The sequence below is a fragment of the Streptomyces sp. AHU1 genome (genome assembly GCF_045343905.1).
GTDB classification, from domain to species: domain Bacteria; phylum Actinomycetota; class Actinomycetes; order Streptomycetales; family Streptomycetaceae; genus Streptomyces; species Streptomyces triticiradicis.
Genome location: NZ_CP174283.1, coordinates 5,933,645 through 5,988,757 on the forward strand (window position 1 = coordinate 5,933,645; position 55,113 = coordinate 5,988,757).

Genomic DNA, 55,113 nt, shown 5'->3' on the forward strand with positions numbered 1-55,113 from the left:
GGGGCAAACAGGCGGGAGAGCATTGAGCTGTCCTTCCTCGTGATCGTCTTCTCAGATGGGAGATTACTCCGTGGGAGAGGGTATTTCGCGGGTGCCCCCGTGGGCTTAGGGCAAAAGTCCGGGGTGAAACTGGGACTGACGGAGGAACGAGGACCGGGGAGGTGCCGTTGATGCCGGAGCTGTCGCAGGAGACCGAACGGGGGAAGGCCCTGCTGCCGTTCGGGGCGGCGGAGGTGACGGGCCCTTCGATGGTGCCCACGCTCCAGCACGGGGATCGGCTCGTCGTCCACTGGGGGGCGAGGGTGGGGCCGGGCGACGTCGTCGTCCTGCGGCACCCGTTCCAGCAGGACCTGCTCGTCGTGAAGCGGATCGCCGAGCGGCGCCAGGGCGGCTGGTGGGTGCTCGGGGACAACGCGTTCGCGGGCGGGGACAGCACCGACTACGGAACCGTTCCCGAGGAACTCGTCCTCGGGAAGGTGAGGTTCCGTTTCCGGCCGCCGAAGGCGGGTCAGCGCTCGCCGTTCGCCGTCGTCCGCTGGGCGCTGGTGGCCGCCAGGCCGGTGCTCCCCGCCCGGTCCGCCTCCAGGCGCTTGCGCGCGCGGTAGGCGGCGACGTTGGCGCGGGTCGCGCAGCGGTCCGAGCAGTAGCGCCGGGAGCGGTTGGTCGAGGTGTCCAGATAGGCGTTGCGGCACGGCGCGGCCTCGCACAGGCCGAGACGGTCCACGCCGTACTCGGTCAGGTGGAAGGCGAGGCCCATCGCCGCGATCGCCGCGTAGCCCGCGGTCGCGTTCGACGGGTGATCCGCCAGGTGCATGTGCCACAGCGGGCGGCCGTCGTCGTCGCGGTGGTCGTGCCCCGAGATCTGCGGGCTCACCGGGAATTCGAGCAGCAGGGAGTTCAGCAGGTCCACGGCGAGGGTCTCCTCGTCGCCGGCCGCCGCCTCGAAGACCGCGCGCAGCCGTCCCCGTACCGAGCGGAAGCGGGTGACGTCCGCCTCCGTGGCGCGGCGGGCCGCCGAGGAGTTGCCCTCGAACAGGTCGCGGACGGCCTCGACCGAGGTCAGCGAGTCCTTGCCCCGGGCCGGTTCCTCGGTGTTGACGAGACGGACGGCGTAATCCGAGTAATAGGCCAGTTCCACTTGTAGTCCTTACGGGGCGCTCTATCGTCTTGACGGTGGTCAGGTAACAGCTGATCGCCCTTACAGGGTATTACGTGGTCGCTCGCTGGAGGGGCTTCCACGGCCATCGCCGAGAAAGCCCGGCGGCGCGCCCTCCGCCGACCGGCACGCGCGCGTGCCGTGCGAACGGGGTCTCGGCGGGGCCCGGCCGGTGCGGCGCTCCCCCCTCGGACGCGCTGGTCCTCGCGGTCAAGCAGGGCCCCCGCGAGCCCTGTTGGAGGCGGTACGGAAAATCCGTACCGCCTCTCCTGCGTCCCGCGGCACCTCCCACCGCACTGGAAGGGTGAGACGGCCCGCGGGCGCGGGCCGGGAAGGGGGCGGGATGACGCGCGGCGAGGAAGCCGCTCTGCACGCTTTCGTGGAGGGCAGACGACCGGCCCTGTTCCGCAGCGCCTATCTGCTCTGCGGCAATCGCGACGAGGCGGAGGACCTCGTCCAGACGACGCTGGTGAAGGTCGTCCTCGGCGCGCGACGGCACGGACGCCTCGAAAGTCTCGAGGCCTACGCGCGCAAGACGCTGGTCAACACCTTCATCTCCGGCCGCCGCCGGTTCTGGCGGCGCGAGCGCGCGTACGGCGAGGTGCCGGACGTGGCGGGGCGGCCGGTCGACAGCGACACCGGACTCATGGTGCGGGCCGCGCTCGCGGGACTCGCGCCGAAACAGCGGGCCGTGCTCGTCCTGCGCTACTGGGAGGACCTGAGCGTGGCCGCCACGGCCCAGGTGCTCGGGATGCGCGAGAGCACGGTCAAGAGCCACACGGCCAGGGGACTCGCGGCACTGAAGGCCGCGGTGCGGGAGGAGTACGCATGAACCAGGAAGCGGTGACGGAGTACGTCAGGGAACTGCTCGGACGGGCGGTGGACGACGTCCGGATGCCCGAGAGCCGGGGGAGCGAGAGCGTGTTCGCGAAGGCCTCGCGGGTGCGGTGGCGGCGGCGCACGGCGGCGACCGGTGTCGCCGCGGCCGCCGTCGCGGCCGGCCTGGTCTTCGGGCCGGGCGTGCTGGACACCGGGCACGGCGCGAGCGTGGCGAGCGCGCCCACCGCGGGCGAGTACACCACCAAGGCGGGCCGTTTCGCGAAGCTGCTGCCCGCCGGGACCGGGAAGATCAGTGAGATCTCGCTGCTGCGGCTGATGAAGCAGGCGCCGACGGCCAAGGGGCCCAAGCGGGTCGGTCCGTACGACGGTGACTACGCCGTGGCCCGGCCCGACGGGGTCGGCTACATCACCGTCGGCGTGGTCCCCCGCTCGGCGATCGACGCGAAGACGGGCGGCGCGGGCCTGGGGAACCCCTGCCGGGACGCCCCCAGGGACGGGCGCGTCGGCTGCACCACCCGGAAGCTGTCCGACGGCAGCCTTCTGGGCGTCTGGGAGACGCCCCCGGCCGATCCCGCCCTGCACCCGGTTCCGGCCGGCGGCCGGGAGCTCGACGCCCGCCTCCAGCTGAAGGACGGCAGCCACCTGGACATCCGCGCCAGCACGGGCTTCCAGGGCAAGGGGCAGCTCGGCCCCCTGCTCAAGACCCCGCCCCTGACCCGGGCCCAGATCACGAAGCTGATCCAGAACCCGGCACTCCTGAAGTAGCGGGAAGGGCTTGAGGACGGGGGAACAGGAACGGGGAAGGGGCGGTACGGGAGACCCGTACCGCCCCTTGTTCCTGCGCCCCGAAGCGCGGGGTTCCGGTCAGAGGACCTTCGACAGGAACGCCTGCGTCCGTTCGTGCTGCGGATTCGTCAGGACGTCGCGAGGGTTGCCGGACTCGACGACCACACCGCCGTCCATGAAGACGAGGTTGTCGCCGACCTCACGGGCGAAACCCATCTCGTGCGTGACGACGATCATCGTCATGCCGTCCTCCGCGAGGTCCCGCATGACGTCGAGGACCTCGCCGACGAGCTCCGGGTCGAGAGCCGAGGTCGGCTCGTCGAAGAGCATCAGCTTGGGCTGCATCGCCAGGGCACGGGCGATGGCCACGCGCTGCTGCTGGCCGCCGGAGAGCTGGGCGGGGTAGTGGTCCTTGCGGTCACCCAGTCCCACCCGGTCGAGGAGCCGCTCCGCACGCTCACGTGCGACGGCCTTGGTCTCGCCCTTGACCTGTATCGGCGCCTCCATGACGTTCTCCGCCGCCGTCATGTGCGGGAAGAGGTTGAAGCGCTGGAACACCATGCCGATGTCCCGCCGCTGGGCGGCTACCTCGCGCTCCTTCAGCTCGTAGAGCTTGTCGCCCTTCTGGCGGTACCCCACCAGGTCGCCGTCGACGTACAGGCGCCCGGCGCTGATCTTCTCCAGGTGGTTGATGCACCGCAGGAAGGTCGACTTGCCGGAACCCGACGGGCCGATCAGGCAGAACACCTCGCGCGGGTTCACCTCCAGGTCGATGCCCTTGAGGATGTGCGCGAGCCCGAAGGACTTGTGCACCCCCTCGGCCTTGACCATCGGACGGCCGCTCGTGCTCGCGGTGATGTCCTTGCTGAGACTGCTCATCGGGCCACCTCCGGGCGGCGGAAGGAACCGAACAGACGGAGGTTCTTCCTCAGGCGCTGCAACGGCGTCGGCGGCAGGGTGCGCGACGAACCGCGGGCGTAACGGCGCTCCAGGTAGTACTGGAAGACGCTGAAGACGCTGGTCAGGGCCAGGTACCAGATCGATGCGACGAAGTACATCTCCACGACCGCCAGCGAGGTGCTGGAGATGTCGGTGGCCGCCTTGATCGTCTCGTTGAACTGGACCGCGTAGGCCAGCGACGAGGTCTTGAGCATGTTGATGAACTCGTTGCCCGTGGGCGGCACGATCACGCGCATCGCCTGCGGGAGGATCACCCGGCGCAGCGTCTTGCCCTGGGTCATGCCGAGCGCGTGCGACGCCTCCGTCTGCCCCTGGTCGACGGACTGGATGCCGGCCCGGACGATCTCGGACATGTACGCGGCCTCGTTGAGGCCGAGTCCGAGCAGGGCCGCCAGGAACGGCGTCATCACCTGGTTCATCTCGTCCTTGTAGAACCCCAGGTTGAGGATGGGGAACACGAGCGCGATGTTGTACCAGAGGAGCAGCTGAACCAGGACCGGGGTGCCGCGGAAGAACCAGATGTACAGCCACGACACGGTGCTGGTCACCGGGTTCGAGGACATCCGCATGACCGCGAGGATCACGCCCAGCGCGAGGCCCAGCACCATCGCCAGCACGGAGATGTACAGCGTGTGCCAGACGCCGGACAGGATGGTCCCGTCCAAGAGGTAGTCCGGGATGATGCCGTAGTTGATGTTCGCGTTGGAGAACGCGAGAACGATCAGCCCCAGCACCGCGATGACCAGGACGCCGGCCACCCAGCGGCCGTAGTGGCGCACCGGGATGGCCTTGATCTGCTCCGGCGGTACGGAGGCCGCCGGAGCCTTGTCGACAGTGTCAGTCACAGTGACTGCCCTTCAGTGTTGCGTCAGGCAGGGGGTCAGGAGCCGCCGTTGATCTTGGCCTCGGTCACGGCGCCGTCCTTGACGTTCCACTTCTCCATGATCTTGGCGTAGTCACCGTTCTTGATGATCGCCTCCATGGCCGCCTGGATCGCGTCCCGGAGCTGGGTGCTCTCCTTGCTGACGCCGATGCCGTACGGGCCGGCCTCGATCTGCTCGCCGGTGACCTCGAAGTCCTTGCCGCCGCCGGAGGTCTTGGCGTTGTAGGCCGCGACCGGGAAGTCGTTCAGGTCGGCGGCGGAAGCGCCCTGCTTCAGGCGGAGCAGCGCCTCGGGGTCGGTGTCGAAGGTCTGCAGCGTGATGGCCTTCTTGCCGTCCTTCTTGCACTTCTCGCTCTGGGCCTTGGCGATGCCCTCGGAGGTGGTGCCCCTCTGCAGCGCGACGACCTTGCCGCAGAGGTCGTCCAGGGTCTTGATGCCCTTGGGGTTGCCCTTCTGGACGAGGATCGACGTGCCCGCGGTGAAGTAGTCGACGAAGTCGATGCCGTTGCCGGCCTTCTTGCCGGTGGCCGAGTCGATGCCGTTCTGGCGGTCCTTGGTGTCGCTCATCGCCGACATGACGGCGTTGAAGCGCTTGGACTGCAGACCCACGATGAGCTGGTCGAACTTGCCGTTCTGGAACTCGAACTTGACGCCCAGCTGCTTGCCGAGGGCCTCGGCGATGTCGGGGTCGATACCGACGGCCTTGCCGCCCTCCATGTACTCGACCGGCGGGTAGGCGATGTCGGAGCCCACCTTGACGACGCCCGCCTTCTTGATGTCGGCGGGCAGCTTGTCGGCGAGCGGAGCGGAGGCCGAGGCCGTGTCCGAGTTGCCGCTGCCGCTGCTCTTGTCCGTCTGGTCACCGCAACCGGTGAGGACCAGCGCGCCGGCGACCGCGATCGCACCGACCGCTGCTATCCGGGACTGAGCGGTCTTCGTACGACGGGTGGTGCGTGCGGTCATGAGGGTTCCTCCGGCGGATCAGGGAGTAGCCGATAGGTCGACGGAAACACACACCTTCGAGTGTCGCGACCTCGTGTAATGACGGCATCTTGCCATTCGGACGGCGAGATTCACGGTGACCGCTATGTCAAAATCGGATAACGGGTGACCCCCGAAGTGCTACCGGGCAGTACCTATCGGCCGGATCATGTGCGGGAATCCCCCCTTCCGGCCGGAAGATCTCCGGTCCACCGCGACAGGCGGAAGACCGCTACGCGGCACTCGTGTGCGAACGAGGACATGTCGGGAAGTGTCAATGGATCGGGGCATGAGTCATCTCACCGCCATGTGATCTTGGTTCTATGGACTCGTCCTCGACGCCGTCCGTCCGGTAAGAAGGTTCTTTACACCCCTCATCCGGGGCTCAGGGCGCGTGTGCGGCGCGCCCGTCGCGCAGCGGCCCGTACGCAACCACAGCGGCAGGGCCTGCGCGGTGCCCGCCCACCCCTCAACCAGGAGTGGCCACCCTCGACATTGAAGATTTAAGGGGTAAACAAAGTGGCAGCGGAAATCGTCAATCCTTGCAGCGACAGCAGTACGGATCAGGAAGGCGGGGCGGAGCCCCTCGATTCCTTCGACCCGGCTTTCGCGCTGCACCGCGGCGGCAAGATGGCTGTGCAGGCCACCGTGCCCGTCCGTGACAAGGACGACCTGTCCCTGGCTTACACGCCCGGCGTCGCGAAGGTGTGCAGCGCGATCGCCGAGCAGCCGGAACTCGTCCACGACTACACGTGGAAGTCGTCCGTGGTCGCCGTGGTGACCGACGGGACGGCAGTGCTCGGGCTCGGTGACATCGGCCCGGAGGCCTCGCTCCCCGTCATGGAGGGCAAGGCGATTCTGTTCAAGCAGTTCGGCGGTGTGGACGCGGTGCCGATCGCGCTCGCGTGCACCGGCGTCGACGAGATCGTCGAGACCGTGGTCCGGCTCGCCCCCTCCTTCGGCGGCGTCAATCTGGAGGACATCTCGGCACCGCGGTGCTTCGAGATCGAGCGCAAGCTCCAGGAGCGGCTGGACATCCCCGTCTTCCACGACGACCAGCACGGGACCGCGGTCGTCACCCTCGCGGCCCTGCGGAACGCCGCCAGGCTCACCGGGCGCTCGCTCGGCGACCTGCGCGCGGTGATCTCCGGCGCGGGCGCGGCCGGTATCGCCATCGCGAAGTTCCTGCTGGAGGCGGGCCTCGGCGATGTCGCGGTCGCCGACCGCAAGGGCGTCGTGTCGCGGGACCGGGACGACCTGACGGACGTCAAGCGGGAACTCGCGGAGATCACCAACAAGGCCGGGATCTCCGGTTCGCTGGAGGAGGCGCTCGCGGGCGCCGACGTCTTCATCGGCGTCTCCGGCGGTACGGTGCCGGAGCCGGCGGTCGCCTCGATGGCGAAGGACGCCTTCGTCTTCGCGATGGCCAACCCGAACCCCGAGGTGCACCCGGAGATCGCCCACAAGTACGCGGCCGTCGTCGCGACCGGGCGGTCGGACTTCCCGAACCAGATCAACAACGTGCTGGCCTTCCCGGGGATCTTCGCCGGTGCGCTCCAGGTCCGGGCCTCCCGGATCACCGAGGGCATGAAGATCGCCGCCGCCGACGCGCTGGCCGCGGTCGTCGGGGACGACCTCGCCGCGGACTACGTCATCCCCTCGCCGTTCGACGAGCGGGTGGCTCCGGCGGTGACGGCCGCGGTGGCCGCCGCCGCCCGCGCGGAGGGCGTCGCCCGCCGCTGAGGCGCTGCTCGAGGCCCCGCCGGGAACTCTCCCCGGCGGGGCCTCACGTTTTCCGCCCCCTCCGCCCCTTCCCTTCCCGTGACGGGGGCGCTGCCCCCGGACCCCCGCTCCTCGAACGCCGGAGGGCCGAACTTTCGGCGGGGGCGGAAACGGCCTGTGCCCGGGGCCACCCGGTCGGTGGGGGACGTGTCACAGACGGAGACGGTTCCCCCGGCCGGGGGCGGAGCCTATCGTCAAGGTCATGTTCGCTGCCTATGCCGCCCGAATCGACCGTGACCAGCCGCTGAACGGCCTGGAGTTGGGGGAGCGTCCGGCCCCTGGACAGAAGCCGGGCTGGACCACCGTGAACGTACGGGCCGCCTCCCTCAACCACCACGACCTGTGGTCGCTGCGCGGGGTCGGCCTCGCCGAGGACAAGCTGCCGATGATCCTCGGCTGCGACGCCGCCGGGATCGACGAGGACGGCAACGAGGTCGTCCTGCACTCCGTCATCGGCCAGAGCGGGCACGGGGTCGGCCCCGACGAGCCCCGGTCCATCCTCACCGAGCGCTACCAGGGCACCTTCGCCGAGCAGGTCTCCGTACCGACGTGGAACGTCCTGCCGAAGCCCAAGGAACTGTCCTTCGAGGAGGCCGCCTGCCTCCCGACCGCCTGGCTGACGGCCTACCGCATGCTGTTCACCAACGCCGGGGTGCGGCCCGGCGACTCGGTGCTCGTCCAGGGCGCGGGCGGGGGCGTGGCCACCGCCGCGATCGCGCTCGGGAAGGCCGCCGGGCTGCGGGTCTTCGCCACCAGCCGTGACGAGGCCAAGCGGAAGCGGGCGATCGAACTCGGCGCCGTCGAGGCGCTGGAGCCCGGGGCGCGGCTGCCGCAGCGGGTGGACGCGGTCATCGAGACGGTCGGCGCCGCCACCTGGTCCCACTCGGTCAAGTCGCTGCGTCCCGGCGGAACCGTCGTCATCTCGGGTGCCACCAGCGGTGACCGGCCCTCGCACGCCGAGCTGACGCGGATCTTCTTCCTCGAACTCAAGGTGGTCGGCTCCACCATGGGAACGAAGGACGAGCTGGAGGACCTGCTGGCCTTCTGCGCGGCCACCGGTGTGCGGCCCGTCGTCGACGAGGTGCTGCCGCTCGACCGGGCTCGCGAGGGGTTCGAACGGCTGGAGTCCGGCGACCTGTTCGGCAAGATCGTGCTGACGGCGAGCTGATGGCGTCCACGCGTACGCGGTGATGGCCATGAGGTGATGGCCACGCGGCGATGGTCACGAGCGGCGGGTCCGGGTTTCCGGGCCCGCCGTTCCGCGTGTCCGGCCCTTGTCCCGGGCGGGTCCGCTTCTCCGGGGTGCCGCCGCTTGTCAATTTTGGTTGACACGGAGGAGGTGTCAACGTAGGTTGACATCATGACCGAAGCAACGGATCTGGCCGAGCGCGCGGGTGACCGCGATCCGCGGATCGGGCTGAGGGCGGTCTCCGCGCTGCGGAGGCTGCTGGAGCAGCTGGAGGCGGTACAGGTGCGCAGTGCGCGCAATCAGGGCTGGTCGTGGCAGGAGATCGCCGCGGAACTCGGAGTGAGCCGGCAGGCCGTGCACAAGAAGTACGGGAGGCAGTGATGTTCGAACGCTTCACGAAGGACGCGCGGGCCGTCGTCGAGGGCGCGGTGACGCACTCCGAACGGGTGGGGGCCCGGACCGTCGAGGAGGAGCACATGCTGCTGGCCCTCCTCGACCGGGAGGGAACCCGGGGTTCCTTCGCCCTGACCTCGCTGGGGGAGGCCGGGTTCCGGGAGTCGCTGGAGCGGGACCTCGCCGAGGCGCGGCGCAGGGGCGGGCTCTCGCGCGCCGACGCAGACGCCCTCTCCGGGCTCGGCATCGACCTGTCCGAGATCGTCTCCCGGGTCGAGGAGGCCCACGGGGAAGGGGTGCTGGAGCCGGGCGGGCGCGGCGGCGACGGCAGGCGGGGCCGGCGCCGGCCCTTCGGGCAGGAGGCGAAGGACGTGCTGGTGCGGGCCCTGCGGGTCGCCACCGCCCGGAGGGACCGTCACATCGGTGACGAGCACCTGCTGTTGGCGATCACCTTGCGGGGCGGGGTCGCCGCCGAGGCGCTGGCCGATCACGGCGTCACGTACGAGTCGGTGACGCGCGTGCTGTACGGCGGCACCGGTGTCGGTGGTGAGAACGGCGTGGCGGAGGCGGGCTGAGCCGGGTGCCGCGAACACGCCGGGACGCGTGAGGCCGAGCGGGCCGACGGGAGCCGCTGTACGGCGGTCGGCGCGGCCGGGGCCCTTCGGACCGGCGGGACCGTGTGCGGCCCCGTCGGCCCGAAGGGTTCCGAACGGCCCGGGGCAGGAGAAGCCGGGGGAGCCGATCGAGGCTCCCCCGGCCGGTGAGAGCTCCGCGGAGGGCGGCCGCGCACCTCGGCGAGAGCCACCGAACGCGGCCGGCGACAGCCCGGGGCCGGTCCGGGGCCGGTCCGGGCGGCCCCGGCCGGGAAGTGCCGGAGAGCGGGGGCCGCCGACGGGATTACGGCCGCCTGCTCCGCAAGGCCGAACCGATGTGGGCCGCCGCCGTCGACAGGTGGCGCCGGATGTCACGGAGCTGGTCCTCCGTGACACCGTGGTCGCGGGACGCGTCGCGGATGTCGTCGCGGAAGCGGTCCAGCAGACGGTCCAGGTCCCGGCCGGGGTTGCCGGTGGAGTCCTCGTGCGCCCACGCGGGTTCGTACTCGGCGGGGAAGTCCTCCGGAGTGACCGAGTACTCCGGTTCCGCGGGCGCCCCGGAGGGCGCCCGGCCGAAGCCGAACTCCTTGCCGAGGTCCTTCCCCAGATCCTTGCCGAAGTTCTTCCCGAAGTCGCCGAACTCCTTGGCCAGTTCGGTCAGTCCTTCCCGTACACCCGTCGGCCAGTCCCCGCGCGCGAAGTGGTCCTGGACCTGGTCCTGGACGCGCTTGGCCATGCGCTGCATCTCCTCCTGGGCCTGCGCGCGGGCCTTTTCCTGCGCCTCCTTGGCCTGGCGGCGGGCGCGCTGCGCCTCGTCGCGGGCGCGGCGGCTCTCGTCCTTCGCGCGGCGGGCCTGTTCCTTCCACTCGTGACGGACGCGCCGCATCTCCTCCTTCGCCGCCCGCCACGACTCCCTGTCCTGGAAGTCGTCGGGGCCGCCGAACCCGCCCGCCGGGTCGTCGTGCCGCTTGGACCGGGCGCCCCCCGAAGGGCCGTTGCGCGCTTCCGTGGCCGCCGCCCGCATCTCGCGGCGCAGGTCACCGGCCGCGCCCCGGACGTCCGCGCGGATCTCCGCCGCGAGCTCCGCGACCGACTCGCGGATCTCCAGCTCCAGATCGGCCAGTTCGCCGCTGCGGTCGGCCAGTTCGGCGCGGCCCGCGTCGGTGATCGCGTACACCTTGCGGCCGCCCTCGGAGGTGTGCGTGACGAGTCCCTCGGCCTCCAGCTTCGCCAGCCGGGGGTAGACGGTGCCCGCCGAGGGTGCGTACAGGCCCTGGAAGCGCTCCTCCAGGAGGCGGATCACCTCGTACCCGTGGCGCGGGGCCTCGTCCAGCAGCTTGAGGAGGTAGAGGCGCAGTCGGCCGTGGGCGAAGACGGGGGGCATGTCAGAGCACCTTCCTGTCGGTCGCGGAGTCGGCCGGCCGGCCTTCGGCGGCATCGGCGGCCGGAGTGCCGCCGTCCGTCGGGCTGCTGTCCGTACCGTCCGTCGGGCCGTCGTCCGTGCCGCCCGTGGGGGTGTCCGGTCCGGCCGAAGGGGCCGTGTCCGGGGGCTCGGGAGCCTCCTCGTACGGTTCGTCCTCCGCCGGGGGCCTGCGCAGCAGGGCGATGGAGCCCGAGACGGTCATCGCCTTCAGCCTGCCGTTGCCCGCGCCGAGACGGCCGGTGATCTTCTTGGCACCCCACTGGCCGCTGACCCGCAGGTCCTCGAAGGCGCTGGAGACGCTGCCGCTCGCGGTGTTGGCCTCGACCTCGGCGTCCGCGGGGTGGGGGAGCCGGATGGCGATCTCGCCCGAGACGTTCGACAGCCGGACGTCGGTGGGCGAGCCCGTGGCGTCGAGGTCCACGATCATCGAGCCGCTCACCGACTCGGCCCGCACGGAGGAGCCGGAGCCCTCGACGACGGTCAGGTCGCCGGAGACCGAGTTGAAGCGGAGGTCGCCGGTGACGGCCTGGGCCTCCAGGCTCCCCGAGACGGTCTCCACGTGCACGGGACCGGAGACGCGGACGAGCGTGGTGTCGCCGGTGACGCCCCTCACCTGGACCCGCCCGTCCGTCCCCGAGACCACGGCGGCGGCGCCGACCACGCCCACCTCGACGTGCGTCCCGGTCGGCACGGCCAGCGAGACCACGGCCGCACGGCGCCAGCCCTTGCGGTCGAGCCACTTGAGGAAGCCCTTCCAGGGAAGGTCCTCGTAGGCCACCGTGAGCGTGCCGCCCTCCTGGGTCACCTGGAGCGGGGGACCGTCCAGCTCGGACACTTCCAGCCGGGCGGAACCCTCGTCGGTCCCCACGACGTTCACTGTTCCGTTGACGATGCGTACGTGCAGCGTCTGCACCGGGCCCTCGAAGGAGAGCTTCTCCGGTTCCGTCACGGACCACTCGGACATGGTGCAGACCTCCTCGACCGGACCGGACCCTCGCGCGGGTCCGAACTCGACGCGCCATATCGCGTCTCTCGTATTCACGATATATCGCGGATACGGAAAGTCAAGACACCCGTTCCGGGGAACGGTGACGCGTTGAAGTGGACGAATCGCCCTAAAGTGGCGCTATGTCGACTGCCTCCGGCGCGTCCAGGGACGGCCACCCGGTCCAGGCCCCCGGCGGCCTGCTGCTGTGCCGGGCCCGTCCCCGGTCGGCCGGTCCCGCCGCCCGGCTGCTGCGCGAGCGGATGCTGATCGCCGGCGCCGGACCCGGCTGGAGCGTGCTGGTTCCCGAGGGCGGGCCCTGGCGGCACGGTGCGGAACCCGTCGACCGCGTGCTCACCGGCTGGGCCGCGGCGCTCGCCGTCGGCGCGCCCTGGCCCGTCCTCGCCCTGTGGTGGGACACCGACCGCAGCGGCTTCGCCCTGGCCTCGGGTTTCCACCGCACCGTGGGCTACGAATGGCTGGCGGACGGCACCCCGGTCGGCGAGGACGAGGCGATGCGGACCTTCGCCACCCGTCTGGGCCTCGACCCGGTGCTCGACGTGCAGTCGCTGGAACCGTTGACGCGGCCCGACCCGCTGGCCGACGCGCGCGTGCGCGTGAGCGGGCTGCTCGCCGTCCTCACGCGCGCGGGGGTGCTCCTCCCGGCCGGTCTCGAACCCGGGGAACCCGGGGACCGGCTCCGGGACGCGGTCCGGACCGGGCCGGACGCCGAGCAGGTCGAGTGGACCGGCTGGCGTGCCGCCGTGGGCGCCGGGCTCGGCGTCGTGAAGAGCGGCGGTCTCGGGTCCTGGCTGCGCGGCCCCGGGGCGCACACCCTCGCCGCGGCCCAGCTGGCCGTCGGCCTCCCGCTCACCGTCCGGGGGATACGGCGCCACAGCGGCGGCCGGATCGCCGTCGGCGCGGCCCTGACGCTCCACGGCGCCCTGAGCCTGGCGTACGGCCGACTGCGCGCCTACGACTAACGCCCCGGCCGGGGCTCCCGCCCGTCCCTACTCGTCGTCCTCGTCGTCCAGCCGGGCCAGCCAGGTCGCCAGCCGCTCCACCGGCACCTCGAAGTCCGGGTTCAGGTCGACGAACGTACGCAGCTGCTCGGCGAGCCACTCGAAGGTGACCTCTTCCTCGCCACGCCGCTTCTCAAGTTCCTCGATGCCGCGGTCGGTGAAGTACATGGATGGTGCTCCGTGGGTGAAGGGGAAGGGAAACGCTGGGAAAAAGGATAGGCGGGGGCGAGGGGCCCGTGGAGGGCCTCCGCCGCGCGCGGACCGGGCCGCCCGCCCCGGGCCCCCGGCACGTCCGCACCGTCCCCGCCCGGAACGCCGGAGGGGCCCGGCCCCGAGTCCGTGCGGACTCGGGGCCGGGCCCCTCCGTACTGCCGTGCCGGAGGCCTACGCCTCGTACACCTCACGCACCAGCTGCTCCTGCTCCGCCTGGTGCCGCTTCGCGGAACCGACGGCGGGGGAGGAGGAGTGCGGACGCGAGATGCGGCGCAGGCGCTCGGCGCCCGGGACGTCCGCGCCGACCGCGAGGTCCAGGTGGTCGATCAGGTTGAGCGCGATGAACGGCCAGGCACCCTGGTTCGCCGGCTCCTCCTGGGCCCACAGGTACTTCTCGGCGTTCGGGTACTTGGCGATCTCCGCCTGGAGCTCGGCACCCGGGAGCGGGTACAGGCGCTCGATGCGGATGATCGCCGTGTCCGTGACGCCGCGCTTCTGCCGCTCGGCCTCCAGGTCGTAGTACAGCTTGCCGGCGCAGAACACGACCTTGCGCACGGCGGCCGCGTCGACCGAGTCGTCGCCGATGACCGGGCGGAACTGGCCCGAGGTGAACTCCTCCGCCTTCGAGGCCGCGGCCTTCAGGCGCAGCATCGACTTCGGGGTGAAGACCACCAGCGGCTTGTGGTGCGGGTTGTGCACCTGCCACCGCAGGAGGTGGAAGTAGTTCGCCGGGGACGTCGGCTGGGCGACCGTCATGTTGTTCTGGGCGCACAGCTGCAGGAAGCGCTCGATGCGGGCCGAGGAGTGGTCCGGGCCCTGGCCCTCGTAGCCGTGCGGCAGGAGCAGGGTGACGCCGGACGTCTGGCCCCACTTCTGCTCGGCGGCCGAGATGTACTCGTCGACGACCGTCTGCGCGCCGTTGACGAAGTCGCCGAACTGCGCCTCCCACATCACCAGCGCGTCCGGGCGGGCCAGCGAGTAGCCGTACTCGAAGCCCATGACCGCGTACTCGGAGAGCAGCGAGTCGTAGACGTTCAGACGGGCCTGCTCGTCCGAGAGGTACTGCAGCGGGGTGTAGTCCTCGCCGTTGACCCGGTCGATCAGCACCGCGTGGCGCTGGCCGAAGGTACCGCGGCGCGAGTCCTGGCCGGACAGCCGGACCGGCGTGCCCTCCAGGAGCAGCGAACCGATGGCGAGGGTCTCGCCCATGCCCCAGTCGATCGTGCCGTCCTCGATCATCGCCGCGCGGCGCTGGAGCTGCGGGAGCAGCCGCGGGTGCACGGTGACGTTGTCGGGGATGTTGACCTGGGACTCGGCGATCCGCTTCACGATCTCCTGGGAGACCGCGGTGGACACGGCGACCGGGAACTCGGCCTGGACGTCCGGGACGTGGGCCTCGGGCGCCTGCGCGACGGCCTCGCGGACCTCGGTGAAGACCTTCTCCAGCTGGCCCTGGAAGTCCTGCAGCGCCTGCTCGGCCTCTTCGAGGGTGATGTCGCCGCGGCCGATCAGGGACTCGGTGTAGAGCTTGCGCACCGAGCGCTTCTTGTCGATCAGGTCGTACATCAGCGGCTGCGTGAACGCCGGGTTGTCGGACTCGTTGTGTCCGCGGCGGCGGTAGCAGATGAGGTCGATCACGACGTCCTTGTTGAACGCCTGACGGAACTCGAACGCGAGGCGCGCGACGCGGACGACGGCCTCGGGGTCGTCGCCGTTCACGTGGAAGATCGGCGCCTCGATCATGCGGGCCACGTCGGTGGCGTACATGGAGGAGCGCGACGACTCCGGGGCGGCGGTGAAGCCGACCTGGTTGTTGATGACGATGTGGACCGTGCCGCCCGTGCGGTAGCCGCGCAGCTGCGACATGTTGAGCGTCTCGGCGACCACACCCTGGCCGGCGAAGGCCGCGTCGCCGTGCAGGGCGACGGGCAGGACGGTGAAGTCCGTGCCGCCCTTGTTGATGATGTCCTGCTTGGCGCGGACGATGCCCTCGATGACCGGGTCGACCGTCTCCAGGTGGGACGGGTTGGCGGCCAGCGAGACCTTGATCTGCTCGCCGTCCAGGCCGGTGAAGGTGCCCTGGGCGCCCAGGTGGTACTTCACGTCGCCGGAGCCGTGCATCGACTTCGGGTCGAGGTTGCCCTCGAACTCGCGGAAGATCTGCGCGTACGACTTGCCGACGATGTTGGCGAGGACGTTCAGGCGGCCGCGGTGGGCCATGCCGATGACGACCTCGTCCAGGCGGGACTCCGCGGCGCTGTCGATGACGGCGTCGAGGAGCGGGATGACGGACTCGCCGCCCTCCAGGGAGAAGCGCTTCTGGCCGACGTACTTCGTCTGCAGGAAGGTCTCGAAGGCCTCGGCGGAGTTCAGCCGGCGCAGGATGCGCAGCTGCTCCTCGCGCTCGGGCTTGGCGTGCGGGCGCTCGACCCGGTCCTGGATCCACTTGCGCTGCTTCGGGTCCTGGATGTGCATGAACTCGATGCCGGTGGTGCGGCAGTACGAGTCGCGCAGGACACCGAGGATGTCGCGCAGCTTCATCATCGACTTGCCGGAGAAGCCGCCGACGGCGAACTCGCGCTCCAGGTCCCACAGGGTGAGCCCGTGCTCGGTGATGTCCAGGTCGGGGTGCTTGCGCTGCTTGTACTCCAGCGGGTCGGTGTCGGCCATGACGTGGCCGCGGACCCGGTAGGAGTGGATCAGCTCGAAGACGCGGGCGGCCTTGGTGACGTCGTCGTCGTGGCTGGCGTCGATGTCCTTGAGCCAGCGGACCGGCTCGTAGGGGATCCGCAGCGACTCGAAGATCTCGTCGTAGAAGCCGGTCTCGCCGAGCAGGTAGTTCGCGACGATGCGCAGGAACTCGCCGGAGGCGGCGCCCTGGATGACCCGGTGGTCGTAGGTCGACGTGAGCGTCATGACCTTCGAGATGCCGAGCTTGTTCAGGGTGTCCTGGGAGGTGCCCTGGAACTCCGCCGGGTAGTCCATCGAGCCGACGCCCATGATGACCGACTGTCCGGGCATCAGGCGCGGGACCGAGTGGACGGTGCCGAGGCCGCCGGGGTTGGTCAGCGAGACCGTGACACCGGTGAAGTCGTCCATCGTCAGCTTGCCGTCACGGGCGCGGCGGACGATGTCCTCGTAGGCCTGCCAGAACTCGAAGAAGTTCAGCGTCTCGGCCTTCTTGATGCCCGCGACGACCAGCTGGCGGTCGCCGTTGGGCTTCACCAGGTCGATGGCGAGGCCGAAGTTGACGTGCGCGGGCTTGACGAGGGTGGGCTTCCCGTCCTTCTCCGCGTAGTGCCAGTTCATCGACGGCATGGCCTTGATGGCCTGCACCATCGCGTACCCGATGAGGTGGGTGAAGGAGATCTTCCCGCCCCGGGCGCGCTTCAGGTGGTTGTTGATGACGATGCGGTTGTCGAAGAGCAGCTTCACCGGGACCGCGCGCACGGACGTGGCCGTGGGCAGCTCCAGGGAGGCGTTCATGTTCTTCGCGACGGCACCGGCGGGACCGCGCAGGGTCACGTACTCGGGGCCCTCGGGCGCCTCGGCGGCCGGAGCGGCCTTCGGCTTCGCGGCGGCCGGGGCGGCCTTCGCGGGAGCCGGCGCGGCGGCGGCGGGCTTCGGAGCCGCGGGAGCGGCGGCCGGAGCGGGCGCGGCCGGGGCCTGGGGAGGAGCCTGGCGCGCCGCGGGCGGCACGGGAGCGGCCGGCGCGGCCGTGGTGGTCCCTGCGGCCCCCGCGGCCGCAGTACCCGCCGGAGCCGCGGCGGCGGGCGCCCCGGGCTTGTAGTCGGCGAAGAAGTCCCACCAGGCCCGGTCTACCGAATTCGGGTCCTGAAGGTACTGCTGATAGATCTCGTCGACGAGCCACTCGTTGGCACCGAAGGCGGCCGCGGGGTTCTTCCCGGCGGCTTGGTCATCGGTCGAGATACTCGAGTTACTGGGGGACTGTGGCGACACGGCGCTAACCGCCCTCTTCCGCTTCACAAGGTGATGGACAGCGGGAATAAAGGCTACGCCTCCCTGGCCGAGAAGGTCAGGCCGGGCCCGTCCAACGTTGGCTAAGTCACATCTGAACCAGTGTTTCGGCTGTGGAAATGGCGGGAAACAAGCGGGGTTCCGCCTTGTGACGGGTACGTCGATCGAGGGCCGCGGCACGGTTCACGCGGTCCTGTGCCTGATCACACGTGTACGCCGGCGGCGACAGCGATGGATCTTGCGGCTCCGGTTCGAACTTTACGTCAACTTGGCAGAGAAGGGAGGCCCGGAAGGATGACCTGGATCCGGCAACCCCGCTGGGATTCGGCCACACCGATGCGTCCGCCGTGCAGATCCACCGCCCAGCGGGCGATCGCGAGGCCCAGTCCCGTACCGCCGTCGCTGCCCGGACCGTGCGGCGCGGGCACCCCGCCCCGGTTGAACCGCTCGAAGACGCGGTGCCACTCCGACTTCGGGATGCCGGGCCCCTCGTCCAGGACCTCCAGGGCCAGCGACTCGGGATGGTCGCCCCGGCGGGCCCGTACCGTCACCCGGCCGTGCGGGGGGCTGTGCTTGACCGCGTTGTCGATCAGGTTCGCCATGACCTGGTGGATCCGCTCCGGGTCCGCGTGCGCGGTCAGCTCCGGCGGGGACACGTCGAGGTGCAGATGGACGTCCGTGCGGGTGTGGCCGCCGCCGGAGCCCGAGGCGAGGTCCGCGCGCGCCGAGGCGACCATGTTGGCCTCCTTCAGTACCCCGGACAGGTACGGCCACACCTCGAAGCGCCGCCTGCGCAGCGGTACGACGCCGTTGTCCAGCCGGGACAGGTCGAGAAGGGTCTCCACCAGCCGCCCGAGGCGCTCCGTCTGCTTCAGCGCGGTGCGCATCGTCTCGGGATCGGCCTCGGAGACACCGTCCACGACGTTCTCCAGGACGGCCCGCAGTCCCGCGATGGGGGTGCGCAGCTCGTGCGAGACGTTCGCCACGAGCTCCTTGCGCTGACGGTCCTGGGCCTCCAGCTCGTCGGCCATGAGGTTGATCGTCTGGGCCAGGTCGCCCAGCTCGTCCCGCCGGTCGTCCCGCACCCGGCGGGTGTAGTCGCCGTGCCAGATCGAGCGGGCCACCGCGTTCATCTCGTCCAGCGGAGCGGTGAGCGAGTGCGCCACGAACTGCGTGATCAGCAGGGTGGCGATCATCGAGAAGACCGTGATGAAGCGGAGCTCCGTCTTGGTGTGCACCGCGATCATCGACAGACCGGTGGTGATGAGCACGGAGATGACGACCAGCGCGCCCAGCTTCGTCTTGATCGAGAAGGGCCGCACCTCGCCCCAGCCCGAACTCCTGCGCTCCACGGACGCGCGCTCGCCGAGCCCGCGTCCCCGCTCTCCGAGTCCGCTCATCACATCAGCCCCTCACGCGGGTCCCGGTCGAACGGGTCCCGACGTCTCCTGCCCAGGCCCGGCTCAGGGAGTCGGGGTCTCCAGTGCGTAGCCGACGCCGTGAACCGTACGGATCCGCTCGGCGCCGATCTTGCGGCGCAGCGCCTTGATGTGGCTGTCGACCGTCCGGGTGCCGGAGGCGTCCGCCCAGTCCCACACCTCGGCGAGCAGCTGCTCGCGCGAGAGTACGGCACGCGGGGTGTTCGCGAGGCAGACGAGCAGGTCGAACTCGGTCGGAGTGAGGTGCACGTCCTCGCTGCGGACCCGCACCCGGCGCTGCGCGTGGTCGATCTCCAGCTCGCCGAGCCGCAGGATGCCGCTGCGCGGGGTGGAGGCCGCGACCACCGCGCGCTCGACCCTGCGGAGCAGGACGTGCACCCGGGCGGCCAGCTCGCGCATCGAGAACGGCTTGGTCATGTAGTCGTCGGCGCCGACCCCGAGCCCGACCAGCATGTCGGTCTCGTCGTCGCGCGCGGTGAGCATCAGCACCGGCACCGGGCGGGCGGCCTGCACGCGACGGCAGACCTCCAGACCGTCGAAGCCGGGCAGCATGATGTCGAGGATCAGCAGGTCGGGCTGCCATGCCTCTGCGGTGTCGACGGCGGCCGGGCCGTCGCCCGCGGTTTGCACGAGGAACCCCTCGGCTCGCAGACGGGCCGCGATGGCGTCGACGATCGTGGGGTCGTCCTCGACGACCAGAACCCGGCGCTGAGCGCCCGGGGTCGCCGCAGTGCTGTTCTGGGAGGTCTGTGTCTGCTCCATCGCCCGCCCCTGAAGTGTGCTTTCCGGAATCCGTGGGGTGATCCCATGACTGCGCTTGACGCCTCAATGATCCGCGCCAGGCAAGCAGGGTACGGGCAGTCGGTGCGCCGCGGCTATCCAGGTCTTACCGCGAGGTGCACCACGTCGGGAACGCCCCGGGCAACGGGGATCACTTCGGTACGTACCTTCACGAATCCGGCATTGCGCAAGGTTCCTTCAAATTCCGGAGAGGGCTGCGCCGACCACACGGCGAGGACGCCGCCCGGCCTCAACGCCCTTGCGCAGCTTGCCAGTCCGGACTTCCCGTACAGCCCCGCGTTGCCTTCGGTGACCGTCCAGCCGGGTCCGTTGTCGATGTCGAGGCACAGGGCGTCGAACGTGTCGGAGATCTCATTGACGTATTCGACGAGGTCCCTCTCGACGATCTCGGTGCGCGGGTCGGCGAGTGCCCGGGCCGAGAGCGCGGCGAGAGGGCCGTTCCGGTGCCAGTCGATGATCGCCCGTTCGCGCTCGACGACCGTGATGCGTCCCCAGCGGTGGTCGGCGGCGGCGTGCGCCAGCGAGAACCCGACGCCGAGTCCGCCGATCAGCACGTCCGGCTCCGGGCGCCCGTCGAGGGCGTCGTGGGCCGCGTCCATGAGCAGCCGCTCGGAACGCCCGTCGGAGGTGTCCATCAGGAAGCACCCGTTGGCGATGATCTGCAGCAACGCGCCGTGGCGCCGCAGCACGACCTCGCCGTACGGGCCCTGGCGGCGGTCGATGACCTCGGGGGTGTCGTACGAGGCAGTCATGGCCGTCATCCTGGCACTTCCACCCGTACGGATCGCGGGAATTGCCGGCGGAGGGGCCCGTGGCCGGGGTCTTCGGCGGCGCGGGGCGCGGTCAGGCGGGGGCCTGTGGTCCCCGGGGTGACGGCGGGCCCTGGGGGTGACGGCGGAACGCGCGAGGTTGACGCGATGGTCGGCCGGGGTCCCGGACGCGCCCCGGAGTCTCCACTCCTCTCCCCTTCTTCCCCTCCTTCTCCTTATTCTCTTCCGTTCCTCCTTTCTTATGGGTCCCATGAGGAGCGGCCGGCTTTCCCGAGGGGGCGCGGGACCGGACGCGACCCGGTCGAGCCGTCCGGGCGTCGAGGTACCCGGGGGCATGCCCGCATGACGCGAGCGCACCCGGTGTGTTCGCGCGGGTGATCCCGCCGGGACCGGCCGTGCGGCTGGTCCCGGACCCGCCGGAGGGCGCGGGCGGAGTCCGCCCTTCGCCCCGAGGTTTAGTGGGTGTGCGAGCCGTTGTGGGTCTCGGACGCGGACTGCCACGCCTGCAGGCCTGCCATGGAGGCCTCCTTGGCGCGCCGCCACTGCTGGACCGCCTGCTGGGACGGCGGCACGTCCATGGTCCGGACCATGCGCCGGCCCGCGGCGAACACGGCGGCGGCCGCGATGGCCATGCCGGTGCACGCCACCAGGGTTCCGGCCACGGTGAGCGCGGCGCCGGTCGTGACGAGCCGGGTGTCGATGTCGAGCTTGTGCTGGGCGAGGTGGTGGTTCATGACTCCACCATCCGGCCGCTGGTGGCCACCTGCATCCCGAGCGCCCTGCGTCCCGGGCCACCGGTGTCCCCGGTGACGGCTCGCGGGGCCGGACGGCACGCCCGCGCGGATGCCGCGGATGATCGCTCACAGCGAACGGCCGTCGGGGAACATTGCGGGACTCCCGAGCATTGAGTCGGCATAGCTCAACTTGAATGCCGAAGGGGAGATCATGGCTTCGACGTCCGCATCACTCACCTTGCCCGTGCTGCCGCTCGACGACGAGGTAGTGCTGCCCGGAATGGTGGTTCCGCTGGACCTGAACGACACCGATGTGCGCGCCGCGGTGGAGGCAGCCCAGGCCGCCGCCCGTTCAACGCCCGGAAAGCCCCAGGTACTCCTGGTGCCACGCATCGACGGGACCTACGCGAGCACCGGCGTGCTCGGCACCGTCGAGCAGGTCGGCCGGCTGGCCGACGGCGACCCGGGTGCGCTGATCAGGGGACGTGGACGCGTGAAGGTGGGCGCGGGGACCACGGGTCCCGGTGCCGCACTGTGGGTCGAGGGCACCCGGGTCGAGGAGACCGTGCCCGACCCGCTGCCCGGCCGGGTCGCCGACCTGGTGAAGGAGTACAAGGCCCTGGCCACCAGCTGGCTGCGCAAGCGCGCCGCCTGGCAGGTCGTGGACCGGGTGCAGCAGATCGACGACGTCTCCGCCCTCGCCGACAATTCCGGTTACTCACCCTTCCTCTCCGTGGCGCAGAAGGTCGAACTGCTGGAGACCGCCGACCCGGTGGCCCGGCTCAAGCTCGCCACCGAGCAGCTCCGCGAGCACCTCGCCGAGCAGGACGTCGCCGAGTCCATCGCCAAGGACGTCCAGGAGGGCGTCGACAAGCAGCAGCGCGAGTTCCTGCTGCGGCGCCAGCTGGAAGCCGTGCGCAAGGAACTGCGCGACCTCAAGGGAGAGGGCGGCGAGGACGAGTCCGACGACTACCGCGCCCGCGTCGAGGCCGCCGACCTCCCCGAGAACGTCCGCGAGGCCGCCCTCAAGGAGGTCGAGAAGCTGGAGCGGTCCAGTGACCAGTCGCCCGAGGGCGGCTGGATCCGGACCTGGCTCGACACCGTCCTGGAACTGCCGTGGAACGAACGGACCGAGGACGCGTACGACATCAGGGGCGCCCGGGCCGTGCTCGACGCCGAGCACGCCGGTCTGGAGGACGTGAAGGAGCGCATCACCGAGTACCTGGCCGTGCGCAAGCGGCGCTCCGACCGGGGCCTCGGGGTCGTCGGCGGCCGCCGCGGCGGTGCCGTGCTCGCGCTCGTCGGCCCGCCCGGCGTCGGAAAGACCTCGCTGGGCGAGTCCGTCGCGCACGCCATGGGCCGCAAGTTCGTCCGCGTCGCCCTCGGCGGCGTCCGGGACGAGGCCGAGATCCGCGGACACCGCCGTACGTACGTCGGCGCGCTGCCCGGCCGGATCGTGCGCGCGATCAAGGAGGCCGGGTCGATGAACCCGGTGGTCCTGCTCGACGAGATCGACAAGGTCGGCTCCGACTTCCGGGGCGACCCGGCGGCGGCGCTGCTCGAAGTCCTCGACCCGGCGCAGAACCACACCTTCCGCGACCACTACCTGGAGGTCGAACTCGACCTCTCCGACGTGGTGTTCCTGGCCACGGCCAACGTCCTCGAAGCCATCCCCGAGGCCCTGCTCGACCGGATGGAGCTGGTCCGCCTCGACGGCTACACCGAGGACGAGAAGGTCGTCATCGCCCGGGACCACCTGCTGCCGCGCCAGCTGGAGCGGGCCGGTCTGGAGAAGGACGAGGTCGTCCTCGACGAGAGCGCGCTGCGCAAGCTCGCCGGGGAGTACACCCGGGAAGCGGGCGTGCGGAACCTGGAGCGGGGCATCGCCCGGCTGCTGCGCAAGGTCGCGGCCCAGCACGAACTGGGCGACCGGGAGCTGCCGTTCACGGTGACCGACGCCGACCTGCGCGGTCTCATCGGGCGCCCGCACCACGTGCCCGAGTCGGCGCAGGACCCGGCCGAGCGCCGCACGGCGGTGCCCGGTGTCGCCACCGGGCTCGCGGTCACCGGCGCGGGCGGGGACGTCCTCTACGTGGAGGCGTCGCTGGCCGACCCGGAGACGGGCGCGGCCGGTCTGACCCTCACCGGCCAGCTCGGCGACGTGATGAAGGAGTCGGCGCAGATCGCGCTCTCCTTCCTGCGCTCGCACGGCGCGGAGCTCGAACTCCCCGTCGGCGACCTGAAGGACCGGGGCGCGCACATCCACTTCCCGGCGGGCTCGGTCCCCAAGGACGGACCGAGCGCGGGCGTCACGATGACGACCGCCCTGGCGTCGCTGCTGTCCGGCCGGCTGGTCCGCACGGACGTGGCCATGACCGGTGAGGTCTCGCTGACCGGCCGCGTCCTGCCGATCGGCGGGGTGAAGCAGAAGCTGCTCGCCGCGCACCGGGCGGGTGTCACGACCGTGATCATCCCCAAGCGCAACGAGGCGGATCTGGACGACCTCCCGGCCGAGGTCCTGGAGAAGCTCGACGTCCACACCGTCACGGACGTCCGCCAGGTCCTGGAGCTGGCGCTGGCGCCGGCGACGAACGGCGCGGTGCCGGAGGTCCCGGTGGCGGCGTAGGGGGCACCTCCCAGGCGTTGAGCACTGGGGGAGGACGCCACCGGAGGGGAAGGCCCGGGTCCCGTGAGGGAGGCCCGGGCCTTCGCCGTGCCGTGCGCGGAGCGCCTCCGCCGTTCCGGCCGGGGCCGTTCGGCCCTCAGCCGTTGGCCAGCGCCTTCACCCGGTCGAGCGCTCCGTTGAACTTGTCGTGGTCCCCGACCGTCGGTCCCGACGACGTGTACTGCCACATCGTGTAGTAGCCCCAGCCCGCCGGCAGCGTCCCCGGGTCGGAGGCGTAGCGCGCGATCCACAGGGGGTTGGACGAGGCGAAGCCGCCGTAGTTGCCGGTGCACTGCGTCCACCAGCTCGCGGCCGTGTAGATCACCGCGTCACGGCCGGTCCTGGCCCTGTACTGGTTGAGGAAGCTGCCGATCCAGCTGACCATCGCGCTCTGCGTCTTGCCGTAGCAGGCGGCCCCGTACGGGTTCCACTCGATGTCGAGCGTGCCGGGCAGCGTTCTGCCGTCGCCGGACCAGCCGCCGCCGTGGTCGACGAAGTAGTTGGCCTGGGTGGCGCCGGTCGTGGTGTCCGGGGTGGCGAAGTGGTACGACCCGCGGATCATGCCGATGTTGTAGGCGCCGTTGTACTGCTGGGCGAAGTACGGGTTCGTGTAGTACGTCCCCTCGCTCGCCTTGGTGTAGGCCCATCTGACCCCGCTGTTCCACAGCGTCGACCAGGCGACGTTGCCCTGGTAGCCGGCGACGTCCACGCCTTCGGTCTGGGTGGCGTCACCGGTGGACGGCGTCCCGCCCTGGCCGTCGTGGGCGGCGACCCCCATGCCCATCCGGGCGGAGCCCCGGGCGGGGGTGTCGGCCGCGGAGGAGGGGAGGGCGGGGAGGAGGGAGAAGGCGGCGAGCAGGGCTCCCACCGCGAGTGCCCGCAGACAGCGGGCCGTTCCGGATCTGTGCACGGACATGTGCGTGCCTCCGAGGGGCGATGGAGCTCCGGGGCTCGGGGGAACCCGGTGGAGCTCGGTGGGGGGAGAGCGCGGGCACGCGTGCCGATAGGGGGAGCGGACCGTTCTCGGCCCGGAGTGGCGTGCGCATGCCAGCAGATAAGTGTCCGATAAAGAAGCTACGCACGTAGACGACGGCGTGGAAGAGGGGTCGGAGGCTGCCGTTGGTCTACGCCTGCGAAATACTGGCGGAGCTGCGGCAACGGCGAGTTCTGGCAGAAACTTTCAGGATCGGGAAACCGGGTCAGGGGTGCTGACGTGCACGAGGGCGGAAACGACGGCGGACGTCCGGTCGAATCCGGTGTGTCGGGAAATGGTGTGGACCGGCCCGCGGCACCTGGTGGTGCGGAGCGCGAGTTCCTCTCCCTGGAGCGCGAGTTGACGGTCTTCCTGCGCCGCGCCCGCGCCAACCAGGGGGAGATGGCCCGCGAGGTCCATCCGGACCTGGAGTCCGCCGCGTACGGACTCCTCGTCCGTCTCGAGGAGTGCGGCCGCCAGCGCGCCACGGAACTCGCCGCCTACATCGGCGTCGGCAAGGCCACGATGTCCCGGCAGCTGCGCGCCCTGGAGGAGCTGGGCCTGGTCGCCCGCGAACCCGACCCCGCCGACGGCCGCGCCTGGCTCGTCCATCTCACCGACGAGGGCCGCGGCCGTGTCTCCAGCGTCCGCGAGGCCCGCCGCGCCCGCTACGTCCGCCAACTCGCCCACTGGGACCAGAACGAGGTCGCGGAACTCGCCCGGCTGCTGAACCAGCTGAACCGCGGCATGGAGAAGTAGCCCCGGCCCGGCCGCCGGCCGCGCCCCCTCACAGCTCCACGAACACCACCGAGGCGTCGTCGTGCGGCTTGCCCCGCCGGACCCCCGGCCGCTCCGCCGCCTCCGTGCGCTCCAGACGCCGTACGCGCTCGACGAGCGAGGCGGACCCCTCCTCGCGCACGAGGGCGAACAGCTCGCTCCAGTCGCCCGCGTGGAATCTCTCCACCCAGCGGCCGGCGCCGTCCGTGAGGGCCGTCAGGGCGCGGACCGAGGACCGGGGGAGCGTGCCCGTCACCGCGCGCGAGGCCACCGAGGGGTCCGCGGCCGCCGTGAAGAAGCCGCCCTCCATGTTGCGGACGGTGGCGTCGGCGACGGCGTCCGAGACGAGGGCGGTGCGGGGAAGCAGGGAGAGGCGGTCGTCCAGCAGGGCGGTGACCTCGCCGCCGGGCGACTCCACCAGCAGGGCCGAGTCCGAGAGGACCAGGTACTCGACCTCCGAGGGGGACCACCGCGCGAGGACCACGGTTGCCTGAGGCGTGCGCGGGTGAGAAAGGTCACAGGTGTCGGCATGTGCGTCGGCGACGCGGCGAATCGCCCTCGACAGGACCTCCGTCAGGGGTAAATCCCCTTGCGAAACGGACAGTTCGGTCAGCGCTCCGCCCAGCCGCGCGGAGAACCAGGGGACCGGATGCAGACAGCCGTACCCGTCCCGGGGCGGGGTCACCCCGTCGAGCACGACCAGCGAACCGCCCTGTCCTGAAGCTGAAAGCCCGACCGATGCGAAGTCCTCATTGGGGCGGCCCGGGTCTCCGGGCTCCGACACGAGTTCGCTGCGCATTCCGCCAGTCTGCACGAGCCCTTCACGAGGGCGCGGAAGGCCGCCGCGGAACGTCCGACGTGCGCTCCGGCGGTCAGGACGCCGGGTTTGGCACGGAATGATCGACTCCGGCAAAACGTGGCGGCGAATACTGCCAAAGCCCGTCCCGGACGTCCAACCGGCCCGCTGTGCGGGCCCCCCGCGGGCGCCCCGAAGACTTGCTCGCCAACTCCCCTCCGATGTTCACTCCTTCGGGTGGCGGGTCAGATGATGCGGGACCACTGCCCACCGGCACTGGGAGGGTCGGGAGCCGTACCGGGCGTACGCCTCGATTGACGGGACGTCACCCGGGCCCCAAATGGGTACACGAGTCAGGAATGCGAGCACCGGTGCAGAAGACGCGGCCGAGGCGCACAGGCAAGAAGACGGCCTCCAACTCCACAGAGGGTGGCGCCGTCGGCGACGCCACCGGCTCCACGGGCCGGGGCAGGACCGCCCACGTACGCAACCGGCTGATCGTGGCCGTGGCGGTCGTCGCGGCCGCCATCGCCGGAGCCGGCGCGCCCATGGTGCTGTCCGCCTCACAGCAACTGAACGACTCCCAGAATCTGGTGACGCTCGCCCAGCGCACCCAGCAGGCGCTGACCCTGGCGCACGCGCTGGCCGACGAGCGCGACGAGGTCACCTCCTACGTCGCCGCGGGCAGGCCCAAGGCCAAGGCGCCCTCCGAGCAGCGCAGCGCCCTGGTCGACCGGCAGGTCGACGAGCTGCGCGCGGACGCGGACGCCCCCGCCGCGCTGCTGGAGGACCTCGACGGCATCGCGGCGCTCAGGCGGGCGGCGCTCACCGGGAAGAGCTCCGCCCTGGAAGCGCACCAGGCGTACTCCGGGACCATCGCCGAGCTCCACGCGCTCGCCGAGGACCTGGCCGACCGGATGCCGCCGCGCGCGGGCTCCGGCGCGCACGCCCTCGCCGAGCTGGACACCGCCGTCCAGCAGTCCGCCGCGGCCCGCGGGCTGCTCCTGGCGGCCCTCGGCGTCCCGCACACCACCCAGAGCGTCTACAACCCGGTCACGGGCCTGACGTCCACCACGAACGTCTCGTCGCCGGCCGACGCCAAGCAGCGCGACGCGCTGAGCGCCGCCGCCCAGCAGGCGCGCCTGCGCTCCGACGCGGCGATCGCGGACTTCCGCGAGACCGCGCCCAAGCAGGCCGCGACGTCGTACGACTCCACGGTCACCGGCCCCGACGTCGCCTCCGCGGACAAGTACCTGGCGAACCTCACCGGGCAGCCCAAGCTCTCCGACTCCGCGCTCGGCACCGACGCCAAGAAGCTCGGCGCCGCGCTGTCCGCCCGGATCGACCTGATGCGCGGCGCCGAGGCCTCCCTCAACGACCACCGCACCAAGGACCTCGAGAAGCTGCGGGACGACGACGTCACCGCGCTGGAGCTCCGCGTCACCCTCCTCGGCGTCCTGATGCTCGTCGCGGCCGGCATGACGACGGGCATGGCCCGCAGCCTCACCCGGCCGCTCGCCGTCCTGCGCCTCGGCTCGGCCCGGCTCGCCGCCGACCCGGCCGCCGGGGAACCGATCAGGTTCACCGGCCGCAACGACGAGTTCGCCCAGGTCGTCCGCTCCGTCAACGCCCTGCACGCCCACGCGACCGGCCTGCACGAGCGGATCACCACCCTCGAGGCCGACCGCAAGCACCTCGTGGGCCAGCGCCAGCAGATGGCCGACGAGCGCGACCGGCTGCGCGGCGAGCTCGCCGAGGCGGCGGCGCACCTGGAGCAGGTGCGCGGCACCATCCACAGCACCTTCGTCAACCTCGCGCTGCGCACCCTCGGCCTCGTCGAGCGGCAGCTCGGCGTCATCGAGGGCCTGGAGGAGCGCGAGCAGGACCCCGACCGCCTCTCCACCCTCTTCAAGCTCGACCACTTCGCCACCGTCATGCGGCGGCACAGCGAGAACCTCCTCGTCCTCGCGGGCGCCGAACACGTCCAGCACCACGCGCACCCGGTCCCGCTCGTCGACGTCGCCCGGGCCTCGGTCAGCGAGATCGAACGGTACGAACGGGTACGGATCGCCGCGCTGCCCCCGCACGCGCACATCGCCGGGTTCGCCGCCGACGACATCAGCCACCTGCTGGCCGAACTCCTGGAGAACGCCACCTCCTTCTCGCCGCCCGACGTGCCCGTCGAGGTCTCCGGCTGGCTGCTGGAGAGCGGCGACGTGATGCTCTCCGTGCAGGACGAGGGCATCGGCATGACCGACGAACGGATGAGGCACCTCAACGCCCGCCTCACCGAGTTCGACCCCGAGGACACGTACGACCAGGAGAGCGGCGAGGGACTCGGGCTCGGCCTGTACGTCGTGGCCCGGCTCGCCCACCGGCACGGCGTACGGGTGAAGCTGCGCGAGCAGAAGCAGGGCGGGGTGGCCGCCGTGGTCGTCCTCCCGAAGGCGCTGCTCGCCGCCGCACCGACGTCGACCGTCCCCACCTCCGTCCGGATCGTCGGCGGAGCCCCCGCCGTGACCCTGCCGGGCGCCGACGCCGAGGCCAACTCCAACGTGCTGCGCGGCCGTTCGGTCCTGCGCGCCTCGCTGTCGGCCCCGGCCGGCGGCGAGGACCCGCTGATCGCGGCGGCCGAGGCGGCCGTACAGGAGTCCGGTTCCGAACCGGAGACGGACCCCGGGCAGGCGCAGGCCCCCGAGTCCGGGCAGGCGCCGGCCTCCGAGTCCGGGCAGGCCGCGCCGGCCCCGGTCATCCCGGCCCCCCGGGAGCCCGAGCCGGCCGCGGAGCCGGAGCCCACGTCCGAGACGACGATGGAACTGCTGCTCCCGGAGCTCGCCCCGGAAGTCCCCGCACCGGACGCCCCCGCGTCGGAGACCACCGGCCCGGACGCGGCTGCCGGCGAGCCCTCCGGTGCGACCGGTGCGCCCGCCCCCGAGACGGCCGGAGCCCCCGTGGATCCGGCCCCCGCCGCCGAGGCCTCCTCCCGTCCGGACGGACCGGCCGGTGAGCCCGCCCCCGCGGCGGACCCGTCCGCGGCCCCGGCCGCCGAGGCGCCCGCGAAGGCCCCGGCCGCCGCCGACCCCTACGCCATCGGACCCGACCACCACGAGCGGGTCCCCGACGAGCAGCCCAGGCTCACCGACAAGGGCCTGCCCAAACGCACGCCGAAGATCTCCGCCCCCGCCGCCGCACCGCGGCCCCGCGTGGGCGGCGTGGACGCCGACGCCCTGCGCCGCAGGCTCGGCGGGTTCCACCGGGGAGCGATCGAAGGCCGCCGCGACGTGGAGGCCGAGATCGCCGAACGGACGGGCGAGACCCCCACGCCCGATGGACAGGCCCCGGCGGCCCCCACACCAGCACACACGCCCGCAGGACCCGCGCCCACCGCGCACCGGACCGACGCGCAGGACGTAGAAGCATCGGGGGGCACAGTCGAGGAGGCAAGCAGTTGACCGCGACCAGTACCTTCGGCCTGAGCAGCGAAGCACGTAACCTGCACTGGCTGCTGACCAATCTCGTCGAGGAGGTGCCCGGCCTCCAGTCGGTCGCGGTCGTCTCCTCCGACGGCCTGCTCCTGCTCTCCTCCGACCCCGGCCACAACGCCGAGGCGAGGACGGCCGACACCACCAGGCCGAAGGGCCCCAAGGGCTCCGCGGCCGACCTCGCCACCATCGTCTCCGGCATCGGCAGCCTCACCCTCGGCGCCGCCAAGCTGATGGACAACGGCGGCGTCAAGCAGACCATGGTCGCGATGGACGAGGGCAGCCTCTTCGTCATGGCGATCAGCGACGGTTCGCTCCTCGGGGTGCACGGCTCCGCGGACTGCGACATGAGCGTGGTGGCGTACCACATGGCGCTCTTCGTGGGCCGGGCCGGACACGTCCTGACCCCCGAGCTGCGCATCGAGCTCCGGAAATCCCTAGAGGCCGACGCGTCCGGGAGCGCCTGATGACCGTGTCGAACGGCGTCAAGAAGCTCCCGGTCCGCGGCGGCGACCGCAAGCCCGCCCGGGTCCGCCCCTACTCGCTCACCGGCGGACGGACGCGCTTCGGCCACGTCCTGCTGGTGGAGACGTTCGTGGCCGCGCTGGACGCCCCCGAGGCGCGCAAGGAGCTGACCGGGGGCTCGCTCACCGCCCGGGTCATGCCCGAGATGCGGGCCATCGTCGAGCTCTGCCGCCGGATGCGTACGGTGGCGGAGATCGCCGCCCTCCTCAGGATGCCGCTCGGAGTGGTCCGAGTGCTCCTGAGCGACCTGGCGGACCAGGGAAAGATCCGTGTGTACGGAACAGGACACGGCCCGGGGCAGCCGGACCGTGCCCTGCTGGAAAGGGTACTGAGTGGACTCCGTCGTCTCTGACGCCGAAGCCGGCGTCGTCTCCGACGCCGAACCTGGCGTCACCCCCCTCCTCGACGAAGAGGAGAACCTGCAGGCCTGGCAGACGGACCGCACGCGCGCGCCGATCGCCACGAAGATAGTGGTGGCCGGCGGCTTCGGCGTCGGCAAGACCACCCTCGTCACGTCCGTCTCGGAGATCACGCCCCTCCAGACGGAGGCGCTGATGACCCAGGCCAGCGAGGAGACCGACGACCTCACGGGTACGCCGGACAAGCTGACCACCACCGTGGCCATGGACTTCGGGCGCATCACGCTCGACGACGACCTGGTGCTCTACCTCTTCGGCACGCCCGGCCAGCAGCGGTTCTGGTTCATGTGGGACGACCTGGTGCGCGGCGCGATCGGCGCGGTGGTCCTCGCCGACACCCGCCGCCTCTCGGACTGCTTCCCGGCGCTCGACTACTTCGAGAGCTGCGGACTGCCGTACGTCGTCGCCGTCAACCACTTCGACGGCAGCGACGTGTACGAGCCGGACGACGTGCGCGAGGCCCTCACCGTTCCCTCGCACATACCTGTCATGATCATGGACGCGCGCCGCCGGATCTCGGTCGTCGAGACCCTGCTCGCGCTCGTCGGCCACGCACTCGAAGTCAGCCCCGAGTAAACGGGGCCCCCGAGGACTGGGAGAAGCAACCCGCATGCGGAAGATACTCGTCGTCGGAGCCGGCCAGTCCGGACTCCAGCTCGCCCTCGGACTCCAGTCGCACGGGTACGAGGTCACCCTGATGTCGAACCGGACGGCGGACGAGATCCGTTCCGGCCGGGTCATGTCGACGCAGTGCATGTTCGACACGGCGCTCCAGCACGAGCGCGACCTCCAGCTGAACTTCTGGGAGTCCCAGGCCCCGAAGATCGAAGGACTCGGTGTCTCGGTGGCCGCCCCCGGCTCCTTCGACCCGGGCCCCTCGCAGCGCGCCATCGACTGGGTCGGCAAGCTCGACGGATACGCGCAGTCGGTCGACCAGCGGGTCAAGATGGCCGGCTGGATGGAGACGTTCGCACAGCGCGGCGGCCAGCTGGTCATCCACGGCGCCGCGGTCTCCGACCTCGACTACTTCTCCCGCGCGTACGACCTGGTGCTCGTCTCGGCGGGCAAGGGCGAACTCGTCTCGATGTTCGGCCGTGACGCCGACCGCTCCCCGTACACCGAGCCGCAGCGCGCCCTCGCGGTGTCCTACGTGCACGGCCTGGGCCCGCGGCCGGAGCACCCGGACTACGACGCGGTCCGCTGCAACCTGGTCCCCGGCGTCGGCGAGCTGTTCATCATGCCGACCCTCACCACCTCGGGCCGCGCCGACATCCTCTTCTGGGAGGGCATACCCGGCGGCCCGCTCGACGTGTTCAACGGCGTGAAGGACCCCGCCGAGCACCTCTCCCTGACCCTGGAACTCATGGAGCGGTTCACGCCCTGGGAGTACGCGCGCGCCACGAACGTCGAACTCACCGACGCGGGCGGCACGTTGTCCGGGCGGTACGCCCCCACCGTCCGCAACCCGATCGGCCGCCTCCCCGGCGGCGGACTGGTCCTCGGCGTCGCCGACGTCGTCGTGGCCAACGACCCGATCACCGGCCAGGGCTCCAACTCGGCCTCCAAGTGCGCCGCCGCCTACCTCGCCTCGATCGTCGAACAGGGCGACAAGCCCTTCGACGAGGAGTGGATGCAGGCGACCTTCGACCGCTACTGGGACACCGCGCAGCACGTCACCAAGTGGACGAACGCCATGCTGGGCGTCCCCCCGGAGCACGTCCTCAACCTCATCGGAGCCGCGGGCCAGCTCCCTCCCGTGGCCGACCGCTTCGCCAACGGTTTCGACAACCCGGCGGACTTCGAGAACTTCTTCTTCGACCCCGAGAAGACGAACGCCTACCTGGCCTCGGTGACCGGGGCGGCGGAGGCGTAGCCCTCGTCGGATCCCTCCGCGGCGTCCTCGGGGAGCTCCAGCGGCGTGTAGTGCCGCAGGGGCTCCCCGCCCGGGTCCGGGCGCACGGCGCCCAGCAGCGGGTTCGCCGCGATGGGGGACACCTTGATCCTCGTCCCGGGCCGCGGCGCCTGCACCACCATCCCGTTGCCGAGGTAGAGGGCGACGTGCGTGGCCTCGGGGAAGTAGACCACCAGATCGCCGGGACGCAGTTCGTCCAGCGGGACTCTCGGAAGCTCGGCCCACTGCTCCTGGCTGGTGCGCGGGATGGACCGGCCGGCCCGCTTCCAGGCCCGTGACGTCAGCCCCGAGCAGTCGTAGGCCTTCGGTCCCTCCGCGCCCCACTCGTAGGGCTTCCCGATCTGCTCGACGGCGTAGCGCAGCGCCTCCTCGCCCTCCCGCGTGGGCGGACGCACACTGTTGAGGGCACCGGACGCCATGACCTTCTCCTGCGCCGCGGCCGTTCCCGACCGCTCGGCCCGGTCCAGTTCGGCGATCTGGTCCGCGGTCAGCGAGGCGAGCAGCCGCTGGACGTCGTCCAGGCGCTCGCGCACCTCGTCCCGCTCCTTCTTCTGCCGTTCGGCCAGCGCGAGTTGCCCGTCCAGCGCCTTGCGGGCCGCACGCGCGAGCGCGTCGGTCCGCTTCTCGCCGCCCGCCACCCGCCGCACGGTCGCGGCCCGCTCCAGCGACAACTGTCCGATCAGGTGCCCCTGGTCGAGGGCGTGCTGCGGATCCCGGGCGAGCAGCAGCCGTACGTACGGGGAGATCTCGTCCCCGCTCTGGTACTGCTGCCGGGCCAGCCGTCCGGCGGCGCCCCGGCTGTCCTCCAGCGACAGGCGGGCCCTGGCGAGCCGGGCGTCGAGCCGGGCGACCTCCGCCCGCTGCTCCTTCAGCTTCTCGGCGGTCCCGTTGTACGTCTCGGTGGCGCGTTCGGCGTCCCGGTACAGCCGCTGAAGGTCCGTCAGCAGGGAAGCCGCGGACCGCTCGGAACCCTGCCCCGGTTCGGGAACGGCCCCCGCGGGTGCGGAGGGAAGCAGCGCCCCGACCGCGACCGCCCCCGTGCAGACCAGACGCAGCAGCCTTCCTGACACAACATCACCTCCGGTGCCGGGGCGGCCCGTCCACCGCCCGTCTCGCACCGCAGGATCGGACCGCCGCGTCCCGTACGCGCGCCGAACGGCCGCTTCGGCCCAAGAACGTCACTCGTCGGCGTTGTTCTCCGGCGTGGCGCCGCCCTTGCGCGGGGACCACGGCAGCTTGAACCGGCGCTCCGACGCGCCGCCCTCGGGGTCGTACTCGTACTTCCACCCCTGGTGGAGCCCGAGCCGCTTGCTCGTCGCGGCCTGGACGCGCCGGTAGACGACCACGGTGGACGGACCGCCGCCGACGCCGGGCACCGGGATCCGGTACGTCTTCGGCGGGTGACCCGTGATCCCGATCAGGACGGGCAGGACGCGCCCGTCCAGCGGACCGCCGACAAAGGGGGTGTCTTCGCTCTTCACCGGACCAGTGTCACAGCAGGTGGGCCGCATTCCCGACAACGGGCAGCACCCGGCGGACCAGCACCCCCGTGACGCCGTCGGGCCGCTCCATCGCGAGCGCCGCCCGGACCACCGCCGCGGTCCCCGGATCGCTCCCGGCGCTCGCCACGAGCGCCGCCACGAACTGCTCGACGAGCCAGTCCCGCAGCTCGTCCAGCGGCGGTTCCTTGTCCTCGTCGAGCCAGATCAGCGAGGCGGCCTCCACGGCCGTGATCCACATCCGCACGGTCATCCGCAGCCGGGGCCCCGGATCCCTCACCACCAGATGATCGAGGATGCGCTCCGCCGCCGCCCTGCGCACCCCGTCGACTATGGCCGTGGTCCGCGAGGTCTCGATGACGCTCCCGCCCTGCAGCAGAGCGCTGAATCCGGCGTCGTGCTGGTCCACGAACGCGAGGTACCGGTCGAGTGCCCGGGAGAGCCGCTCGGTCAGCGGCCCCTCCGCGGGCTCCGCGAAACACTGCTCCAGCTCCTCCGCGGCCGACCGCAGGGCGGCCTCGTACAGCTGCTGCTTGCCGCCCGGGAAGTACCGGTACACGAGCGGCCGCGACACCCCGGCCGCCTCCGCCACGTCGTCCAGCGAGACGTCCTCGGGCGCCCGCTGGGCGAACAGGGACAGCGCGGCTTCGAGCAACTGGCTGCGCCGTTCCTCGACACTGAGCCGACGGTAAGCGGGGGCGGAAGCCTGCGAGGTCATGCCGGGCAGCGTAACCGCCCACCCGCACGGACCCTCGTACCCCGGACAACGACCGGCCAGGCCGCCCCGCCCCGGCGGCTGCCGTACGACGCGCATGCCCGGCCGCCCCCTGCGGCGCCGGCCACGTACCCCCCGCGGCCGCCGTACGACGCGAGGGGCCGTGCCGGTACATCGAATGCCCGCAGGCCGGACGGATCGGCACCCACGCTCACCTCGAAACCCCGGGGTGATCCGTCCGGATGCGGGCGGATGTACCGGCACGGCCCCGCCCCACAACGCACCGGCGCCCCGGGGCGGACCGCTCCCCGCCCCGGGACCCCGGCCGAATCCGGCACCAGGCGCCCCAGGGCGGACCGCCCCACCTCAGGCCAGCAGCCCCGACGACCTCCACAGCCGCCGCCCCGCCCCCCGCAGCACCCCGATCTCGTCCAGGAAGTCCGTCAGCTTCTTGGCCCCGGTCTGCATCACGTCCCGCCGATGCCCACTGGCCTTGACCTGGGCCATGGCCTCACGCTTGTCGAGCCCGACGTTCGTGTAGACCTCGGGATTGACGAAGGCCACCGAGAACACCCGCGCGAACTCGCCCGAGGTGACCCGCGTGAACTCCTGCGACCACCGCGGAGCGGTCAGCATCTGACGCCGCAACTCCTCCCGGGCGTACCGGACGTGCCGCGCCTCCTCCACCACGTGGATCCGCGTGACCCCCCGGACGAGGGTCTGCACCCGCTCGTCCGGGAACGTCAGCCGCTGCATCCAGTCGAGGACCTCCTCGCCGAGCAGCGTCGCCGTGAAGGATCCCGGAGTGGTCGAGATGGTCTTGAACAGCCGCCCGATGTTCAGATGCGCCCGGCTCACCGGGTAGTACGGCGTGCCCCCGCGCGCGATCAGCCGCGCGAACATCTTCGAGTGCCGGCACTCGTCCTCGATCTCGGTCAGCGCGTACCGCACGTGCGCGCTCGTGGCCGCCTTGTCGTAGATGTGCCGCACCAGCAGCTGTATCAGGATGATCTCGAACCAGATGCCCAGCGAGGCCAGCGCCGCCGCCTCGTGCTGGGACAGCGCGATCCGCTGCTCCTCGCCCATCTTCCGCCACAGCGGGGTGTCGTACAGCGACACCAGCTCGGGCGGCCAGAACCACTTGCCCTCCTCGAAGGGCGCGTCCCAGTCGAGCTCCTTGTCGGGGTCGAAGGAATGCTTGGCGGAGGAGTCGAGGAGGCGCTCGGCCACCTGCTCCCGGTCCTTGAGCAGACCGAGCGCGTCACGGAGCACATCGGCTTCGGGCACCGTCGTCATGGCTGTTCCCACCTCGTCGTACGGGATCACTTCAGGGGTTACCGGCGGTCACGACTTATGAGACTGCTTGTCAGCAAGCTCGTCAATCCCCTGTGCCGGACTTGTTGACGACACGTCTACTCCATGTGAGCCTGCGAGGTATGCCGACGCATGAGCTGTACGCCGCGGATTCGGGAGATTCCCTCTGGCAGGTACCGGCCTCGGGGGCGGCCCGCTTCAACTGGGAGTACGACGACGGTCGTGACCGGCTGCTCGCCCTCTACCAGAAGGGCAAGGACAAGCAGTGGGACGGCCAGAAGCGCATCGACTGGAGTCTGGAGGTCGACCCCGAGGACCCGCTCGGCACCCCGGACGAGGCACTGACCCTGTACGGCACCCCGTACTGGGCGAAGATGACCGACCGCGACAAGGGCGAGCTGCGCAAGCACTACGCGTCGTGGCAGTTCAGCCAGTTCCTGCACGGCGAACAGGGAGCGATGGTCTGCGCCGCGCGGATCGTGGAGTCGGTCCCCGACCTCGACGCCAAGTTCTACTCGGCCACGCAGACCATGGACGAGGCCCGGCACGCGGAGGTCTATTCCCGCTTCCTGCACGAGAAGATCGGGATGCTCTACCCGATCAACGACAACCTCCGGGCCCTCCTCGGCGACACCCTCCGCGACGCCCGATGGGACATGCCCTACCTGGGCATGCAGGTCCTGATCGAAGGCCTGGCGCTGGCCGCCTTCGGGATGATCAGGGACACCACCGACCAGCCACTGCCGAAGCAGATCCTGTCCTACGTGATGCAGGACGAGGCCCGCCACGTCGCCTTCGGCCGCCTGGCCCTGCGCGACTACTACAAGCAGCTCTCCGACGCCGAACTCCGCGAACGCGAGGAGTTCGTGATCGAGGGCTGCTACCTGATGCGGGACAGGCTGCGCGGGGTCGAGGTCCTGGAGAACTTCGGGATACCCAGGACGGAAGCCGAGGAGTTCAGCGAGAACTCCGAATTCCTGCACCTGTTCCGCCAGTTGCTCTTCAGTCGCATAGTGCCGTGCGTCAAGGACATCGGCCTGTGGGGCGAACGCCTCCAGCGGGCCTATGTGGACATGGGCGTGTTCGAGATGGGCAACTCCAACCTCGACCTCCTGATGGCACAGGACGAGGAGATGGCCGAACGACTGGACGCGGAACGCTTCGCGGCCGAGGAACGAGAACGCGTGACGGAGATCGAGACCACGATCGAAGAGGGCCGCGAAGCCCGGTGACCCCGGAACCCCCCGCCCCCCGCCCTCACCTCCCATCCCCGTACCCCGGGATTCCCCGCACCCCGGGATCCCACCGGAAACAGCCTCCCCGCCCCGCCCCGACCCCGACCCTGGCCCCGACCCCGACCCCGACCCCGACCCCGACCCGGGATGATCACCCCATGCCCCCGTCGATCACCCCGGACCGAGCCGGCCCAGGCCTTCGCGCCCGGCTTCGACGCGGTGGCCGTCGACCGGCTGAGCCGCAGGGAAGCGGTGCCCGGAAACACCGGCTGATCCGCTTCCCCCGGCACGACCACGGCTACCGGACCAGTACTTCGGACCCCGGACGTCCGGAGTCGTCCGCCGCTCCCGGGGGGAAGGAGGTCCGCAGGTTGAAGGCGTACGGGGTGGGGCCGTGTTCCCGCAGGTGCAGCAGGCGGGACTCGGCCTCCGGGACCGTGGGACGGTGGCCGGCCGGCACCCACCACAGGGCGGTCGCCGCCTCCTCCAGCCGCTCGAACCATTCACGCCTCCGAGCCAGCAGCTCGCGGTGCCGGCCCTGGTACATGAACGCCGTCAGAGCGTTCGTGTCGCGCCAGGTGGACATGTTGATTATCATCCACGCGTCGCCGAGTACACGGATGTCCGTGGCGTCGCCGGAGTCGTCCTGCAAGCGCCAGACGAATCCGTCCGCCGCGTCCGCGATGGCGTTCACGGGTTCGAGGGCTTCCACGAAATCCTTCAACTGAGGGGAATCCAAAGGGGCTTTGAGACGGGCGATGTTGACCTGGGCGAGCTCGAACGAGGCTGTCGACGAAGTCATGACCGAACGGTAGGTCGGCCGCGAGGAAGGACACAGCCCCCGTCTCACGGAGTGAGCGACACGAAGCGAACCCGGAAGGGCGCCACGAGACGGGGCAGCCCGGAGGGCAAGCGCCGCCCCGGACCACGGGGCGAAGCGGCCCCGGAGCGGGCGTCGTCACCCGGCGGGGAGTCGGCGGGAAGTGCGGCACGAGGCGTCCCCGGCGCCGGGATCACCCCTCTCGGGAGTCCAGCACCGCTTCCATCACCGCCCGCGCGATCGGCCCCGCGAACCCGCCCCCGGTGACGTCCCCCCGCTCCGCCGCCGCGTCCTCGACGACCACCGCGACGGCCACCGCCGGCTCCATGGAGTCACCGGAACGGGCCCAGGAGATGAACCAGGCGTACGGCGTACCGGAGTTGCCGATGCCGTGCTGGGCGGTGCCGGTCTTGCCGCCGACGACGGCGCCGGGGATCGCGGCCACGGTTCCGGTGCCCTTCTCCACCACGTCGGTCATCAGCTCGCGCATGCGCTGCGCCGTCGACGCGCTCATCGCCCGGTGGAGGAGCCGCGGACCGGTCGTGGCCAGCGTCACACCGTCGCGCGTGGTCGTCCGCTCCACCAGGTAGGGCGTCTTGACCGTACCGTCGCCCGCGACGGCCGCCGAGATCATCGCCATCTGCAGCGGAGTCGCCCGGGTGTCGAACTGGCCGATGGAGGAGAGCGCCAACTGCGCGTCGTCGAGCCGCAGATCGAAGTTGCTGGGCACCACCGAGAAGGGGATGCGCAGCTTGCGGTCGTTGAAACCGAAGCCCGCCGCCGTCCGCGTCATGCCGTCGAGCCCGACGTCCACGCCCAGCTTCGCGAAGACCGTGTTGCAGGACCAGGTGAAGGCGTACCGCAGGGAGGCGTCCCCGCAGCCCTCGGTCTCGTTCGTGAGCCTCGTCGTGGTGCCGGGCAGCCGGTACGGGTCCGGCGACCTGGTCGGCGCGTCCATGTCCTCCACCACGCCCGAGTCCAGCGCCGCCGCGGCGGTCAGCACCTTGAACGTCGACCCCGGCGGATACGTCTGCCGGATCGCCCGGTTGAGCATCGGCTTGTCGGCCCGGCCGTTCAGCCGCTCCCACGCCCGGGCCGCGGCCCGCCCCGTCCCGGACAGCTGCGCGGGATCGTACGACGGGGTGGAGACCAGGGCCAGGATCCGGCCGGTGGACGGTTCGATCGCGGCGACCGCGCCCCGGCGGGCGCCGAGCCCCTCGTAAGCGGCGCGCTGCGCCGCCGGGGCGAGGGTGGTGACGACCCTGCCGCCGGCACCGCGGGCCCGGGTGAGACCGCTCAGCAGGGGGTACGGGGCGAGCATCGGGTCGCTGCCGGACAGGACGCCGTCCTCGGTGCCCTCCAGCAGCGTCGTCCCGTACAGCTGCGAGGCGAAGCCGGTGACGGGCGCGTACAACGGGCCGTCCTGGTACGTCCGTTCGTACCGGAACTGCTCGCCGGTGTCCCTGGAACCGGTGACGGTCCGGCCGTCGACGACGATGTCCCCGCGCGGCTGGCCGTAACGGGCGATCGCCGTACGGCGGTTGGCGGGATTGCGGTCGTACGACGGGGCCTGGACGACCTGGACCCGGGCGGCGTTGACCAGGAGGGCCACGAGCAGGACGGCGCACAGTCCGACGGCCCGGCGGATGTACTTGGTCATGGCGCCGGTGTCCCGTCGTACTGACCGCGGGCGCAGTCGCTGATCCGGATGAGCAGGGCCACGATGATCCAGTTGGTGACGACCGAGGAGCCGCCCTGCGCGAGGAAGGGCATCGCCATGCCGGTCAGCGGGATCAGGCCGGTCACGCCTCCCGCGATGACGAAGACCTGGAGCGCCACGATCGAGGCGAGACCGACCGCGAGCAGCCGGCCGAAGGGGTCGCGCAGCGCGAGCCCCGCCCGGTAGCCGCGTTCCACGAGGAGGGCGTAGAGGAGGAAGACGGCGGACAGGCCGGCCAGTCCGAGTTCCTCGCCGGCGGTGGCCAGGATGAAGTCGGACTTGGCGGCGAAGCCGATGAGGACCGAATGGCCGAGCCCGAGCCCGGTGCCGAGCATCCCGCCGGCGGCGAACGCGAAGAGGGACTGGGCGAGCTGGTTGGGGCCCTGGCCCGCGGCGATCGAGGCGAAGGGGTCCAGCCAGTCCTGCACCCGGCTGTGCACGTGCGGTTCGAGGCGGCCGACGGCGACCGCCCCGACGCAGGCGAGCAGCAGCCCGACCGCGATCCATCCGCTGCGGCCGGTGGCGACGTAGAGCAGGATCACGAACAGGCCGAAGAAGAGCAGCGAGGTTCCGAGGTCCCGCTCCAGGACCAGGACCAGGACGCTGAGCAGCCAGATCGCCACGATCGGGCCGAGGACGCGGCCGGTGGGCAGCTGGAGCCGCCGGAACCGCCAGATCTGCCGGCCGCTGTGGGCGAGCGCGTTGCGGTTGGCGGCGAGGTAGCCGGCGAAGAAGACGGCGAGCAGGACCTTCGCGAACTCGCCCGGCTGGATGGAGAATCCGGCGATCCGGATCCAGATGCGGGCGCCGTTCACCGCCGGGAAGAAGATCGGCAGGACGAGCAGGGCGAGCGCGCCGACCACCGAGACGTAGGTGTAGCGCTGGAGGACCCGGTGGTCGCGCAGGCAGAGCACGACGACGGTGAAGAACGCGACGCCGAGCGTGGACCAGACGAGCTGGACGGGCGCCGCCCGGTCGCCCGGGGTCTGGAGGTCGAGCCGGTAGATCAGCACCAGGCCCAGGCCGTTGAGGAGGACGGCGATGGGCAGCAGCAGCGGATCGGCGTACGGGGCCCGCAGGCGCACGGCGACGTGGGCGAGCAGCGCGAGCACGCCGAGCCCGGCGCCGTAACCGGCGGCGCCGGGCGGAACGGTGCCGTGCCGGGCGAGGCCGACGGCGCAGTAGCCGTACACGCAGAGCAGGACGGCGACGACGATGAGGGCGAGCTCGACGCCGCGGCGCCTGGGCAGGCGTTCGGCGGGAGGGGCCGGGTCCGCCGCCACGGCCGTTCCGGACATTCCGGGCTGAATCATGTCCGGAACGTAGCAAGCGGACGACCCGAAATCCCGTCATGCGATGACGGCCGGGCCGGTCCGGTTCGCCATCGGTCCGCCATCGGTTCGTCACCGGTCCGGCGTCGGCCCGTCATCGGGGTGTCAGCACCAGCGGGGGGCCGGGCCGATGTTGTCGATGTAGCGCGCGGCGCCCCAGGCCCAGGTGCCGTCGGTGAGGAGGTACCAGAGCGGGTTGCCGTCGACGGTCTCGCCCGGGGTCTTGCAGAAGATGGAGACGACCTCCCCCTGCCGCGCGACCCGGATCAGCTGGCTGCCGCGGGTCGGGGCGCTGCGCAGGGCCAGTCCGCCGCGGGCGGTGACCCGGCCCCGGTAGAGGGGCTGGTTGCTCTGTGCGACGCCGTCGCCCCCGCCGTTGTTCCAGGTGTGACCGCCCCCGTCACCGCCGCTTCCGTTGTTCCACGTCTGGCCGCCTCCGCCCCCGTCACCGCCGCTTCCGTTGTTCCACGTCTGGCCGCCCCCGTCCCCGCCTCCGCCGCCTCCGTTGGTCCACGTCTGCCCACCCCCACCCCCACCGGTGCCCTGCTCGTGGCCGTCACCGCCTCCGTCGCCGCCACCGCCACCGTTGTTCCACTGGTGGCCGCCGGAGCCGTTGCTCCACTGGTGGTTGTCGCCGCTTCCCTTGCCGCCGTCGCCGTCGGCGAGGGCGGGGGTGGCACCGGCGAGGGCGACGAGGCTGCCGGCGGCGAGGGCCATACCGATTCGGGTGTACGTGGACCGCAGGGACATGGAGGGCTCCTCCGGAAAGGGGGTGAAGCTGACTTATCGCCACATTAGGATTGGGATCCTGGGAACGCAGTTCACAGTCCGCCATCGGAGACGCCGGTCTCCCGTCGCCCCTCTTGAGGGGACGTCAGCGTCGCCGCACCGCTGCACCGCCGTCCGGAGCGCCGGCGAACTCCGGACGCGCCCCGGGACCTCCGCCCGGCCCGCGCACGCGACTGCCCGCGGCCGATCAGCAGCCGTGCTACCTCGCCGCGGTCGATCACGTGCGTCGGGCCCTGCCGGGCCGGGCCGGGCGGGGCCCAGCCGCAGCCCGGCCGAGCCGACCGAGGCCGGGGTCGCGCCCGCACCATGAGAGAACCGGCCGCCCCGCCCCTCTGCCCTTTGCCCCTCGCCCCCTACTCCGCGAGTTCCTCGAGGAGGCGCGCCGTGGGGAGCCCGGCCCGCAGGTACTCCACGAACAGCTCGTTGTGCAGCGCCCAGGGCGAACGCCGGGCCCTGATCAGCCGTATCGCGTCGTCGGCGGTGTGCCCCGCCAGGGTGAGCGCGTGCGCGACGACCAGCCCCGAGCGGTTGTACCCGTGGAAACAGCGGACGAGCACGCGGCGCCCGTCCTCCAGGGCGTCGTCGGCGGCCCGCGCGAGCCGTATGACCCCCATGAGCTGAGTGCCGTCCAACGGCCCGTCCGGGATCGGCCACACATGATGCTCGATCCCCGGGTCCGGCCCGTGCCCCGGCTGCCGCAGCAACGTCAGGACCAGGTCGAACTCATCGTGCACGACAGCGGACTGCGGCTGTCCCGAACGCCCCGCGAATTCGTGGCCGCCCATCCACAGGCCGGGCACGATCTCGCTCCACGGGCTGTCCGGGGCCGGAACGTCTGGATATCTTCTGCGAGTTCGCAACAGCGCCTCCCACCCATCTGCCCCAACTCCCGCCAAAGGTAACCGGGTTCTTGCCCGCGGAGCACCCCGCCTGTTCCCATGGTCATGGGGTGATGGTGCATGAACGGACTGCGCGTCGTACCGGCCCGGCGGCACGGACAGGATCGCCTGTACGTGTGCCTGGCCGACGGGAGAAGCGTCGCCTGGTACGACCGTGACACGGCCAGGGTCAATCTGCTCAGCGAGGACCGGCGCGAGGACGTGCTCGGTGTGCTGGGCCCGTTCCTGAGCGGCCCGGTGACGGTCGGACCGCCGCCCGTCCCGACCCCGGCCGAACTGGCCCGGCTGACGCTCCACCCGGACGACGACCTCGCGCCGAACCGGCCCGGAGAGGCCCTGGTGATCGACCTCGACCGGGATCCGGGCCCGGCGCACCGCCTGCGCCCCGACCCGCGCCGCCGCGCGCTCGCCGCGGAGCAGACCGTCGGCGCCGCCCTGGACCGGCTGGAGGGGGGAGGCTGGCACACCCTGCACTCGATCCCGCTCCCGGGCGGCGACCGCATCCACCACCTGCTGATCGGTCCCGCCGGCCTCTTCTGCCTGCACACCCTGTACGCCCACAAGCAGCGTGTCCTGGTCGCCGACCCGATGGTCACCGTCGGCCGCCGCGAGCCGCACCCGCTGCTCCGCCGGCTCCGCGCCGACGCCGACCGCGCGTCCCACGCCCTGACGGCCGAGGTCCACCCCGTCCTCGCCGTGACCGGCCCCGCCCGCCTGGACGTGCCGGCACCCGTGCGCGAGGTCCGCGTCCTGCGGGACACCGACCTGGCGGGCCTCGCGCGGCTCGGCGGGGTGCTCAAGCCCGCGGACGTGGAGGCGCTGCACGCGATGGCCCGGGACCGGCACACCTGGCTACGGGTCTGACCCGGACCGGCGGGTGCCCGTCCGCGCCCCGGACCGCCCGGGGCGGCCGCCTCGCGCCCGTCGGGACGAACGGCGCGGCGGAACCGGCACGGGTCCCCGGTGGCGCGGCTGTCCCGCGGGAAGCCATGTACGAGGACCTCGGAGGAAACGGACCTCGGAGGAAACGGACCTCGGACGAAACGGCATGCGAGGCCGGTGCGAAGATCGGCGAGTGAGCGATCTGGAGTTGAGCGATCTGGAGTTCCGCCCGGCCGTCGGCGAAGACCTTCCCACCCTCGTACGCCTGCGGGACGAGGCCGCCCGCTGGATGAACTCCCGTGGCACCACCGGTCAGTGGCAGCCCGGCGAACTGGGGGAGGACCACTTCCGCCGGATCATGGAGGACGGAGAGGTCTGGATCGCGGAGGTCCACGGCCGTGCGGTGGGCGCCTGGGAACTGTGGTGGGCCGACCCGGACGCCTGGGGCCCGCAGCCCCCGACGGCCGGATACGTACACCGCTTGATGGTCGACCACGCCCGTGTCCCACAGGGAACGGGCCGCCGCCTCCTGCGGGCCGCCGAGCGACGCGTGGCCGGGGCGGGCCGCACCCTGACCCGCCTGGACTGCCTGGCGGGCAACGACCGCCTGACCGCGTACTACCTCGGCGCCGGCTACCGCGTCGTGGGCCGCAAGGAGGGGAAACCCCAGCCGGACGGCACGGCCAAGTCGTTCACGCTCCTCGAGAAGCCCGTGCGATAAGAGGGCGTGACTCCGAGAGGCGATGGCCGTCCTCCGCAGCCCGACCGGCTCCGGAGCCGCCCCGGAAACGCCTCAGTCGCCGATGCCGCTCAGGTCCAGCACCTCGTCCTCGGCCGGCGGCTTCACCTCCAGCGGCTCGTCGAAGGCGCTGAACGTGGTCGTGGTGCGGAAGTCGGGGCCCTTGTAGTCGACCTTGAGGAGGTAGGGCTTGCCCTCGGTGGCGACGTAGAGCGTGTACGTGCCGTCCTTGACCTTTTCGTCGGTCACCACCAGCGCGATGGCCCGGCGGCCGTCGACCGAGGCCGGCCCGCCCTTCTTCGCCCTGCCGAACGCGGTGAACGGCCAGGTGCAGTCCGAGAGCCCGTCGCCGGGCTCCGATTCACTGGACAGCTTCTTGATCCAGCGGCTTTGCTCGGCCGCGCCCGTCGTCTTCCGCCCCGACCACTGATCCAGGTAAGCGCGGTTCGGCCGGATGTAGTCCGTCTCTTTGATCCGGATCTGTTCGAGCGCGGCGCCCGACCCCATGGACGACTTGAACGCGCAGGTGGTCCTGAGGTCGGTCGTCAGGTGGCTGGTGAGGCTTTTTCCGTGGGCGGGGGTGGTGTCCCCGTCGACGGTCACCGACTTGAGCGACTTCATGGTTCTGTACGCGTCGTCGAGCAACTGCCCGGCGGAGCGCTCGTCCGTTGCCGCTCCGCCGGAGCAGCCGGTCGCGGCAGCACCCAGCGCCAGGCAGGCGGCCGTGGCCGTGACCACGGCCGAGATCTTCCTCAAAGCACCTCCAAGGTCATGCGCATGATCGAAAGCGAAGCGAGAGCCTAATGGGTGACCACCTCTCCACTCCGCGGAACGAACACGCGGGCGGAACGAACACGCGGGTGGGACGGGCCCGCGGGCGGGACGGGCCCGCACCGGACCGAACGCTCAACTCCCGCCCCAGGCAAGGCGCCCGGAGGCGATCGCCTCACCGTGCCACCCGCGGCGAGGGCGCTCTCCCCCGCTGCATCCACAAGTGGCAAGATCTCGGCAACGCAGAGGCGGGAGGATTTCCGTGGCGAAGCAAGTCATACGTCCGAGCGATGTGAACCCCTCGGCCGAGATGGCCGAGTTCCAGTTCTGGAAGTGCCGTCAGTGCGGAGCCGAACCCTTGGGCCTGTTCGTGGACGAGCGGGGCCGGTACCACTACCGGCACGAAGACCCTGACTCCCTGGACCCCCACACCGATGTCGTACCCCTCGGCTACGTGGACGGGGTCCTGACCCGGTTCTGAGACGCGGGAACACGGGAGGCACGGGCGGCCCTGGCCCACCAGGGCACTCAGGACCGCCAGGGTCGCGCCCTTACCTCGCCCCGGTGGCACAACCCGCGTCCACGACGATGCGGGCCGGCACCTGTCTCGCGCAGGGCGAGCGTCGGTTTCGAACGCGGCGCCATCAGTACTGCCGGGAGACGATCGCTTCCTCGACGCTGAAGACCACGTCGCACTCGGCGCACTGCGCGTCACCGAAAACATAGGTCAGTTTGCTCGCGATGCCCGGGTGGCCGTCCGTGAGCGCGCGGGAGTGGAGTTTTTGGCCGATCCCTTCCAAAGCCGCGGGGTCCCGAGGGCGCAGCGGCACCCGTTTCGCGGTGGTGGACGGCCTCATGTACATGCCGTCGATGGTCGAGAAGAAGCCGTACTCGCCGAAGACTATGAAGTTCTCCGTGTCGCACGAGGGGCACGGCACCTCGTACTCCTCATTGTTCAGCCCGTCGAGTTCCTCGCCCCAGACCTCGACGCCCTGGAAGCTGAGCAGCATGGTGAGCAAGTAGACGTAAGTGCTGGGGTCGTCGGCGTGGTCCGGGTCCTGCAGGGCTTCCTCGGTCATTTGTGCCAGTTCGGATATCTGCGAGGCGTAGGCCACTTGGGGATCGTCATCGCCGTAGGGCCGATCCGTGCTGGCCACGATGGAGCTGGCGAGGGCCAGTGGCATCTGCCGGTCCGCGGTTGACCACTGGCGCGCCATCTCGGTCAGGGCGGGCAGGGCCGCGTAGCTCGCCGAGTAGACGGTGCCCTGATGGCAGAGCCGGGACCAGAGCGCGTCCCAGCCGGGGTCCTTCGGGTCCGGGCGCACTGCGTCAAGCAGTCCGGGGATGTCTTCCGCAGTGCCGTAAGCGTGGTGGAGCCGGGACCAGTCCGTCATGCCGACGATCCAACCAGCAGTCGAGTGCGGCACGACGCCGGGGTGGCCCGAGAGGCCAGATGAGCCGACCGTCCTGAAAACCGCCGCTGACCTGCGGGGACGGACCAAGATCCCGCCCGCGCCTCGCCCACGGACCCCGACATGGAGCCGCTTCGGGCTGCACCCGCCTGCACGTGCATGAAGACCCCGGCCCCAGCGTTGTTCCGCCGAGGGGGCCCGGTCTTCCGATGGTGGCAGCTCCCTGGCGAGTGCGCCCACGGGGAGCTGGGGTATGGATGTACCACATGCAAAATCACCCGAGAGTGGTACAGCCCGTTTGCGCAGCTCTGAGACCGCGTTCGAGATCTGCCGTGTCCCAGGGCAGGAGGGGGCGTTGAGCCCTGCGTGAGTGGCTCTGGGGGCGGGTATCCGTCGGATCTGACGGATGAACAGTGGGCCTTGGTCGAGCCGTTACTGACGGCGGCGAAGGGCGGACGACGGGAGAAGCACCCGAGTCGGCAGCTCGTGGACGCGATCCTCTACGTGGTGCGGACCAGGTGCGCCTGGCGCCAACTGCCGAAGGACTTCCCGCCTTGGCCCACTGCGTACCGGCGCTTCACCTGGTGGAACGACGACGGCACCGTCGAGCAGGTCCACACCGCGACGGCGTGAAGCGTTCGTCGCTGTGGACCCGCTCGGACCATGCGGGTGCGCAGAAGATGCGGGCTGGTCGTGGCTTCGCCGGTCGCCTCGTGGAATGGTCACGCACGATCCTCGGCCGCGAGCTGGAGATCGTGCGCAAGACTCCGGGTCGGCGGATTCCAGGTCCAGCCCAATAGATGAGCGATCGAGCGCACCTTCTCGTGGTTCACCACCTCGCGCGATGACGAGTCCAGCCCGGCCCGCCCAGAGAGCATGATTCGCTGGGCAATGATCGGCATCATGGTCCGCCGACTCACCCGTGGCCGGCCGGCGACGCGTTCCGGCCCGCGCTCGCTCCTGCGAGCCGTTGCGTAAACGCGCCGACTGCCCCTTCCATGGGGAATCTCCTGCGGTGGTGCTCTATGGGACCAGGAAGCGTTCAACCTTCTGTTGTAGGTCCGGGGGCAGGCCGGTCAACTTCGAGACGATCCCACGAAGCTCTGGGCCGAGTTCGGAGAACTCGGCCCAGACCGACGGGTTCCTGGTGAGGACCGCGGACAGCAGATCACCCTCGTACATGTGCCCTTCTGCCATCGGGTTCTCCCGCAGTACCTCCACTGCCAGTGGCAGGAGGTGGGGCAGGCCGATGTCCTGCCCGATCAACAAGCGCATGTCCTCGACGGTCAGCTCGCCGATCGGCCGACGCCGCAAGGCGTGTGCGGTAGCGATAAGACGGGTGTCGCCGACTGACGGAGCCGGCCAGCAGTCACGTTCAAGCTCTTCGAGGGATCGGTCACGGTCCAAGGGGCGCGTCACCGAAGGATCGTCCCATGCCGGATCTCAAACGCGGTCTGATGTGAAGGTGGCCGCTACCCAGCTCGGCGTACGCGTGTACCGGGAGCGTGAGGTGGCGGCACCGGCGCCGCTCTCAGGGGTACTGACAGCTGAACAGGTCGAGCAGGTGTACGGCGTCGCACGCCATCGCCAAGCGTGGATCGGGGCCTCAGCCAGTTCCTCTCGGTGAAGTGTCGGCCCTTTCCGCGAGAGCTGTGGGCAGCCTCCATGGCGTGGCCAGCGCCGGGCGGGGCGCTCTGTCGGTGCCGTCTTTTACGCTCCGCTCCTGATCAAGCGGTTCGGACGGGGAGGGGGTAGGGATGGGCGGAAACGAGTGGAGTCACGCGGGCCCGTATCAGCGTGATCCGGTGGCCGCGTTCCGGCAGGCTCAGGAGGACGAGTCGGCGCGGGACAACCACGGTTTCGAGGGCCGGTCCGTTGAGGAACTGTGGCGCGATCCAGAGTGGCAGGAGTACATATTCACCGGTGGCACGTGCACCGTGCTCGACTTTCCTCTCATGATCGAGGCCGCGGATCCCGACGACGGTCCGTTCATGCGGCCGCTGACCGATGAGGAGGTGCGTGCGTGGGCTCCTCACGGCCGGCCCACCTACGAAGAGTGGGACGCCGCCCTCGATTCCGAGCGGTTGGGCTTCCCGAACCGCGCCCAGGGGAACTGCACAGTGCTCCACCGGGATGGCAGACCCGCGCAGATCGGCTATCGGGGGACCACCGCCGACTAGGGGGATCGATACCGCTCCGCCCGGCACTGTGTGGTGGTCTGCCAGATCGGCAAAGCCGGACTGAAATCTCAAGGCATGATCACGAGTTGCATTCTGGCGCTCAGGCTCCAGGGCGGGGAGTGTCCGGCGTCTTGCCTGCTTCCGTCTGCTCCTTGACCCGCACCACCTCTCGGACGGTCCCCACCAGAAAGCCTGCCGCGAGCAGTCCGATCACCACAGAACCCTGTCGAATTCCGTCGGCGTCGGATCCGTCCAGGCGGTCAGCGTGGCGGACGTCCGTAGGGTCCGACGGGTTGTAGACGATGGGTACGTGGCCTCCGGGCTTCGCGTCGTTTCCCGAGCCGTCTCCGACATCGATATCCGCCTGCACCGTGTTGGACGGCGTAGTGAAGCGCACGGTTAAGGAGTTCGCCCGGCCCTCTTCCGACCGGCCGGCAATGGCGACCACGGTCGCTTCGGTCCTGTGCCCGTGTTCCCGGAGGTTCTGCAGCATCTGGTCCTCCTGGCCGGCTTTCCATCCCATGAATCCGGCGATGGTGCCGAACAGCAGGAAACCCACAGCAATCGATCGGGCTCTGGCCCAGCGGGGGTCCAGCAGAGGCGATGGCACACCAGGTCTGGAGACCAGCCCCGTCGCGAGGCGGCCTGGCGGAGGAATTCGGCTGGCCCAACGACGAGCCCAGCCCCACCGCCGTAGTAGCAAGCTTGCGATAGCGCCCGCTGCGGACAGTGCCACTGCGCCGCCGAAGACCTGGTTCCAGGTCAGCTCGAACGGATCGAATGCGAGCCACACCACGAAGGCCGCGACGCCTGCCAACGAGGCCCACCCCTTAAGGAAGCGGTACTTCCCCCGGCTGTCGCTCCGTACGGACCTGCGCTCGCTCATCTGCGCCTCCTCGCCCCGTTACGAGCTAGGACACACCGGTCGCCGCTGAGGTTGCAGTGGTGGCCAGCTCCGCGGCAGAGGCTCCGCGCCCCTGGACAGAGGATCTGTTCGTTTCCGGGCTTGGCCTGCAGTAATAGACCAAGATCCCGTCCACGCCTCGTCCACAGACCTCGACATAGAGCCGCTTCGGGCCGCATACGCCTGCGCAAACACGAAGACCCCATCCTCAGCGTTTCCGCTGGTGACGGGGTCTTTGGGCACTTCAGGCGAAGTGCCCCCGGCAGGATTCGAACCTGCGCACACGGCTCCGGAGCACAATCAGAGTTCGGCTTGCTAATGGCGTGCGAGCAGCAGTTTCCTTGATCGCGGTAGGCGTGTGGCGCCTTCCTGTATCGCAGATAGTGCGCGATCAGCCATGACTGGCCTTCACCGGCCCTGCGCCCACCAGATCAGTGCGGCAATACCTCCGGACCCCAATGCCGTTGCGGCTCCGCGTACGATGGCGAACAGCGCTGCCCGGGCTAGCTGCCTGCTGCTCCCCTGTTTCTTCCTCACCAGGTACCTCCATCAGGCGAACTGCGGCCGGGTGCCACTGCGCCTACCTCTCATTGGCGGGCCTGCAGTCACTGCACGGCAGGGATCTCGGAGTGATCCGGAAAATCCGATCCAACTGCTCTAGGCTAAAATTCCGAGTCGGAATTCTGGCTTGGCGCAACGCCCTCGTTGGGACGGGAGAGACTTATGATGCCGCCAGTGCTAGTTGAGTTGTCTGCGCTGTGGACTGCGGCGCGAGCCCGCATGGCAGCGGCGGGTCGCCGTCTGACGTTGGAAAGCGTGAGCCGAGAAACTGATGTGCCAGTGGCCACGCTAAGCGACTGGCGTCGCGGCAACCATGTACCCCGCGAATTTGCAGATCTCTTGAAAGTAGTACGCCTGTTGAGTGAGCGTGCTGGTCAAGGTCCGCCGTCAATCGCCCGCTGGAGGCAGCTCCTGGTGGCCAGTGGACCATGGCCGGCCGGGAGCGTCACTGCAGGAGAGCTTGCAGGTTGGGCCCCATCGATCGTCGCCCTCGGGGATCGGTTGGAAGCGGCGTTCTCGGAACCCCACGTGCAGATCGACGCGGTCTGTCTCAACGGCCAGTCGCTCTCCCTGGCAATGGGGCGACCGATCCAAGCAGTTTACGCCGAAACGGTCCACCCGGAGAGGATCGACGTCCGGGTGCTATTGCCAAGCCGCGACATAAATCTTGCATTTCCATGTGCTATCGAACTGAACCAAGAAGGATTCGATCCGGTACATCAAGGATGGCTCAGTCAGCGCAATGCACATGGTCAATCTATGCGGATGGCACTGTTGTCGCTCCGTGAAACACATGGCATCGATGTCCGTGTTTCGTTTCGGTCTTTGCCGTTCACTCCCATGGCGAAGGTTTACCTCATCAACGGCAAAGAAGCGTTATTCTCTTACTATATGGTCGCAAAAAGAACTGCGGAGGGCGATTTTGGATCTGTAGACGTCTATGACCCAGGACCTCGCGGCATAGTGCGCCTATTTGGCATGGGGAAAATAGAGGAAGATGATATCTTCGTCGAACAGTCCCATCTTTGGTTCAATGCGATCTGGGAGTCCGTGTCTTCGGAATTGAAGCTTGACTATTAGGAAGAGCCTGGGGTGATGTGTCGTCCGCTGCGGCGCATGTTATGGGATGCCAATAGGGGTACTTCCATGCAAGGTAGAGATTAGATCGGGAGTCACCTCCGGCTCCTACGTCTATTGAGCTTTTTCAGCATGGCCACCGATCGGGTGATGACCTTGGTGCCCGCAACGGACAGGGCTCCCGTGCCGTTGGGCGAGGTGTTCGAAGTCTCAACCTGCCGGTCCAGGAGCCCTGTTGGTTCCCTATCCTGCCGCACTCGACCTGCCCCATGCGCTGGTCGAGTGGGTCACGATGCTCACCGTCACCCGTGAGGGTGACCGCCGCTGCAAGCTCCCGCCGCACCAGCGCGCCCTCGCCGCTCTCGCCTACCTGCGCAAGCACGACACTCTCGCGCAGATCGCCGCCGGGTTCGGCATATCCGTCGGCACCGCCCACGCCTACACCACCGCCGTCGTGCGGCTCCTCGCCGACCGGGCGCCGGGCCTGCTCAAGACCCTGCGCGAGCACGACCCGGACTACGTGCTCCTGGACGGCACCCTCAGCGAGTGCGACCGCCTGGGCGACGGACGCGCCGATTACTCCCACAAGCACCGGCGCCACGGCGTGAACGTGCAGGTCGTCACCGATCCCGAAGGCCAGCTTCTGTGGATCTCGCCAGCCTTGCCGGGCCGTGCTCACGATCTGACCGCCGCTCGCACCCACCGCATCATCCGAATCTGCGAACGCCAGGGCGTCCCGATCGTCGCCGACCGCGCCTACATCGGAGCCGGCTCCTGGGCCACCACCGCCATCCGCCGCCCGCCCAATGGCGAACTGTCACCGACCGAACGGACGCTGAATCGGGCACTCGCCCAAGCCCGCGCTCCCGTCGAACGAGGCGTCGCCCGTCTGAAGTCGTGGCGGATCTTCCGCCGGAGCCGGTGCAGCCCGAACCGCATGACGGACATCGCCGCCGCGGTCCTCACCCTGGAGAGGCAACGCTGAAAAGGAATCATTGAGAGGTCGGCTTCGCCGATGGCTGTAACACCCGGGGAGTGTTGCAGCCTTTGTCCGGACAGCCCGGACAGCGGCCCAACGGGCTGTCCGGGCCGTTTGTGCAGGTGAGAGTCCCGACCGGACAGTCGGACAGCGCGGACACCTCAGGGACCTGCTTGCTCGCCGACCAGTGTCGGAGGGCTGCCGTAGCTTGTGGCCATGGTCGAAACAGGCGAGCACTCCCACTCTCGGCCCGATGCGCCGCCCGTGGCACGCCAACCCGTTGCAGGCGTCCAGGAGTACTACGCGAAGAACGCCGGGCTCCTATCGCAGCGGTATGGGAGCGTCTCCTTCGAAGAGGTGCACGGCAAGATGTTGGATCTGCTGCCGCCGACTCCGGCGGTGGCACTGGATGTCGGGGCCGGCACGGGGCGGGATGCTGCGGCGCTGGCGCGGCGCGGCTATCAGGTGGTGGCGGTCGAGCCGGCGTGTGAGATGCGGGAGGTCGCACGGCGCCTGTACCCGGGTGAGGGCATTTCGTGGGTAGAGGATTTCCTGCCTGAACTTCCCCAAGTGGATGGGTCCTTCGATCTGGTGCTCCTGTCGGCGGTGTGGATGCATCTGCCGTCGACCGAACGGGGGCGAGCGATGGAGCGGATGGCAGCGCTGCTGGCTCCCGCGGGACTGCTGGTGATTTCGCTACGACGGGGGGACCCGCCGCCGGACCGTGTGATGTTCGACGTGCCCGCCGACGACGTCGTGCGCGACGCGGAGCGGGCTGGGCTACGGCTGGTCCGGCTGATAGAGGAGCGCACGGACAGGCTCGGCCGTGCCGAGGTGTGGTGGCAGACCGTAGCCCTGCGCAAGGGGGAAGCGTGAGTGGTCAGGACTTCTACGCCCAAGACGCCTCGGCGCGCGCGTCCTGGCGGCTGGCCGTACTGATGGGCGCCAACTCACGCACCTACAAATTCGCCCTTGGTCAAGCCTTGCTGGAGTTCGGGCGGGACGGGCAGGAGGCCGTCCCGCTGGCCGAGTTCGCCGCCGCCTACAGCCTCGGCCTGGTGCGCCACTCCGCACAGAACCCACAGGCGCCACAGGCTGAGCAGCTGGGCGAGAGCGATTTCCTCGCTGTCGCCGCTCAGGAAAGCGCCGCGACACTGGAGACCGGCCACCCCACCGAGCGGCTGCTCGCAGCGGCAGTGCGCTCCATGCCGACGATGGTGATGCAGAAATTCCACAACCTGCGCGGCGGTACCGCGGTGCCCCACACCTTCTACCAACTGACCGGAACGGGGCGACACCGTATGGTGCGCCTCACCCCCGACCTGCTCCAGTTGGCCAAATCGGAGCAAGCAGCAGCTCTGGCAGCCGAGTTGGGAGCTCGCTGGAACATCGTGGAGACGTCCTTCGCAGCAGGCATCGGCCGCAGCCTGATAGAGGAAGGCGTCCTCGTCGACTGGGACACGCTCCAGCTCACAGACAAACGCCGCCGCCGCTCGGTGACCGGCATCGTTGAGGCCACGGCCGGCTTCCAGCACGGACGCTGCCTGATCTGCGACGGCGTGCTGGACATAAGCGATGGCATCGCCGTCGACCACGTGTTCCCGTTTTCCCTGATGCGTCGTTTCGAGAGCGTCGGCTCCTGGCACGGACCGGATCTGGATGCTCTGTGGAACCTCGCCCCGGCACACGCCACCTGCAACGGAACAAAAAGTGACCGGCTGCCCAACCCACTCGAACTCGTCCGGCTGGCCGCCCGCAACGAGGCCATCATGCAGTCCCCCCACCCACTCCGCCGCACCCTGCATCTCAGCCTCAGCAACGCCCTGCCCGGCCGGCGAATGCCCTCATGGCCAGATTTCCTGAACACGGTACGGAGGACCGTCTGAAGCGACGCCCAAGCCTGGTACCGCGCCGAACGTGCAGCTCTCCCATGACTCCGGAGTGAATGCGCCGGTCGAGTCGTCTGCCCCCTCTGACCTGCACGAGAGCCAGCCCATAGTGGTACGAGGACGCACAGTGTGTCGGAGCGTCGCAGAAGTCCGTAGTTGGCTGCGGCCGGGCCCTGCGGCGGCCACCGTCAGGCCCCTCATCTTTCCGCGGTACGTGCGCCAGTCGCCACCGGTATGGCGGCTGTTACAACGGTGGCCAGTGGACTTCTCATTGCGTTGGGCATGCGATCTGTTGAGCGGTGCAATTGTGTGCAAGTTTGCTAGACAGGCGATCTTTTATTTGCATAATCGTGCAGCTGAGTGCGCGGAGAGTAGGCCATGTCACAACCTTGCAACGAGCTCACCGCTTAGTGGCCCGCCATGAAAGCATCACCTAATCACTCGACAGGGAGACGGCATGGCGACTAGGCATAAGGTTGCTATTTTGGTGGCAACGATCGGAGCCCTTGGGGCGATAATTGCAGGAGTATTGGGTCTCCTTAAAGATTCTGGTTGTGACGTCTACCAGACGGCGGGGCATGATGCACACTCATCCTGCTAGTCGGCGTTTTGTGGGATCTTCAATATATTCTCTGAGGGTCGGTGTAATTTTAGCCGTCGGCTCTCTGGCCATTTCGGCCTGCGATGATGTTCGTCAGAAATCTAATCACGATGGAACCATTTGTGTGCACTCGACGTGCAACATCAAAAAGAGTGATCCGACCTCTCCGCCGCATACCTCGACTGTCAGCATTGACAGTTGCTTGCCGGGCTTATGGAAATATGAGGGGGCGGGTGGTGAAGTCGATGCCACTGCAGACCCTCAAGGTAATTTTGCCCAGGTGCAGGCTGACGTGGCGATGAAGTTCAACCCTGACGGT

Annotated in this window: 55 protein-coding genes (2 of these 55 only partly in view); 26 read left to right on the plus strand and 29 right to left on the minus strand. The window is 70.3% G+C overall.

The window, feature by feature from the left end:
* Window positions 1-23 carry the beginning of a superoxide dismutase, Ni gene (gene sodN, locus ACICHK_RS26600; RefSeq protein WP_055688839.1) on the minus strand. 373 nt of this gene lie to the left of the window's left edge, so the window shows 23 of its 396 coding nt (coding positions 1-23); its start codon is at window positions 21-23; its stop codon lies beyond the left edge, outside the window.
* A 147-nt stretch (window positions 24-170) separates the two neighbouring features.
* On the opposite strand from sodN, the gene sodX reads away from it, so the two are divergent.
* A complete protein-coding gene (gene sodX, locus ACICHK_RS26605; RefSeq protein ID WP_406838843.1) occupies window positions 171-605 on the plus strand; it encodes a nickel-type superoxide dismutase maturation protease in 435 nt (144 codons plus the stop codon).
* Here sodX and ACICHK_RS26610 read toward each other — a convergent pair.
* Window positions 509-1,138: a CGNR zinc finger domain-containing protein gene (locus ACICHK_RS26610; RefSeq protein WP_406838844.1), complete on the minus strand. Its 630-nt coding sequence runs from the start codon at window positions 1,136-1,138 to the stop codon at window positions 509-511. The genes sodX and ACICHK_RS26610 overlap by 97 nt on opposite strands.
* 361 nt (window positions 1,139-1,499) lie before the next feature.
* Here ACICHK_RS26610 and ACICHK_RS26615 point away from each other — a divergent pair, with 361 nt between their 5' ends.
* The gene (locus tag ACICHK_RS26615) at window positions 1,500-1,988 is read left to right on the plus strand and encodes a SigE family RNA polymerase sigma factor (RefSeq protein WP_406838845.1); all 489 of its coding nucleotides are present in this window, start codon (window positions 1,500-1,502) and stop codon (window positions 1,986-1,988) included.
* The gene (locus ACICHK_RS26620; RefSeq protein ID WP_406838846.1) at window positions 1,985-2,761 is read left to right on the plus strand and encodes a hypothetical protein; all 777 of its coding nucleotides are present in this window, start codon (window positions 1,985-1,987) and stop codon (window positions 2,759-2,761) included. Before ACICHK_RS26615 ends, ACICHK_RS26620 begins: the two co-directional genes overlap by 4 nt.
* Window positions 2,762-2,860: 99 nt before the next feature.
* On the opposite strand, the gene ACICHK_RS26625 is transcribed toward ACICHK_RS26620, so the two are convergent.
* From ACICHK_RS26625 to ACICHK_RS26635, 3 genes are read right to left on the minus strand one after another with little or no spacing between them, the layout of a single operon-like run.
* Window positions 2,861-3,661, minus strand: coding sequence for an amino acid ABC transporter ATP-binding protein (locus tag ACICHK_RS26625; RefSeq protein WP_406838847.1), 801 nt, complete (start codon window positions 3,659-3,661; stop codon window positions 2,861-2,863).
* Complete coding sequence (locus ACICHK_RS26630) at window positions 3,658-4,587, minus strand: amino acid ABC transporter permease (RefSeq protein WP_406838848.1); 930 nt, start codon at window positions 4,585-4,587, stop codon at window positions 3,658-3,660. The genes ACICHK_RS26625 and ACICHK_RS26630 overlap by 4 nt, the downstream gene beginning before the upstream one ends.
* A 35-nt stretch (window positions 4,588-4,622) precedes the next feature.
* Window positions 4,623-5,588, minus strand: coding sequence for an ABC transporter substrate-binding protein (locus ACICHK_RS26635; protein ID WP_406838849.1), 966 nt, complete (start codon window positions 5,586-5,588; stop codon window positions 4,623-4,625).
* 537 nt (window positions 5,589-6,125) lie between these two features.
* On the opposite strand from ACICHK_RS26635, the gene ACICHK_RS26640 reads away from it, so the two are divergent.
* From ACICHK_RS26640 to ACICHK_RS26655, 4 genes are all read left to right on the plus strand, one after another.
* Window positions 6,126-7,349 (plus strand): NADP-dependent malic enzyme, encoded by a 1,224-nt coding sequence (locus tag ACICHK_RS26640; RefSeq protein WP_406838850.1) that lies wholly within the window; start codon window positions 6,126-6,128, stop codon window positions 7,347-7,349.
* A gap of 241 nt (window positions 7,350-7,590) precedes the next feature.
* Window positions 7,591-8,556 carry a zinc-binding dehydrogenase gene (locus ACICHK_RS26645; RefSeq protein WP_151472867.1) on the plus strand — a complete coding sequence of 322 codons (966 nt, stop codon included), beginning with the start codon at window positions 7,591-7,593 and terminating at the stop codon, window positions 8,554-8,556.
* Between the two features lie 192 nt (window positions 8,557-8,748).
* A complete protein-coding gene (locus tag ACICHK_RS26650) occupies window positions 8,749-8,958 on the plus strand; it encodes a helix-turn-helix domain-containing protein (protein WP_010984411.1) in 210 nt (69 codons plus the stop codon).
* Window positions 8,958-9,545: a Clp protease N-terminal domain-containing protein gene (locus ACICHK_RS26655; protein WP_406838851.1), complete on the plus strand. Its 588-nt coding sequence runs from the start codon at window positions 8,958-8,960 to the stop codon at window positions 9,543-9,545. Before ACICHK_RS26650 ends, ACICHK_RS26655 begins: the two co-directional genes overlap by 1 nt.
* A gap of 322 nt (window positions 9,546-9,867) precedes the next feature.
* Here ACICHK_RS26655 and ACICHK_RS26660 read toward each other — a convergent pair whose 3' ends face one another.
* Entirely contained in the window at window positions 9,868-10,947 is a 1,080-nt protein-coding gene (locus ACICHK_RS26660; protein WP_406838852.1) for a helix-turn-helix transcriptional regulator, read from the minus strand.
* 1 nt (window position 10,948) lies between these two features.
* On the minus strand, window positions 10,949-11,950 hold the full coding sequence (locus tag ACICHK_RS26665) for a DUF4097 family beta strand repeat-containing protein (RefSeq protein ID WP_406838853.1): 1,002 nt from the start codon (window positions 11,948-11,950) through the stop codon (window positions 10,949-10,951).
* 164 nt (window positions 11,951-12,114) lie between these two features.
* On the opposite strand from ACICHK_RS26665, the gene ACICHK_RS26670 reads away from it, so the two are divergent.
* On the plus strand, window positions 12,115-12,954 hold the full coding sequence (locus ACICHK_RS26670) for a hypothetical protein (protein WP_406838854.1): 840 nt from the start codon (window positions 12,115-12,117) through the stop codon (window positions 12,952-12,954).
* Window positions 12,955-12,981: 27 nt separating this feature from the next.
* On the opposite strand, the gene ACICHK_RS26675 is transcribed toward ACICHK_RS26670, so the two are convergent.
* The 6 genes from ACICHK_RS26675 to ACICHK_RS26700 form a co-directional block, all read right to left on the minus strand.
* Entirely contained in the window at window positions 12,982-13,161 is a 180-nt protein-coding gene (locus tag ACICHK_RS26675; RefSeq protein ID WP_003992906.1) for a DUF6104 family protein, read from the minus strand.
* A 216-nt stretch (window positions 13,162-13,377) separates the two neighbouring features.
* Entirely contained in the window at window positions 13,378-17,166 is a 3,789-nt protein-coding gene (locus ACICHK_RS26680) for a multifunctional oxoglutarate decarboxylase/oxoglutarate dehydrogenase thiamine pyrophosphate-binding subunit/dihydrolipoyllysine-residue succinyltransferase subunit (protein WP_406838855.1), read from the minus strand.
* Window positions 17,167-17,447: 281 nt separating this feature from the next.
* Entirely contained in the window at window positions 17,448-18,584 is a 1,137-nt protein-coding gene (locus tag ACICHK_RS26685; protein WP_225860969.1) for a HAMP domain-containing sensor histidine kinase, read from the minus strand.
* Window positions 18,585-18,647: 63 nt separating this feature from the next.
* Window positions 18,648-19,385, minus strand: a complete 738-nt coding sequence (locus ACICHK_RS26690; RefSeq protein ID WP_406838856.1) for a response regulator transcription factor — start codon at window positions 19,383-19,385, stop codon at window positions 18,648-18,650.
* A 113-nt stretch (window positions 19,386-19,498) separates the two neighbouring features.
* Complete coding sequence (locus ACICHK_RS26695; protein WP_406841328.1) at window positions 19,499-20,176, minus strand: spermidine synthase; 678 nt, start codon at window positions 20,174-20,176, stop codon at window positions 19,499-19,501.
* Window positions 20,177-20,649: 473 nt separating this feature from the next.
* On the minus strand, window positions 20,650-20,928 hold the full coding sequence (locus ACICHK_RS26700) for a hypothetical protein (protein ID WP_406838857.1): 279 nt from the start codon (window positions 20,926-20,928) through the stop codon (window positions 20,650-20,652).
* A gap of 211 nt (window positions 20,929-21,139) precedes the next feature.
* Between ACICHK_RS26700 and lon the strand changes: the two genes are divergently transcribed.
* Window positions 21,140-23,554 (plus strand): endopeptidase La, encoded by a 2,415-nt coding sequence (gene lon, locus ACICHK_RS26705; protein WP_406838858.1) that lies wholly within the window; start codon window positions 21,140-21,142, stop codon window positions 23,552-23,554.
* A gap of 136 nt (window positions 23,555-23,690) precedes the next feature.
* Here the strand turns inward: lon and ACICHK_RS26710 are convergent, their stop codons facing one another.
* Window positions 23,691-24,509 (minus strand): lysozyme, encoded by an 819-nt coding sequence (locus ACICHK_RS26710; RefSeq protein WP_406838859.1) that lies wholly within the window; start codon window positions 24,507-24,509, stop codon window positions 23,691-23,693.
* A gap of 297 nt (window positions 24,510-24,806) precedes the next feature.
* Between ACICHK_RS26710 and ACICHK_RS26715 the strand changes: the two genes are divergently transcribed.
* Window positions 24,807-25,325, plus strand: a complete 519-nt coding sequence (locus tag ACICHK_RS26715) for a MarR family winged helix-turn-helix transcriptional regulator (RefSeq protein WP_406838860.1) — start codon at window positions 24,807-24,809, stop codon at window positions 25,323-25,325.
* A gap of 28 nt (window positions 25,326-25,353) precedes the next feature.
* Here ACICHK_RS26715 and ACICHK_RS26720 read toward each other — a convergent pair whose 3' ends face one another.
* A complete protein-coding gene (locus ACICHK_RS26720) occupies window positions 25,354-26,142 on the minus strand; it encodes a protein phosphatase 2C domain-containing protein (RefSeq protein WP_406838861.1) in 789 nt (262 codons plus the stop codon).
* A 368-nt stretch (window positions 26,143-26,510) separates the two neighbouring features.
* On the opposite strand from ACICHK_RS26720, the gene ACICHK_RS26725 reads away from it, so the two are divergent.
* From ACICHK_RS26725 to ACICHK_RS26745, 5 genes are read left to right on the plus strand one after another with little or no spacing between them, the layout of a single operon-like run.
* Window positions 26,511-29,591 (plus strand): nitrate- and nitrite sensing domain-containing protein, encoded by a 3,081-nt coding sequence (locus ACICHK_RS26725; protein ID WP_406838862.1) that lies wholly within the window; start codon window positions 26,511-26,513, stop codon window positions 29,589-29,591.
* On the plus strand, window positions 29,588-30,088 hold the full coding sequence (locus ACICHK_RS26730; RefSeq protein ID WP_406838863.1) for a roadblock/LC7 domain-containing protein: 501 nt from the start codon (window positions 29,588-29,590) through the stop codon (window positions 30,086-30,088). Before ACICHK_RS26725 ends, ACICHK_RS26730 begins: the two co-directional genes overlap by 4 nt.
* Window positions 30,088-30,498, plus strand: coding sequence for a DUF742 domain-containing protein (locus ACICHK_RS26735; protein WP_151474172.1), 411 nt, complete (start codon window positions 30,088-30,090; stop codon window positions 30,496-30,498). Before ACICHK_RS26730 ends, ACICHK_RS26735 begins: the two co-directional genes overlap by 1 nt.
* Entirely contained in the window at window positions 30,479-31,141 is a 663-nt protein-coding gene (locus tag ACICHK_RS26740; protein WP_151474171.1) for an ATP/GTP-binding protein, read from the plus strand. The genes ACICHK_RS26735 and ACICHK_RS26740 overlap by 20 nt, the downstream gene beginning before the upstream one ends.
* 34 nt (window positions 31,142-31,175) lie before the next feature.
* Window positions 31,176-32,438 carry a styrene monooxygenase/indole monooxygenase family protein gene (locus tag ACICHK_RS26745; RefSeq protein WP_406838864.1) on the plus strand — a complete coding sequence of 421 codons (1,263 nt, stop codon included), beginning with the start codon at window positions 31,176-31,178 and terminating at the stop codon, window positions 32,436-32,438.
* On the opposite strand, the gene ACICHK_RS26750 is transcribed toward ACICHK_RS26745, so the two are convergent.
* From ACICHK_RS26750 to ACICHK_RS26765, 4 genes are all read right to left on the minus strand, one after another.
* On the minus strand, window positions 32,402-33,547 hold the full coding sequence (locus ACICHK_RS26750) for an NlpC/P60 family protein (protein WP_406838865.1): 1,146 nt from the start codon (window positions 33,545-33,547) through the stop codon (window positions 32,402-32,404). The two genes, ACICHK_RS26745 and ACICHK_RS26750, sit on opposite strands and share 37 nt — an antisense overlap.
* Window positions 33,548-33,655: 108 nt before the next feature.
* Window positions 33,656-33,988 carry a hypothetical protein gene (locus ACICHK_RS26755; RefSeq protein ID WP_192582789.1) on the minus strand — a complete coding sequence of 111 codons (333 nt, stop codon included), beginning with the start codon at window positions 33,986-33,988 and terminating at the stop codon, window positions 33,656-33,658.
* Complete coding sequence (locus ACICHK_RS26760; protein WP_406838866.1) at window positions 33,969-34,694, minus strand: TetR/AcrR family transcriptional regulator; 726 nt, start codon at window positions 34,692-34,694, stop codon at window positions 33,969-33,971. The genes ACICHK_RS26755 and ACICHK_RS26760 overlap by 20 nt, the downstream gene beginning before the upstream one ends.
* 363 nt (window positions 34,695-35,057) lie before the next feature.
* Entirely contained in the window at window positions 35,058-35,987 is a 930-nt protein-coding gene (locus ACICHK_RS26765; RefSeq protein WP_151474166.1) for a diiron oxygenase, read from the minus strand.
* A 140-nt stretch (window positions 35,988-36,127) separates the two neighbouring features.
* Here ACICHK_RS26765 and ACICHK_RS26770 point away from each other — a divergent pair, with 140 nt between their 5' ends.
* Complete coding sequence (locus ACICHK_RS26770; protein ID WP_406838867.1) at window positions 36,128-37,237, plus strand: ferritin-like domain-containing protein; 1,110 nt, start codon at window positions 36,128-36,130, stop codon at window positions 37,235-37,237.
* Window positions 37,238-37,538: 301 nt separating this feature from the next.
* On the opposite strand, the gene ACICHK_RS26775 is transcribed toward ACICHK_RS26770, so the two are convergent.
* From ACICHK_RS26775 to ACICHK_RS26795, 5 genes are all read right to left on the minus strand, one after another.
* Window positions 37,539-38,042: a DUF3291 domain-containing protein gene (locus ACICHK_RS26775; protein ID WP_406838868.1), complete on the minus strand. Its 504-nt coding sequence runs from the start codon at window positions 38,040-38,042 to the stop codon at window positions 37,539-37,541.
* A gap of 211 nt (window positions 38,043-38,253) precedes the next feature.
* Window positions 38,254-39,720, minus strand: coding sequence for a penicillin-binding transpeptidase domain-containing protein (locus tag ACICHK_RS26780; protein ID WP_406838869.1), 1,467 nt, complete (start codon window positions 39,718-39,720; stop codon window positions 38,254-38,256).
* Entirely contained in the window at window positions 39,717-41,093 is a 1,377-nt protein-coding gene (locus tag ACICHK_RS26785) for an FtsW/RodA/SpoVE family cell cycle protein (protein ID WP_406838870.1), read from the minus strand. The genes ACICHK_RS26780 and ACICHK_RS26785 overlap by 4 nt, the downstream gene beginning before the upstream one ends.
* Before the next feature lie 123 nt (window positions 41,094-41,216).
* A complete protein-coding gene (locus tag ACICHK_RS26790) occupies window positions 41,217-41,861 on the minus strand; it encodes an SH3 domain-containing protein (RefSeq protein WP_406838871.1) in 645 nt (214 codons plus the stop codon).
* Window positions 41,862-42,253: 392 nt separating this feature from the next.
* Window positions 42,254-42,760 carry a dual specificity protein phosphatase family protein gene (locus ACICHK_RS26795; protein ID WP_103554735.1) on the minus strand — a complete coding sequence of 169 codons (507 nt, stop codon included), beginning with the start codon at window positions 42,758-42,760 and terminating at the stop codon, window positions 42,254-42,256.
* 99 nt (window positions 42,761-42,859) lie between these two features.
* Between ACICHK_RS26795 and ACICHK_RS26800 the strand changes: the two genes are divergently transcribed.
* Together ACICHK_RS26800 and ACICHK_RS26805 are read left to right on the plus strand one after the other, a co-directional pair.
* Window positions 42,860-43,663, plus strand: coding sequence for a nuclease-related domain-containing protein (locus tag ACICHK_RS26800; RefSeq protein WP_406838872.1), 804 nt, complete (start codon window positions 42,860-42,862; stop codon window positions 43,661-43,663).
* A 184-nt stretch (window positions 43,664-43,847) separates the two neighbouring features.
* Window positions 43,848-44,402: a GNAT family N-acetyltransferase gene (locus tag ACICHK_RS26805; RefSeq protein ID WP_406838873.1), complete on the plus strand. Its 555-nt coding sequence runs from the start codon at window positions 43,848-43,850 to the stop codon at window positions 44,400-44,402.
* Between the two features lie 72 nt (window positions 44,403-44,474).
* Here the strand turns inward: ACICHK_RS26805 and ACICHK_RS26810 are convergent, their stop codons facing one another.
* Window positions 44,475-45,176 (minus strand): hypothetical protein, encoded by a 702-nt coding sequence (locus ACICHK_RS26810; protein WP_406838874.1) that lies wholly within the window; start codon window positions 45,174-45,176, stop codon window positions 44,475-44,477.
* Between the two features lie 277 nt (window positions 45,177-45,453).
* Here ACICHK_RS26810 and ACICHK_RS26815 point away from each other — a divergent pair, with 277 nt between their 5' ends.
* Window positions 45,454-45,672 (plus strand): hypothetical protein, encoded by a 219-nt coding sequence (locus tag ACICHK_RS26815; RefSeq protein WP_406838875.1) that lies wholly within the window; start codon window positions 45,454-45,456, stop codon window positions 45,670-45,672.
* 163 nt (window positions 45,673-45,835) lie between these two features.
* On the opposite strand, the gene ACICHK_RS26820 is transcribed toward ACICHK_RS26815, so the two are convergent.
* Window positions 45,836-46,585: a hypothetical protein gene (locus ACICHK_RS26820; protein WP_406838876.1), complete on the minus strand. Its 750-nt coding sequence runs from the start codon at window positions 46,583-46,585 to the stop codon at window positions 45,836-45,838.
* A 384-nt stretch (window positions 46,586-46,969) separates the two neighbouring features.
* On the opposite strand from ACICHK_RS26820, the gene ACICHK_RS26825 reads away from it, so the two are divergent.
* Window positions 46,970-47,236, plus strand: a complete 267-nt coding sequence (locus tag ACICHK_RS26825) for a transposase (RefSeq protein WP_406838877.1) — start codon at window positions 46,970-46,972, stop codon at window positions 47,234-47,236.
* An 89-nt stretch (window positions 47,237-47,325) separates the two neighbouring features.
* On the opposite strand, the gene ACICHK_RS26830 is transcribed toward ACICHK_RS26825, so the two are convergent.
* Together ACICHK_RS26830 and ACICHK_RS26835 are read right to left on the minus strand one after the other, a co-directional pair.
* Window positions 47,326-47,508: a hypothetical protein gene (locus tag ACICHK_RS26830; protein ID WP_406838878.1), complete on the minus strand. Its 183-nt coding sequence runs from the start codon at window positions 47,506-47,508 to the stop codon at window positions 47,326-47,328.
* A gap of 118 nt (window positions 47,509-47,626) precedes the next feature.
* Window positions 47,627-48,022 (minus strand): contact-dependent growth inhibition system immunity protein, encoded by a 396-nt coding sequence (locus ACICHK_RS26835; protein ID WP_406838879.1) that lies wholly within the window; start codon window positions 48,020-48,022, stop codon window positions 47,627-47,629.
* Between the two features lie 386 nt (window positions 48,023-48,408).
* Between ACICHK_RS26835 and ACICHK_RS26840 the strand changes: the two genes are divergently transcribed.
* On the plus strand, window positions 48,409-48,783 hold the full coding sequence (locus tag ACICHK_RS26840; RefSeq protein WP_406838880.1) for a hypothetical protein: 375 nt from the start codon (window positions 48,409-48,411) through the stop codon (window positions 48,781-48,783).
* A 100-nt stretch (window positions 48,784-48,883) separates the two neighbouring features.
* Here the strand turns inward: ACICHK_RS26840 and ACICHK_RS26845 are convergent, their stop codons facing one another.
* Entirely contained in the window at window positions 48,884-49,669 is a 786-nt protein-coding gene (locus tag ACICHK_RS26845) for a DUF3592 domain-containing protein (protein WP_406838881.1), read from the minus strand.
* An 834-nt stretch (window positions 49,670-50,503) separates the two neighbouring features.
* On the opposite strand from ACICHK_RS26845, the gene ACICHK_RS26850 reads away from it, so the two are divergent.
* The 5 genes from ACICHK_RS26850 to ACICHK_RS26870 all read left to right on the plus strand — a co-directional run.
* Window positions 50,504-51,328 carry a GntR family transcriptional regulator gene (locus ACICHK_RS26850; RefSeq protein WP_406838882.1) on the plus strand — a complete coding sequence of 275 codons (825 nt, stop codon included), beginning with the start codon at window positions 50,504-50,506 and terminating at the stop codon, window positions 51,326-51,328.
* Between the two features lie 232 nt (window positions 51,329-51,560).
* Window positions 51,561-52,310 (plus strand): transposase family protein, encoded by a 750-nt coding sequence (locus tag ACICHK_RS26855; protein WP_406838883.1) that lies wholly within the window; start codon window positions 51,561-51,563, stop codon window positions 52,308-52,310.
* A gap of 210 nt (window positions 52,311-52,520) precedes the next feature.
* A complete protein-coding gene (locus tag ACICHK_RS26860) occupies window positions 52,521-53,180 on the plus strand; it encodes a class I SAM-dependent methyltransferase (protein ID WP_406838884.1) in 660 nt (219 codons plus the stop codon).
* A complete protein-coding gene (locus ACICHK_RS26865; protein WP_406838885.1) occupies window positions 53,177-54,190 on the plus strand; it encodes an HNH endonuclease in 1,014 nt (337 codons plus the stop codon). Before ACICHK_RS26860 ends, ACICHK_RS26865 begins: the two co-directional genes overlap by 4 nt.
* Before the next feature lie 581 nt (window positions 54,191-54,771).
* A protein-coding gene (locus ACICHK_RS26870; RefSeq protein ID WP_406838886.1) for a hypothetical protein crosses the window boundary here: on the plus strand, window positions 54,772-55,113 show its 5' portion. It continues 297 nt past the right edge of the window; only the first 342 of its 639 coding nucleotides appear in the window; the start codon lies at window positions 54,772-54,774; its stop codon lies beyond the right edge, outside the window.

What these genes read in the sequence shown, in the direction of transcription:
- sodX (WP_406838843.1), top strand. Translation starts at nt 171, where the DNA reads ATGCCGGAGCTGTCGCAGGAGACCGAACGGGGGAAGGCCCTGCTGCCG.
- ACICHK_RS26615 (WP_406838845.1), top strand. Translation starts at nt 1,500, where the DNA reads ATGACGCGCGGCGAGGAAGCCGCTCTGCACGCTTTCGTGGAGGGCAGA.
- ACICHK_RS26620 (WP_406838846.1), top strand. Translation starts at nt 1,985, where the DNA reads ATGAACCAGGAAGCGGTGACGGAGTACGTCAGGGAACTGCTCGGACGG.
- ACICHK_RS26625 (WP_406838847.1), bottom strand. Translation starts at nt 3,661, where the DNA reads ATGAGCAGTCTCAGCAAGGACATCACCGCGAGCACGAGCGGCCGTCCG.
- ACICHK_RS26635 (WP_406838849.1), bottom strand. Translation starts at nt 5,588, where the DNA reads ATGACCGCACGCACCACCCGTCGTACGAAGACCGCTCAGTCCCGGATA.
- ACICHK_RS26645 (WP_151472867.1), top strand. Translation starts at nt 7,591, where the DNA reads ATGTTCGCTGCCTATGCCGCCCGAATCGACCGTGACCAGCCGCTGAAC.
- ACICHK_RS26650 (WP_010984411.1), top strand. Translation starts at nt 8,749, where the DNA reads ATGACCGAAGCAACGGATCTGGCCGAGCGCGCGGGTGACCGCGATCCG.
- ACICHK_RS26655 (WP_406838851.1), top strand. Translation starts at nt 8,958, where the DNA reads ATGTTCGAACGCTTCACGAAGGACGCGCGGGCCGTCGTCGAGGGCGCG.
- ACICHK_RS26660 (WP_406838852.1), bottom strand. Translation starts at nt 10,947, where the DNA reads ATGCCCCCCGTCTTCGCCCACGGCCGACTGCGCCTCTACCTCCTCAAG.
- ACICHK_RS26665 (WP_406838853.1), bottom strand. Translation starts at nt 11,950, where the DNA reads ATGTCCGAGTGGTCCGTGACGGAACCGGAGAAGCTCTCCTTCGAGGGC.
- ACICHK_RS26670 (WP_406838854.1), top strand. Translation starts at nt 12,115, where the DNA reads ATGTCGACTGCCTCCGGCGCGTCCAGGGACGGCCACCCGGTCCAGGCC.
- ACICHK_RS26675 (WP_003992906.1), bottom strand. Translation starts at nt 13,161, where the DNA reads ATGTACTTCACCGACCGCGGCATCGAGGAACTTGAGAAGCGGCGTGGC.
- ACICHK_RS26685 (WP_225860969.1), bottom strand. Translation starts at nt 18,584, where the DNA reads ATGAGCGGACTCGGAGAGCGGGGACGCGGGCTCGGCGAGCGCGCGTCC.
- ACICHK_RS26690 (WP_406838856.1), bottom strand. Translation starts at nt 19,385, where the DNA reads ATGGAGCAGACACAGACCTCCCAGAACAGCACTGCGGCGACCCCGGGC.
- ACICHK_RS26695 (WP_406841328.1), bottom strand. Translation starts at nt 20,176, where the DNA reads ATGACTGCCTCGTACGACACCCCCGAGGTCATCGACCGCCGCCAGGGC.
- ACICHK_RS26700 (WP_406838857.1), bottom strand. Translation starts at nt 20,928, where the DNA reads ATGAACCACCACCTCGCCCAGCACAAGCTCGACATCGACACCCGGCTC.
- lon (WP_406838858.1), top strand. Translation starts at nt 21,140, where the DNA reads ATGGCTTCGACGTCCGCATCACTCACCTTGCCCGTGCTGCCGCTCGAC.
- ACICHK_RS26710 (WP_406838859.1), bottom strand. Translation starts at nt 24,509, where the DNA reads ATGTCCGTGCACAGATCCGGAACGGCCCGCTGTCTGCGGGCACTCGCG.
- ACICHK_RS26720 (WP_406838861.1), bottom strand. Translation starts at nt 26,142, where the DNA reads ATGCGCAGCGAACTCGTGTCGGAGCCCGGAGACCCGGGCCGCCCCAAT.
- ACICHK_RS26735 (WP_151474172.1), top strand. Translation starts at nt 30,088, where the DNA reads ATGACCGTGTCGAACGGCGTCAAGAAGCTCCCGGTCCGCGGCGGCGAC.
- ACICHK_RS26745 (WP_406838864.1), top strand. Translation starts at nt 31,176, where the DNA reads ATGCGGAAGATACTCGTCGTCGGAGCCGGCCAGTCCGGACTCCAGCTC.
- ACICHK_RS26755 (WP_192582789.1), bottom strand. Translation starts at nt 33,988, where the DNA reads ATGCGGCCCACCTGCTGTGACACTGGTCCGGTGAAGAGCGAAGACACC.
- ACICHK_RS26760 (WP_406838866.1), bottom strand. Translation starts at nt 34,694, where the DNA reads ATGACCTCGCAGGCTTCCGCCCCCGCTTACCGTCGGCTCAGTGTCGAG.
- ACICHK_RS26765 (WP_151474166.1), bottom strand. Translation starts at nt 35,987, where the DNA reads ATGACGACGGTGCCCGAAGCCGATGTGCTCCGTGACGCGCTCGGTCTG.
- ACICHK_RS26770 (WP_406838867.1), top strand. Translation starts at nt 36,128, where the DNA reads ATGCCGACGCATGAGCTGTACGCCGCGGATTCGGGAGATTCCCTCTGG.
- ACICHK_RS26775 (WP_406838868.1), bottom strand. Translation starts at nt 38,042, where the DNA reads ATGACTTCGTCGACAGCCTCGTTCGAGCTCGCCCAGGTCAACATCGCC.
- ACICHK_RS26780 (WP_406838869.1), bottom strand. Translation starts at nt 39,720, where the DNA reads ATGACCAAGTACATCCGCCGGGCCGTCGGACTGTGCGCCGTCCTGCTC.
- ACICHK_RS26785 (WP_406838870.1), bottom strand. Translation starts at nt 41,093, where the DNA reads ATGATTCAGCCCGGAATGTCCGGAACGGCCGTGGCGGCGGACCCGGCC.
- ACICHK_RS26790 (WP_406838871.1), bottom strand. Translation starts at nt 41,861, where the DNA reads ATGTCCCTGCGGTCCACGTACACCCGAATCGGTATGGCCCTCGCCGCC.
- ACICHK_RS26800 (WP_406838872.1), top strand. Translation starts at nt 42,860, where the DNA reads ATGAACGGACTGCGCGTCGTACCGGCCCGGCGGCACGGACAGGATCGC.
- ACICHK_RS26805 (WP_406838873.1), top strand. Translation starts at nt 43,848, where the DNA reads ATGCGAGGCCGGTGCGAAGATCGGCGAGTGAGCGATCTGGAGTTGAGC.
- ACICHK_RS26820 (WP_406838876.1), bottom strand. Translation starts at nt 46,585, where the DNA reads ATGACGGACTGGTCCCGGCTCCACCACGCTTACGGCACTGCGGAAGAC.
- ACICHK_RS26830 (WP_406838878.1), bottom strand. Translation starts at nt 47,508, where the DNA reads ATGATGCCGATCATTGCCCAGCGAATCATGCTCTCTGGGCGGGCCGGG.
- ACICHK_RS26845 (WP_406838881.1), bottom strand. Translation starts at nt 49,669, where the DNA reads ATGAGCGAGCGCAGGTCCGTACGGAGCGACAGCCGGGGGAAGTACCGC.
- ACICHK_RS26860 (WP_406838884.1), top strand. Translation starts at nt 52,521, where the DNA reads ATGGTCGAAACAGGCGAGCACTCCCACTCTCGGCCCGATGCGCCGCCC.